Source organism: Oceanispirochaeta sp. M1 (assembly GCF_003346715.1).
GTDB lineage: Bacteria > Spirochaetota > Spirochaetia > DSM-2461 > DSM-2461 > Oceanispirochaeta.
Map to the genome: position 1 here is coordinate 1 of NZ_QQPQ01000031.1, position 57,671 is coordinate 57,671.

Annotated in this window: 43 protein-coding genes (1 of these 43 running past the window's edge); 14 read left to right on the forward strand and 29 right to left on the reverse strand. The window is 41.9% G+C overall.

Going from position 1 to position 57,671, the window contains the following annotated elements; all coding sequences use genetic code 11:
* Positions 1-353: 353 nt before the first annotated feature.
* The 4 genes from DV872_RS18835 to DV872_RS18850 form a co-directional block, all read right to left on the reverse strand.
* Complete coding sequence (locus tag DV872_RS18835) at positions 354-1,907, reverse strand: response regulator (protein WP_114631509.1); 1,554 nt, start codon at positions 1,905-1,907, stop codon at positions 354-356.
* Positions 1,904-3,619, reverse strand: coding sequence for a sensor histidine kinase (locus tag DV872_RS18840; protein WP_147283210.1), 1,716 nt, complete (start codon positions 3,617-3,619; stop codon positions 1,904-1,906). The genes DV872_RS18835 and DV872_RS18840 overlap by 4 nt, the downstream gene beginning before the upstream one ends.
* A gap of 187 nt (positions 3,620-3,806) precedes the next feature.
* Positions 3,807-5,978 (reverse strand): glycoside hydrolase family 36 protein, encoded by a 2,172-nt coding sequence (locus DV872_RS18845; protein WP_114631511.1) that lies wholly within the window; start codon positions 5,976-5,978, stop codon positions 3,807-3,809.
* Positions 5,979-5,986: 8 nt separating this feature from the next.
* Positions 5,987-6,529, reverse strand: a complete 543-nt coding sequence (locus tag DV872_RS18850) for a carbohydrate ABC transporter permease (RefSeq protein WP_233516440.1) — start codon at positions 6,527-6,529, stop codon at positions 5,987-5,989.
* On the opposite strand from DV872_RS18850, the gene DV872_RS27005 reads away from it, so the two are divergent.
* A complete protein-coding gene (locus DV872_RS27005) occupies positions 6,459-6,644 on the forward strand; it encodes a hypothetical protein (RefSeq protein WP_233516441.1) in 186 nt (61 codons plus the stop codon). The genes DV872_RS18850 and DV872_RS27005 overlap by 71 nt on opposite strands.
* Before the next feature lie 163 nt (positions 6,645-6,807).
* On the opposite strand, the gene DV872_RS18855 is transcribed toward DV872_RS27005, so the two are convergent.
* Positions 6,808-7,683, reverse strand: a complete 876-nt coding sequence (locus tag DV872_RS18855; protein ID WP_114631513.1) for a carbohydrate ABC transporter permease — start codon at positions 7,681-7,683, stop codon at positions 6,808-6,810.
* Between the two features lie 111 nt (positions 7,684-7,794).
* Positions 7,795-9,090 (reverse strand): ABC transporter substrate-binding protein, encoded by a 1,296-nt coding sequence (locus tag DV872_RS18860; RefSeq protein WP_114631514.1) that lies wholly within the window; start codon positions 9,088-9,090, stop codon positions 7,795-7,797.
* Between the two features lie 513 nt (positions 9,091-9,603).
* Between DV872_RS18860 and DV872_RS18865 the strand changes: the two genes are divergently transcribed.
* The 8 genes from DV872_RS18865 (at position 9,604) to DV872_RS18900 (ending at position 18,305) form a co-directional block, all read left to right on the forward strand.
* The gene (locus tag DV872_RS18865) at positions 9,604-10,359 is read left to right on the forward strand and encodes an HAD family hydrolase (RefSeq protein ID WP_114631515.1); all 756 of its coding nucleotides are present in this window, start codon (positions 9,604-9,606) and stop codon (positions 10,357-10,359) included.
* A 96-nt stretch (positions 10,360-10,455) separates the two neighbouring features.
* Complete coding sequence (locus tag DV872_RS18870) at positions 10,456-11,460, forward strand: LacI family DNA-binding transcriptional regulator (protein WP_114631516.1); 1,005 nt, start codon at positions 10,456-10,458, stop codon at positions 11,458-11,460.
* A gap of 49 nt (positions 11,461-11,509) precedes the next feature.
* Positions 11,510-12,202 (forward strand): PHP domain-containing protein, encoded by a 693-nt coding sequence (locus DV872_RS18875; protein WP_114631517.1) that lies wholly within the window; start codon positions 11,510-11,512, stop codon positions 12,200-12,202.
* Between the two features lie 36 nt (positions 12,203-12,238).
* A complete protein-coding gene (locus DV872_RS18880; protein WP_233516439.1) occupies positions 12,239-14,077 on the forward strand; it encodes an iron ABC transporter permease in 1,839 nt (612 codons plus the stop codon).
* Position 14,078: 1 nt separating this feature from the next.
* Complete coding sequence (locus tag DV872_RS18885; protein WP_114631518.1) at positions 14,079-15,203, forward strand: ABC transporter ATP-binding protein; 1,125 nt, start codon at positions 14,079-14,081, stop codon at positions 15,201-15,203.
* Positions 15,204-15,272: 69 nt separating this feature from the next.
* Positions 15,273-16,430 carry an ABC transporter substrate-binding protein gene (locus DV872_RS18890; RefSeq protein ID WP_216664419.1) on the forward strand — a complete coding sequence of 386 codons (1,158 nt, stop codon included), beginning with the start codon at positions 15,273-15,275 and terminating at the stop codon, positions 16,428-16,430.
* A 94-nt stretch (positions 16,431-16,524) separates the two neighbouring features.
* Complete coding sequence (locus DV872_RS18895) at positions 16,525-17,388, forward strand: sugar phosphate isomerase/epimerase (RefSeq protein WP_147283211.1); 864 nt, start codon at positions 16,525-16,527, stop codon at positions 17,386-17,388.
* Positions 17,389-17,414: 26 nt separating this feature from the next.
* Entirely contained in the window at positions 17,415-18,305 is an 891-nt protein-coding gene (locus tag DV872_RS18900; RefSeq protein WP_114631521.1) for a hypothetical protein, read from the forward strand.
* Positions 18,306-18,353: 48 nt separating this feature from the next.
* On the opposite strand, the gene DV872_RS18905 is transcribed toward DV872_RS18900, so the two are convergent.
* The 8 genes from DV872_RS18905 to DV872_RS18940 all read right to left on the reverse strand — a co-directional run bounded on the left by DV872_RS18905 (position 18,354) and on the right by DV872_RS18940 (position 29,982).
* On the reverse strand, positions 18,354-19,634 hold the full coding sequence (locus DV872_RS18905) for a 4Fe-4S dicluster domain-containing protein (protein WP_114631522.1): 1,281 nt from the start codon (positions 19,632-19,634) through the stop codon (positions 18,354-18,356).
* Positions 19,635-19,677: 43 nt separating this feature from the next.
* The gene (locus tag DV872_RS18910) at positions 19,678-20,643 is read right to left on the reverse strand and encodes an NAD(P)-dependent alcohol dehydrogenase (protein WP_114631523.1); all 966 of its coding nucleotides are present in this window, start codon (positions 20,641-20,643) and stop codon (positions 19,678-19,680) included.
* A 94-nt stretch (positions 20,644-20,737) separates the two neighbouring features.
* Complete coding sequence (locus tag DV872_RS18915; RefSeq protein ID WP_114631524.1) at positions 20,738-23,536, reverse strand: trehalase family glycosidase; 2,799 nt, start codon at positions 23,534-23,536, stop codon at positions 20,738-20,740.
* A gap of 4 nt (positions 23,537-23,540) precedes the next feature.
* Positions 23,541-24,392, reverse strand: a complete 852-nt coding sequence (locus DV872_RS18920) for a carbohydrate ABC transporter permease (protein ID WP_114631525.1) — start codon at positions 24,390-24,392, stop codon at positions 23,541-23,543.
* A 5-nt stretch (positions 24,393-24,397) separates the two neighbouring features.
* Complete coding sequence (locus DV872_RS18925; RefSeq protein ID WP_114631526.1) at positions 24,398-25,300, reverse strand: carbohydrate ABC transporter permease; 903 nt, start codon at positions 25,298-25,300, stop codon at positions 24,398-24,400.
* 72 nt (positions 25,301-25,372) lie between these two features.
* Complete coding sequence (locus tag DV872_RS18930; protein WP_158547058.1) at positions 25,373-26,614, reverse strand: ABC transporter substrate-binding protein; 1,242 nt, start codon at positions 26,612-26,614, stop codon at positions 25,373-25,375.
* A gap of 159 nt (positions 26,615-26,773) precedes the next feature.
* Positions 26,774-28,249 carry a response regulator gene (locus DV872_RS18935; RefSeq protein ID WP_114631528.1) on the reverse strand — a complete coding sequence of 492 codons (1,476 nt, stop codon included), beginning with the start codon at positions 28,247-28,249 and terminating at the stop codon, positions 26,774-26,776.
* Entirely contained in the window at positions 28,237-29,982 is a 1,746-nt protein-coding gene (locus DV872_RS18940; RefSeq protein ID WP_158547059.1) for a sensor histidine kinase, read from the reverse strand. Before DV872_RS18940 ends, DV872_RS18935 begins: the two co-directional genes overlap by 13 nt.
* A gap of 128 nt (positions 29,983-30,110) precedes the next feature.
* Between DV872_RS18940 and DV872_RS18945 the strand changes: the two genes are divergently transcribed.
* Together DV872_RS18945 and DV872_RS18950 are read left to right on the forward strand one after the other, a co-directional pair.
* On the forward strand, positions 30,111-30,632 hold the full coding sequence (locus tag DV872_RS18945) for a type 1 glutamine amidotransferase domain-containing protein (RefSeq protein ID WP_114631530.1): 522 nt from the start codon (positions 30,111-30,113) through the stop codon (positions 30,630-30,632).
* Positions 30,633-30,786: 154 nt separating this feature from the next.
* Complete coding sequence (locus DV872_RS18950) at positions 30,787-31,050, forward strand: VF530 family DNA-binding protein (protein ID WP_114631531.1); 264 nt, start codon at positions 30,787-30,789, stop codon at positions 31,048-31,050.
* 180 nt (positions 31,051-31,230) lie between these two features.
* Here DV872_RS18950 and DV872_RS18955 read toward each other — a convergent pair whose 3' ends face one another.
* The 15 genes from DV872_RS18955 to DV872_RS19025 form a co-directional block, all read right to left on the reverse strand.
* Complete coding sequence (locus tag DV872_RS18955; protein ID WP_158547060.1) at positions 31,231-33,219, reverse strand: beta-galactosidase trimerization domain-containing protein; 1,989 nt, start codon at positions 33,217-33,219, stop codon at positions 31,231-31,233.
* 14 nt (positions 33,220-33,233) lie between these two features.
* Positions 33,234-33,653 carry a hypothetical protein gene (locus DV872_RS18960; RefSeq protein WP_114631533.1) on the reverse strand — a complete coding sequence of 140 codons (420 nt, stop codon included), beginning with the start codon at positions 33,651-33,653 and terminating at the stop codon, positions 33,234-33,236.
* Positions 33,653-34,783: an aminopeptidase gene (locus DV872_RS18965; RefSeq protein WP_114631534.1), complete on the reverse strand. Its 1,131-nt coding sequence runs from the start codon at positions 34,781-34,783 to the stop codon at positions 33,653-33,655. The genes DV872_RS18960 and DV872_RS18965 overlap by 1 nt, the downstream gene beginning before the upstream one ends.
* Before the next feature lie 3 nt (positions 34,784-34,786).
* The gene (locus DV872_RS18970) at positions 34,787-36,181 is read right to left on the reverse strand and encodes a M20/M25/M40 family metallo-hydrolase (protein ID WP_114631535.1); all 1,395 of its coding nucleotides are present in this window, start codon (positions 36,179-36,181) and stop codon (positions 34,787-34,789) included.
* Positions 36,178-38,484 (reverse strand): GH36-type glycosyl hydrolase domain-containing protein, encoded by a 2,307-nt coding sequence (locus DV872_RS18975; RefSeq protein WP_114631536.1) that lies wholly within the window; start codon positions 38,482-38,484, stop codon positions 36,178-36,180. Before DV872_RS18975 ends, DV872_RS18970 begins: the two co-directional genes overlap by 4 nt.
* A gap of 95 nt (positions 38,485-38,579) precedes the next feature.
* Complete coding sequence (locus DV872_RS18980) at positions 38,580-40,253, reverse strand: extracellular solute-binding protein (protein WP_114631537.1); 1,674 nt, start codon at positions 40,251-40,253, stop codon at positions 38,580-38,582.
* A gap of 46 nt (positions 40,254-40,299) precedes the next feature.
* Positions 40,300-41,208 carry a carbohydrate ABC transporter permease gene (locus DV872_RS18985; protein WP_114631554.1) on the reverse strand — a complete coding sequence of 303 codons (909 nt, stop codon included), beginning with the start codon at positions 41,206-41,208 and terminating at the stop codon, positions 40,300-40,302.
* Complete coding sequence (locus DV872_RS18990; protein WP_114631538.1) at positions 41,208-42,146, reverse strand: sugar ABC transporter permease; 939 nt, start codon at positions 42,144-42,146, stop codon at positions 41,208-41,210. The genes DV872_RS18985 and DV872_RS18990 overlap by 1 nt, the downstream gene beginning before the upstream one ends.
* Before the next feature lie 135 nt (positions 42,147-42,281).
* Entirely contained in the window at positions 42,282-44,564 is a 2,283-nt protein-coding gene (locus DV872_RS18995; RefSeq protein WP_114631539.1) for an AraC family transcriptional regulator, read from the reverse strand.
* Positions 44,565-44,957: 393 nt separating this feature from the next.
* A complete protein-coding gene (locus tag DV872_RS19000; RefSeq protein ID WP_114631540.1) occupies positions 44,958-45,839 on the reverse strand; it encodes a YkgJ family cysteine cluster protein in 882 nt (293 codons plus the stop codon).
* Between the two features lie 219 nt (positions 45,840-46,058).
* Positions 46,059-47,432 carry a cell wall metabolism sensor histidine kinase WalK gene (locus DV872_RS19005; RefSeq protein ID WP_114631541.1) on the reverse strand — a complete coding sequence of 458 codons (1,374 nt, stop codon included), beginning with the start codon at positions 47,430-47,432 and terminating at the stop codon, positions 46,059-46,061.
* Positions 47,429-48,118 carry a response regulator transcription factor gene (locus DV872_RS19010; protein ID WP_114631542.1) on the reverse strand — a complete coding sequence of 230 codons (690 nt, stop codon included), beginning with the start codon at positions 48,116-48,118 and terminating at the stop codon, positions 47,429-47,431. Before DV872_RS19010 ends, DV872_RS19005 begins: the two co-directional genes overlap by 4 nt.
* Before the next feature lie 53 nt (positions 48,119-48,171).
* Entirely contained in the window at positions 48,172-50,025 is a 1,854-nt protein-coding gene (locus DV872_RS19015) for a serine hydrolase (RefSeq protein WP_114631543.1), read from the reverse strand.
* Between the two features lie 9 nt (positions 50,026-50,034).
* On the reverse strand, positions 50,035-52,398 hold the full coding sequence (locus DV872_RS19020) for an FtsX-like permease family protein (RefSeq protein WP_114631544.1): 2,364 nt from the start codon (positions 52,396-52,398) through the stop codon (positions 50,035-50,037).
* Between the two features lies 1 nt (position 52,399).
* Positions 52,400-53,164 (reverse strand): ABC transporter ATP-binding protein, encoded by a 765-nt coding sequence (locus DV872_RS19025; RefSeq protein ID WP_114631545.1) that lies wholly within the window; start codon positions 53,162-53,164, stop codon positions 52,400-52,402.
* A 512-nt stretch (positions 53,165-53,676) separates the two neighbouring features.
* Between DV872_RS19025 and DV872_RS19030 the strand changes: the two genes are divergently transcribed.
* From DV872_RS19030 to DV872_RS19040, 3 genes are all read left to right on the forward strand, one after another.
* The gene (locus DV872_RS19030) at positions 53,677-55,857 is read left to right on the forward strand and encodes a helix-turn-helix domain-containing protein (RefSeq protein WP_158547061.1); all 2,181 of its coding nucleotides are present in this window, start codon (positions 53,677-53,679) and stop codon (positions 55,855-55,857) included.
* A gap of 129 nt (positions 55,858-55,986) precedes the next feature.
* Positions 55,987-57,516, forward strand: a complete 1,530-nt coding sequence (locus DV872_RS19035) for an extracellular solute-binding protein (protein WP_114631547.1) — start codon at positions 55,987-55,989, stop codon at positions 57,514-57,516.
* 69 nt (positions 57,517-57,585) lie between these two features.
* A protein-coding gene (locus DV872_RS19040) for a sugar ABC transporter permease (RefSeq protein ID WP_114631548.1) crosses the window boundary here: on the forward strand, positions 57,586-57,671 show its 5' portion. The gene runs 892 nt beyond the window's last position; the window shows 86 of its 978 coding nt (coding positions 1-86); the start codon lies at positions 57,586-57,588; its stop codon lies beyond the right edge, outside the window.

Here is a 57,671-nt window from a genome sequence, read left to right on the forward strand (position 1 = left end):
TGGGCAATAGGTCTACTTTCAGGGGGAAGTACTTTCCGTAAAATGCTGTTTCGAAATCCTGTACTATACTTACTCAATATGTTGTCCTCCGTATTAAATACTGTGACAACTATCTTGAACTATAGGGTAGCAGTTGCAGAAGTGATCTTGTAGCGTATGATAGAAATCGCTGCAGAATTAAAGTTCAACGATGAATACTCTTTCTTTCACTTTTTTTCCAAGAGAACAGGTTTTCTTCAATATAGTACCGGGGGCTTTTATCAGCCGAAGCCGTAATTATTGAAATTCAAACTTGCAGACGAATAGTAGATTGTAAAATTTCAGTGACAATCTCTATCAGTTTTACCTGGTATTTAATCCAGTGACTCTCTGTACTCTGAAGGATTCATACCAGTGACTTTTTTAAATATTCTTGAAAAGTAATTCTGATCTTCATATCCTACAATTTGCGAAATAACCTTAAAGCTCAGTAAGCGGTTTTCAGTCATTAACTCTTTAGATTTCTCTATTCTTAGATTGATCAGATATTGTATAGGCGTTAAGCCGCTGTTCTTTTTAAACGACCTGATGATGTGGGAAGAGTCATAATTGAATTTATCTGAGAGAAAAGACACATTTATTGGTTCTGTAAAATTATCTTGAAGGTATTTTTCAATTTTTGGAAACAAAGAATTTGATACATGAGAGTATTTCAGTGATGGTTTAAGATAAACTTGGATCATTTCTAAAAATTGAACACAAAGCAGTTCCATGCTCTCTGAAAGAGCAATAAATCGATACGTAGAAGACTCGGAAGCTTCAATGGTTTCTATATCCCTACACCCTGATATATCGATAACTTGTTTAATAATTTTTAATAATTCTTTTTGAATATGCTTCTGCGTGCACTTTCCGATTGACCATAGATCAAAGATTTTCCTTATCTCAAGATTTAATATTTGAATATTATTTAAGCAGAGAGCCTTTTCAATAATATTTTTAATGGAAGAATCAAAAGAAATTTGAGCATTAACGGAATCTTTTTCCCTTAACCCAATTACTGCAGAGTGGAATAGCATAAGGTTTCCTATGAGAAGTTTATTGATTCTGCCTGAGGATTCTTTTAACTCGGAAAAATTGACAACTTTTTCGTCGCTGCATATGGTTACTTGTACAGAACGATTCAGATTTTGAGAGATGTCTTTAAGTAATGCATTCATAAAAGAAGCTACAGTATAAGTGCTTGGATCATCTAATGAAATTACCAATATTTTTCTGTTAAGCAATTTATCATCTAATATCCACCATTTAAGATTGATATTAAAAAAATTATCGATTATTTCGGCCCAATCAATTTCCGCCCAATAAGCATCGTATAGATTCGTATCCAATAATTCGGGTACATTATTATAGAGATTTCCCAAGCATATGTGGAAAATAGAGAATGACTGATCCGGTAGGGAAGATATTCCGAAATGATCTCTTTTAATTCCACGAATAGATTCTGCTATATATTTTTTATCTATGATATTTCTTTTTTCCCGCAATTTATCTTTGATATCACTTATTGTTTCTTTTAAATCTTCTATGCGCAAAGGCTTGAGGAGATAGCTTTTAACATTGTACAGAATCGCCTGTTGAGCATATGAGAAATCATTGTAACCACTCAATATGACGATATAAATATCAGGATTATGTTCTTTAACTTTTCTGATAAGCTCCAGGCCATCGAAGATAGGCATTTTGATATCAGTAAAAAGAATGTCCGGCTGATGCCGAGAGACTGCTTCAAAAGCATCTTCTCCATTCATAGTCGAAGCCACTATCTTAAAACAACTTTCTGTTTTTCTAATTTTATCTATGACATCTTCAAGTATAATCTGTTCGTCTTCTGCAACTACTACCGTAAAATACTCATGATTACTCATACTGCTGCCTTTTTTGAAGTCCGCAATCCGCCAACTGTGACAGTGGCCCCTTTCTCACTCATATTTGAAATCTCAAAGACAGCATTTTCTCCATAGAGAAGTTTTAGGCGATAATAAATATTCATCAATCCTATACTGTTCTTTTCTGCATTATCATCAAAATATTTGTACTCTGTGTCTCTAATCTGCTGTTGAATCCGATTCAGTTCCGATTTATCAAATCCCGGACCATTATCTCTTATTGAGATCTTCCAGAAATTATCATCAACCTCACCGGTCACATCTATTTTCCACATAGGTTTGATGTCAAAGGCATATTTGAAGCAGTTTTCGACTATTGGTTGAATTATCATTCTAGGTACTGAGATTCCTTCAATCTCACCACGAATATTGATTTCGTACTCAAACTGATTCATATATCGGATTTTCATCAGATTAAGGTACTTTATCATGTACTGGATCTCCTCTGAAAGACTTACAGGCTTGGGACTTTCATTACCGATATATCTCATCATCTGTGAAAGATTGCTGCACATTTCATGAATTTCCAATTGATTGCTTTGTTCAGCTTTTATACTGATTATGGATAGGATATTATAGAGAAAGTGGGGATTCATCTGTGCCTGAAGAGCGTACAATTGGGCTCTGGTCTCATGGGATCTGGCAGCAACAACCTCCTCGAGAGATTCTTTCAGTCTAAGACACATTTTCATAAAAGCATCATTCAGTTCTTCCAGCTCATTGAGATTCTCACTTTTATCCGATTTAAGATCCAAAGCCTGCAAACTTAAATTATTTATTGAGTTTCTCATTTTTTTTATTGGAACCGTCAGTCCGCGGGACACAAAATAGGTTAGGAACATTGTAATTATTAGGATTAAAATACCGAGTTGTATAAGGTTATTCCGGAACGTTCCCAATGGCTTTAATAATTCCCCTTCAGACTCTACCACAACGACAGTCCATCCAGTCTGCTCAGAACGGGAAAATGAAACAATATCCTTCTCTTTTCTGAAACCATTGTCCATTCGGAATGACCCCAGCTGTTCATCTCTGGAGGCAAGATTGCTCCAATAAATATCCAAAGAATCATTGAATTTGCCGGTACTGTCCTGATAGGGATACACTAGCTTACCAAAGCTGTCAAAAATATAGACTTTTAGTTTTCCCTCCTCGTCTGCCGGAGGAATCATTTTTTCAATATAGTTAAAAAAGAGATCATAACTCTGCTGAACTTCAATGATACTATCCAGTTTTGCACCGAAGACTTCTGAAAAAGCCCTACTGACAGAGATGACAATAATCTCGGGACTTTCCATTTCATCAGGATGGGGAGATGTTAACAATCTTTTTCCATTCATCTCAATTGTTGATAAAACCCATGGAATAGAGTTCAGGTATTCTTTATTGCCGGAAAATGTATCGTAAATTTTACCAAATTTGACATAATCGCCATTTTTCAGATTAAAAAGATTTATCTGAAAGAAATCAAGGGATGGTCCGGATATGGAAAATAACAAATCAGTTATATCCCACTTTTTCTGCAGTTCTTTAGAAAATGATATATCATCACTGAAAAATAATTCTTTGAGGTCTTTAGAGGATATAAGTTTTAAGGCTATTGAATCCAGATCCTGTATTTCTGAATCGATCCTGTCAGTAATACTGAAGGAGTATTGTAAAAATGATTCGGAAGCTTTCTCTTCAATCAAGGATGATACTTTCAGGTAATAAGAGACAACAAATATGATTATTACAATCAATATAAGAATTGAATAACTTAGAAAGAGTTTAGAGAGTATACTTCTGGGTTTGAACAGAATGACCTCCTTATTCCTGTTGAAAACTCACTTGTTGAGTAATATTAAAAAATAGAATGTCTATGATTCCCCTTGTTATTTATACATGATTTTTGGATTTCAGAGAAACAATAAGTCCGTTAAAATCTTTTAATCCACTGATGAACAGGGCATTCTTATCAGCAGACACTGACAGATGTTTTTCCATGTAAAATCCTGCAATTTCCCAGTTCTCTGCTTCAAGAGGTACAGACACGGCTGATGGAGAGTTCCTGAATGAATGAACAACAACGAAAGCTTCGTCCTTCTTGTCATTTGTTCTAACAATAGCCTGATAACCTGTGGGATGAGTGTAACTCAACAAAGTAGTGCCATATCGTCTTGAAAATCCTTCCCTGATAGCCCCCTTTACATCTTGATACATTTTCATTGCTTTTTTGACAGTATCCATCTGAGGCTTATTCAATTCATGTATGTCTCCGGAAAGGCACATGCGGCCGAAAAATGTTGCCGAAAGAGAATAATGAAGCCGGGACAGCGAGTCTTCTTCTCTCAAAACAGCCCAGACCTGGTTTTGACGGGCAGGAATCATCATTTGAGTGTTTGCTGCAATAATTGGTATGTCTAAACCTTCATGAGAATCGGAAAATCCTCCCATACTGCTCAATGCCATCCATGACGGTTCCAGGCGGTGTCCTCCGGATGAGCATATCTCGACAACCAATTCTGGAATTTCCAGCCGCATCCTTCTGTAAAAATCCTGAACTGCAGAGAGATGCTCTCTTAAACCTTCACCCAGTGAGTCCGGGCTGTCACAGCCTAAGCCAATGGAATCGTTATAGTCAGTTTTTATATAGAGTATCTTGTTCTCTTTCAGCATCAGTATGACTTTTTCATAAAGATATTCGTGGACCCAAGGATCTCTGAAATCAAGAAAACGCCTGGTACCGTATTGTAGAACTTTCCCGTCCCGATGAATAAGATGTTCGGTATTATCAAACATAAGGGAACCTTCAGTGCAGCACTCAAGTTCAAACCACACTCCAGGAGTAAACCCTTTTTCTCGCAATGTATCGCAGAGATTAGCAAAACCATTCGGATAGATTGTCTCTGATATCTGCCAATCGCCAAGGCCCTGCTGAACACCGGGTCTGTCATTAAACCAGCCATCGTCCATAACCAGGTATTTGACTTCTGAATTTTCCAACCGATCAGCCAGCTTCAGTATGTTTTTTTCACTGGGATAACCCCAGGTAGTACACCAGTCATTAAATATAATAGGTAGATCCTCTTCAGATTCAGGCCTCGGAGGATGGATGAATTCCTGGTATCGGACCATTCTTTCGGTCAGATTCTGAATATCACCCAGACAGCAGGAAAGAATTGCTTTGGGAGTTTCAAGCGAGCTTCCCGGCTGAAGGTCTTTTTTCCAGTGTCCAAACTCCCTGTCAGCAAGACCTCCGCTCATGTTCAGCATATCTGTTTTCCGATATACCTCCAGTTGCCATGACCCGGGATGAGCAATCTGTGCCCCCCAGAAAACCTCATATTGTTTATCTTCAAGAGCTGCAAAGGGAAAATAATGTTTGACAGGCATGGAACCTATCTGTCCGAAACGGAGACTTCTCACTCCATGGCCATTCCAGGATTTTTCCAGATTCAGTGATTCGATAGGGAGAGATTCATGTCGGCCTTCTGCACTCCACGTACTTGAAAAACGGTGGAGATTATATTTTCCGATGGCCTCATCTTGTTGAAAAGGAGAGATTCCTCCAAGGGAAAAACTTGAAACCATTTCCAATGATATTGTACTCCTAGAACCGTTTACAATTTCAGTGAATACTTCAATGAATGGTCTATTTGGCCAATAACAGAGATAATGAAAAGCACTTATACCTCTTCTGTCTTCAAGTTCTGTCGTGATTGTATGTTTCTCTCCGGCAATACTTAGATTCTGGTTTTTAAACTTCAGATCTTCTGTGGATGCACTGTTGCGCATACTCGTTCCACCTGAGAAACCCGTAGGATGAATGTCACCAACAATTTTAATTTGAACAAGATTCTCCAGGGTACAGGCTGGAAAGTCTACTTTAAACACATCATGGAGGGGTTTAACAGTATGTTCATCGTTGAGATTGATTCTCCTTGAAGCAGTTTCATGGTCTATTTTAGAGGGATTAATTGACATTCCCACTATATTTTTTTCATCTATCCAGTAGTGAATGACCATATCTCCTGTCTGATAGGATTTCAATTCTTTAAAATTACTCATATATTAAATTATCCTTTAACAGCTCCTGCCGTCATCCCTGAAATGATATATTTCTGGCCCAGAACATATACAAGAACTACAGGGATAAGATTCAGAATCATCGCAGCACTTACAAGATTCCATGAACTGCTGAACTGACCGAAATAATTATACATAACCATTATCATTCCCCATTTTCTCGATGAGTTAAGGAAATAAAGAGGTATTATGAAGTCATTCCAGCAATTGAGAAAGTTGATTATGAACGCAGTCATTGTAACCGGTTTTAACATGGGAAATATAATTGAATAGAAAAACCTGAATGGCCCGCAACCATCTATTAGAGCAGCATCATCCAGTTGTGTCGGAATCGTTGAAACAAAACCATAATACAAAAAAATTGTAAAAGGGATATAAAGAGCTGAGTAAAGTAAATAGGTTCCCATATAAGTATTCATCAAATGCAGGAGCTGCAATACTTTCATTGTAGAAATATAATTAATGGGTGCTACAAGGCCTAACAAAAATACTGAATATACAAAGTTACTAGCTTTTGTCTTATTTCTTGCCAATATAAAAGCAGCTAATGCCGATACGAGAATAGTAATAGCTGTTGAAGCTGAGGAAATAAACAGGCTGTTCAGAAAAGATCTGAGGATATTGCCTCCTTTAAGAACAGTTAGATAGTTTTCCCAATGAACTTCTGATGGAAGTTTCAAACTCATTGTAGCTGATTCTGTCACATCTTTAACAGAATTCAGCAATACCATCATTAAGGGAATTAAAATAATAAAACTTAAAACCCAGGCCAATCCCTCTTTTGAAAGATTTATTGTTTTTTTAGTATTTATCATTGTGTTTCAACCTCAGTCTTTCTAAATATTTTAATAATCCCAATAGACATTATTGCCATGAAAATAAACATAATTGTTCCCAAAGCAGATCCATAACCGTAATCACCAAGAGAAAAATGGCTGAATATGGTTATATTGATTACTTCAGATGCCCTTCCGGGTCCGCCATTAGTCAAGGCATAAATCACATCAAAAACTTTAAAACCTGAAATCAGACTCAGCAACACATTGATCAGTATTGAAGACTGGAGGAAGGGAACCGTTATTCTGATCAGTTTATTCCAGTAATTGCTACCGTCGATTTCACATGCTTCATACAACTCTTTTGGGATGCTTTGAAGACCTGCAAGAAATATTGCCATACTGAAACCGGCCGCTTTCCAAACTTCGACACTGATACATGACCACATAACAAGATTTGGATCCTGCAGCCATCCTCTAACCAAAAAGTCGAATCCCACGGCTTTGAAAAATAGATTAAGTATACCTGTCGTAGGATGAAATACCTGCTGAAACATTAATCCGACAATTATATTGGATATTATTACCGGCAAAAAAAACACAGCTCTTAAAATATTCCTTGATCTGATACCCTCATTGAGTAAAAGAGCCAGAAACAAGCCTATCAAGACCTTTAAAATCGAAGTAGAGATCGCATAAAGAAATGTATTTCGAAAAAACAGGAGATTGCTGGAGTCCTGAAAAATATCTTTAAAATTCTGTAATCCTATAAATTTGAGATTTTCACTCATTGAATTCCAGTTTGTAAAAGAATAATAGATTCCAACTAAACTGGGAAATAAGAATAATACAGAAAAAATCAGTAACGCAGGGTAGATAAATTCCCTGGGGTATAATTTGGAATTGTACATTTTTTCATTCCTTATTTTTTTTGATTTTCATTTTGAAAAAACTACAATCTGATTATCCGGCTGGATTTCAAACCAGCCGGATATAGATAACTATTGATTGACTATAAAGGATTACTCCTCTATGGCTTTGAATATTTTTACTCTGTTTTTATCGATCTCTTCCAAGACCTGTATAGGAGTTTTCATATCCAGCATAAGCTCCTGAATATATTTTCCGAAGAGTGTATTGTCCCAGTACAGAATGCCATACTCCATCTCAACATCGGACTTGCCTTCAGTAAACTCACTCATTGATTTACCTGCTTCAGTAGGTACTGCAGCTACATCGATAAATGCGGGATTTGCCTGTATATCAGTTCTTTCTGAATAAAAAAGTTCCAGGTTATCAGTACGGGACAGAAAGTCAAAGTATGCTTTTACACTGTCCAGATTTTCAGAATCCTTGTAGGCGACACGCATAATACCACCAGCTGAATGAGAATAAATGTTATTACCGGCAAAAGGGATTGGAAACATTTTCCATTTATCCGCTTCTGAATCAGGATATTTGGCAGCGACTTCTGTCTGGTAAGACTGATACATGAGAATCATGGGCGACGTGCCTGTTCCCATTGCTTCATAACCGGAATCCCAGGCATTAGAGAGAGCATCGGATCCGAAATATCCATTATCATAAGACTCTTTAAACTGAGATAAAGCAGTTTCAAACAACTTCACATCAGCAAATCGGGCTTTATTCGAATTCAACTTATCATAGAGACCTGCTTCTGCTGCATTCGCCAAAGGCCCAAACTGGGAGAACCAGATTCCCCAGTACCAGGCTTCTTTTCCAAGCATATGTACAGGAACAATCCCATCGGCTTGAAAAGTATCGCAAACAACTTTGAATTCCTCAAAAGTTCTTGGGGGTGTCAGATTATACTCTTCAAACATCTCTGTATTGTACAGGATTCCCCACCCGTCAACACTCCATGTCATAAAACCCATCACTTTGTCCTGATAAGTAGTTCCCTGTTTGGCATACTGCTGATATCTGTACACCCAGGCTTCATCGGAAAGGTCTGCAAAATATTCATCAGGAAAATATTTCAATGCTCCCGCTCCTGCTCCTACCATGAAAATATCGGGAATCTCTCCGGAAACCATTTTGGTTTTCAGAACATTGGAATACTGATCATCAGGTATAACCTGCATATCTATTTTAATGCCTGTTTCTTCGGTGAATTTTTTATTAAGATCCGAATCGACGGTAGTGCCTTTATTCAACCAGTTTTGTGAACCGATAAAAGTCAGGGTAACATTGTCTTTCTCCGAGGTACCGCTAGAGCCGGAATCAGCATTTCCACTCGCATAAACCATACCAATAGTGAACAAAAAAACTATTGAAAGTGTTAAAAATTTCTTCATAATATACTCCCTTGATTAAATGATTTTAAAGAATCTGATCAGATATATTAAATATAGGTTCAAGATATTGAACTGTATATAAATAATACTGACCACCTTTATGGATTATTCTGACTTTATTTGAATATTACAAAGCAGTCTTAGCATTCCTGTCTTATCGATCTGATGAACCTTTTGATGATGATGAAAAGAGGGTGAACTCAAGAAGATGAAATAAGGATTTCAGTAAAAGCATAATAATAGAATCAGCATGCTGGAAAAAAAAGGTGACATTGTTGAATTCTGTTTTGGGGTAGTTTATTGTCAGCATGACCTAAGATTTGGCATGATAATAATATCTGAGGAATGAATTAAAATGTAAAAATCCATCTCATGTGTTTACAGAACCGCAATCAACTTATACGATTAAGTAATTCTCTATATTTCCTGGTTATTCCAAGGATATCTATTTACCCTGTGCTTGAACAATCAAGTTCAGATGGTCTCTAATCTAAATAATATGAGGTTTGATATATGGGTTTAAAAACAGTTTTTTTTGATTTCGGAGGTACTATTGATCTATATCCCGAGATTAATAGTGATGCACTAACTGCCATGGGAAGGATTTTAAAGCTCCTGAGAGATCATGGGCTCGACTTACCGGAGGAAATGACTGCAGGGACTTTTTACGAACACCTGAAAAAGGCATCAACCCAATATAAATTATGGAAAAAAAAGACCATGGTCGAAATATCAACACTGGAATTTTGGAATGATTACATCCTTCCGGGTATTTGTCTGCAAAAGATATATGATCCAGTCTTATCCGAAGAGTTAACTTATATTCTGGAAAGAGGACGCTATACACGATCAGTACGTCCGGAAATGAAGTCTGTAATGGAAATTTTACTAAGCACGACCTCCCTGAATTACGGAATCATAAGCAATATCATAAGCAACACACAGGTTCCAAGGAGCTTGAAAGAGTATAATCTAGAGCAGTATTTTTCAAAAATCATTCTTTCGGCAGAATTCGGAAAAGTAAAACCTGATTCTTCAATTTTCCATCATGCCGCAGCACAATTCAAATGCAGGCCGGATGAATGTATTTACGTTGGCAACAGCCCCTCCAAGGATGTCAGTGGAGCAAGAAATGCAGGATTTCTGGCTACTGTCCAGATCGAATATGTAGATAGTTCAGATGATACAACAGATTCCGGTGATACTCCTGATTACTATATTGAATCGATGGAAGAATTACCTGAAATCATATATTCACTGTTGAAGTAAAATCAAAAACAGAACAGTCAATTGTAAAAAATAATAATTAATTGGACAAATTAAAAACTGCCTGCTAAGATAACTATAACGTTTAAGGAGACAACTGTGAGAGTTACTATAAAAGATATTGCAAAGAAGGCAGGCGTCTCTGTTGCCGCAGTATCAAAGGCTCTAAACGATCAGCCGGATATAGGCCAGAAGACAAAAGACAGGATTAAACGAATAAGTAAGGAGATGGGATATACACCTAATGCCGTAGCACGAAATCTTGTAAAAAGAGATTACAAAACCCTTGGAATTCTTATTCCGGATATCTCAACACCAATCTATCCGGCCATTTATAAAGGAATAAGTGCAAGTGCAATTAAATATGGTTACACACTATTGCTGGGAGATATGAACAGAAATCTGGACAATGAGAAACAATATGCCCAGACTATGATGGAGAACCGGGTTGCTGGCCTGATAGTCAGTCCAATCTGCAATGATACCAGTCATCTGGAAGAAGTTGTCAGAGGGCAGATTCCAATTGTTTATTTTGGTGGAAAGGTTAACCATAAAATGAAATATTATGTTGGAATCAATAATGTTCTAGGTGCTTCACTGGCCACAGAGCATCTAATTTCACAGGGACATAAAAATATACTGATGATAAGCGACAAAAATGAAACAAAGACCAGATTGGATCGAATACACGGTTACGTCAGTGTCATGGAAAAGAACAAATTAGAGCCAAAAGTCCGTATTTGCAGTACAGGTTCTCTTGGACGGGAATGCGGTTCAGAGGAAATGTTGAAAATAATCGATGAAGGCTCCGAATTACCTACCGCCATCTTTGCTCTTAATGACTCTATGGCCATTGGAATAATGGAAGTATTGATGAATCACAGAATAAGAATACCCGAAGATGTGGCGATTATGGGTTATGATGATATTCCCTTCTCCTCTTTACCTATGATTAATCTCTCCACGGTCTGGCAGCCGAAGTATGAAACCGGTGAAGCTGTTATCAAACTAATAAATGAAGTGCTTACAAGTTCTGCAGAGATTGAACAAAAAAGCGTAATTCTGGATCCCCATCTTTGTCTGCGGAATTCAACAGCTTTATAGCATTTATTTTTTTAAAATTAAACTTATACGTTTAAGTAGAGAGGAACACTTGAGTTATTTATATGAATTGCATGCCCATTGTACCGAAGTCAGTCCCTGCGGGGGGGTAAAAGCTGAAGAAGTTGTAGCTCTGTATAAAGCTGAAGGCTATCAGGGCTTAGTCCTGACAGATCACTATCACCACGAGTATTTTTCTTCACTGGGAGATCTTTCCTGGAAGGGGAAAACAGATAAGTTTCTTGAAGGCTACAGATTGGCAAGAAAAGCTGCGGAGAAGCTGGATTTTGATTTGTTCCTTGGATTCGAGATAAGGTTCACCGACAGTGGGAATGACTTTCTAGTGTTTGGAGTTAATGAGGACTTTCTTTATAAGAATCCCAGGCTTTATGAACATGATCTGGCATATCTGAATAAAGTAGTAAAAAGAACCCCGGAAACACTTATAGTGCAGGCCCACCCATTCAGGAAAGGATGTAAACCTTCTGAAAATCTGAGTCTTATAGATGGTGTCGAGATCTGTAACGGCAATCCCAGGCATGACTCTCGTAATAGCATGGCAGCAGAATTAGCTAGAGAAAATAATCTATTAAAAATATCCGGTTCGGATTTTCACCGTACTGAAGATCTGGGAAAAGGAGGTATCCGTTTATCAAAAAGAGTGAAGACATCAAAGGAACTTATACGTGCGCTGAATCTTTCAAAGTGTGAGGACCTGATTTGTCAGGAATCGCATTGTCACTAATCATGACAGTGTCTGTTAAAATAAGGAGGTAAAAAAGTGATAAATAATTCCACAATTGGTGGAGAATCCTATGGGCTGAATAAGCCGCAACGCTGGTTAAACAAGGCTTTAAATACCCTTAAACAACCTAATAATTTGATCAGTATGATCTCAATAATCGTACTCGTATATTTAATTGCACTCCCCCTATGGGAGATATTTACAACAACATTCCAGATGCAGTATCGGGAAGCATTCAAAACTGGCGGGACAGAGGGATCTTTTACCCTCGGATACTGGAAGGCAACACTTGCCTCACCCATCAGCCGGGCAATGTTCTATAAACCCTTATTCAACTCATTGAGTATCGGTTTGAGTGTTTCTTTTTTTGCAATTCTGATCGGCGGGGTTTTAGCCTGGCTTATCACAAGGACAGATATCCCTTACAAGAAATTCCTGTCCTTTATCCTTGTTGTGGCCTATATGGTGCCTTCATGGTGCAAGGCTCTGGCCTGGCAGGTAATCTTCAAAAATGATCGTATCGGTGGATATCCGGGGATGTTTCAGTCGATATTTGGAATTAGCCCTCCCAACTGGGTTTCCTACGGCTTCTTTCCAATAGTGGTTTCCCTTTCTCTTCATTATTTTGTGTTCTCTTTCCTGCTTATATCAGCAGCATTGCACTCCATCGGTGGAGACCTTGAGGAGATGGCAGAAATTACAGGAGCGAAACGGTGGACCATACTCAGGAGAATTACATTCCCATTAGTGCTACCGGCTATTCTTTCATCATTTATACTGACATTTTCCAAGTCTTTGGGATCATTTGGTGCCCCCGCATTCCTGGGTCTTAAAGTGAATTATTACACATTGTCCACAATGATATATGCGAATATCCGTAACCGCATGACGACTCAGGCTTTTACCCTGGGGATTGTATTGATGCTTGTTGCCAGTCTGACGGTCTACTTCAATCAGCGGGCCATCGGAAAACGAAAGAGTTTTACAACAATTGGTGGTAAAAGCACAAGAACCAATCTTATCAAACTTAAGAAACTGAAACCTGTGGTCACCGTGGCTGTCATCCTCTTCGTACTTATTGGCGTAGTTCTTCCTTTGATGACTCTCGTTTTTCAGAGCGTCATGCTCAAACCGGGAACATACAGTCTGGATAACTTTACTCTCCACTTCTGGGTGGGAAATAGTAATCCGGCAATAGCCGAGGGAGAAGCAGGGATTTTCAATAATCCGAGAATCTGGGCTGCTCTTATAAATACACTGAAACTTGTCTTTATTGTGTCATTCCTTGCAACCATGGTAGGACTCGTGCTCGGTTATCTTGTGGCACGTGGACGGAAGAAACCTTCCGGAAGATTTATTGAACAGATATCCTTCACTCCCATGCTCATTCCTGCCATTGCATTGAGTACAATCTATCTGTCCATGTTTTCAAAACCCCAACTTTTTATACCGGTTCTGTATGGAACCTTTGCGCTGCTGGTCATTATCAGTGTAGTGAAATACCTTCCCTTTGCCGTAAGATCGGGAACAAGCAGTATCCTGCAGATCAGCACCGAACTTGAAGAGGCTGCCAAGATTGAGGGAAGCTCCTGGACGCGAACATTTCAGAAAATCATCCTCCCCCTTTCCAAGGGTAGCGTTTTCAGCGCCTTCCTGCTTATTTTTATCAGCGGTATGAAGGAGCTTGCGCTTATCATGCTCCTGGTCACACCTAAGACTGCAACTCTGACAACTCTGACTTATGCCTATACAGAGTCCGGATTTGTACAGTTTTCCAATGCCATTACGACATTGATTATTTTTATTATTATTTCAGTAAATACCATCGCCCGGAAAGTGGGCAAAGCAGATATTTCAAAAGGAATCGGAGGTTGACATGAGTCGCATTGAATTAAGCAAAGTCAATAAATATTATGATAAAGTCCATGTTCTGAAGGATGTGGATCTCACAATTGAAGAAGGGGAATTCATGACTCTTCTGGGACCTTCGGGCTGTGGAAAAACAACCACTCTCAGGGTCATTTCCGGCCTGGAGAATCCGCAGTACGGTACAGTGGTCATTGACGGTAAGTCTGTTGCCGAACCTGAAGCGGGGCTCTTTGTTCCTCCCTCAAAAAGAAATCTGAACCTTGTGTTTCAGAGCTATGCACTCTGGCCCCATATGACGGTCTTTGATAATGTAGCCTTCGGTCTCACAGTAAAGAAGACCGCCAAGAAGGAAATCCAGAGATTGGTAACAAAGGCTCTGGATACAATGCGGATTGGTGAATATGCCGGAAGATATCCTTCCGAGCTTTCCGGAGGCCAGCAGCAGCGTGTGGCCATTGCAAGAGCCATCGTATCCCAGCCCAAGATTCTGCTTCTGGATGAACCTCTTTCAAACCTGGATGCCAAACTCCGTGTTGAAATGAGAACTGAGCTGAAGCGTCTTCATAAAGAGTTGAAGACAACCATCGTTTATGTTACCCACGATCAGGTTGAGGCTCTCACTATGTCATCAAAAATTGCTGTTTATTTTGAGGGTGTTCTCAGTCAATGTGATCCACCTGATGTCGTATATAGTAATCCAGCAACTCTGCAGGTTGCCGAGTTTATCGGAAATCCCAAAATCAATTTCATTGAAAGCAAGCTTTCCGACTCGGGAAAAACATCCTGGAGTCTCAATTGTGATTTTGGAGAAGTGGCTCTTAACGCAGTAGAGGGCAGGGTTGTTAAATCCGAGTCTGATCCTGTTCAGGATGTAACACTGGCTGTCAGGCCCGAACATATTCACGTATTAAGGAAAGAAGAAAAGGATTCCTACAACTGTACAATATCCTCAATTCTCCCAGCGGGTTCAGAAACACTTCTTGAAGTGGAACTGGGAAAGCAGACTCTGATGGCAAAGGAAATCGGCCAGCAGAAATATGAAATCGGTGACAGTGTCTGGGTAAAATTTGAAGAAGACAAGATGAATCTTTTTAATCGTGAGAGTGGGGAATTAATGATCCTGGCTGTTTAATTCGAAGAATCGGGGCAGGATTATCATAGCCTGTCCTGATAAAAATAATCATGTGAAAAGGAGACTATTATGATGGTTAAGAGAATTGGATTTATGCTGTTGTGCACTGTTTATGCAATCAGTGGACTGAGTGCCACTGGCCAGGAAGAGGCTGCGTCTGAAACAGGGGTCAGTTGGGCGGATGAAGTTATGCTTCATCAGGAAATCTCAGATGATGAACTCTATGAACTTGCAAAAGCTGAGGGAAAGGTTGTTATCTACTCCATGTCCAGCCGTGTAAAAAAGGATGCTTTTGAAACTCGATACCCCGGTGTTGAACTGGTTGTTTATGACATGCGTGAAGCCGAAATCCTTGAAAAATATCAGAGAGAGCATGAAGCTGGAATCAGTAGTGCAGATGTTATTTTTGTAAAAGATGCACTTGGCGCTGTTCAAATCGAATTTGTTGACAGAGGACTTCTTCATCAATATCTTCCAGCAGATATGATGGCTACAGCCCCTGAAGAATTTCAATCCGGCTCTTACAGCCCCTATTTTGAAATGAAGCAGATTTTTTATAATACAGAAGTCAATGACGCATCTCCTGTAGATAACTGGTGGGACTTAACACGCCCCGAGTATTCAGGAAAAATCATGATGAGAAATCCCCTGGATACAGCCACAAATATGAACCTTTTCCTTACGATGACTCGTTATCATGAAGAGATGGAAAAAGCATATGAAGTTGAATTCGGTGAAAAACTGGTTCTGAACGGAACAGAAAATGCAGGATATGAATTCATCAAACGCCTCATTGCCAATGACCTGGTTCTCACCACTTCTGACGGAGACATCATTGATGCAATCGGTGCTCCCGGACAGTCTAATCCTCCCATCGGCCTGGTTACTTCAAGCAAGATGCGTAAGGCTGACGAAGATATGCTTATCGGAGTATCTGAATCCATGGATCCCCGAATGGGTAATCTGGATCCTGCATTTCTCTTTGTAGCAGACAAGAGTGAGCATCCCAATGCCGCCAAACTTCTGATCCGCTGGATGGGTGGAGAAAAAGATGGTAAGGGTGAAGGATTCGCTCCCTTCCATGTCAGAGGATCCTGGCCTACAAGAGCCGATGTCCCCACCATTCAGACACAGGCATTGGATACTCTGAATGTATGGGATAGAGATCCGATGTACTCATATCAGAACCTTGATACAGTTCGTAACTATTGGCTTTCTCTCCAGTAGGGTTTTGTAATTTTATTACCATTCCGGCGTTTAACCGGAATGGTAATCTGAGAAATTTCTGAAAGTAAATAAGATTTAAATTTGAGGTATAAAAATGAATACAATTGGGGTCTCACTGCCATGGGATTATTTAACTGGAAATAGTGTGACTAAAGAAGCTGCTGTTGTTAAAACAGTACTTGGCAGACCTGAAGAAGGACTTAAATTCCTTAATGAAATTGGAGTGTCCAGCATTGAATTACGTCATCTACATAAGTCTTTGAGTGAAACGGATATGAGTCGGGCATTCTCTCTACTAGGAGAGGCAGGAGTTGCCATAACTATTCACAGTGAAGATCCACCTGATTCAGATAACTGGTCAATTTCAAATTTATTCCCTTGGTTTAAAATCCTTGAGAACGGTCATTCTATAGATCAAAAAAGAATTGTTATCGCATTGCATCCGCTAACAAAGAAGGGCTCCGGCAGCGTTGAAGAGATGCGTGAAGGAACAATCAAAATGATTCTGAAACTAATGAAAAAGGAAGTCGGGTGGAATCATGACTATCATTTCTCCCTAGAAAACCAGAGGGTTAAAGGTCTCATTGATCCATGTACTTCTTTTGATACAGTTCTTGATGTCTGGCAGGCAGTTAATAATAATGACCTGGGGATTTGCTGGGATATGGGGCACGGTTATGCAAATTATCTGAAAAATGATCACAGCCTTATCCCATCCGAGGAATTTTTGAATCTAACAACCCATACTCATATTCATGACCTTGGACCCGGAGGAGCCACCCATTGGCCCTTCCTTACCGAGACTGTCCCTCTAGACCGTTTCATAGGATTGCTCCGGGACAAGAATTATAAGGGGACATTCAATCTGGAATTGAGCTTTGACAGATTTATTGATGTTGAAAATAAAAAGGGTCTTCTTGAACAGAGTGTTTCTAGAATTTCCAATATATTTGGCTGATAATATGAACAGAGGAGGTATTTGAGATGGATAGAATACTTGCAGCCTTACAGGGGAATGCCTTTCATCTTTCTGATGAAGTATTCATCTTTCTTTCATCAAAATATGATGAACTGATATCTCTACCGATTCCCGGGTGTGGAGATTATGGTTTTCATAAAGACTTTTTTTCAGAAGCAATCTCAGAGCATCGAAATCAATTTTTGACTGAAGAGTATATTCAAAGCCGAATTAGAAATAAGACCACAGGTACAATTGATCATCTCCATGCTGAAATTACAGCCGGTATCATTATTGAACTTGGAAAGAAAGAAGGCATTGAAGGTTATGCAATTGAACTTCTTCGATTTACAGCACATCTGCATGATTCAGACCGCTCATTCCCAAAACTGATGATTCAGGGAGAGGATCAGGTTCGCCGGAATCCTGGTGAGTACAGTTTGTTCAAAGAAAAACATGCCCGGAATTCTGCAGATATAGCAATCAGAATTGCTAAAAAAACACATGAAATGGGATTCTCTTTTGGGGAAGGATTTTTAGAAGATCTGGAGTATATGATTCTGAATCATGAAAAGGGAGGAAACAGGGATGCAGCAGATGAAAGAAGGAGATCAACCGTTAATCCTCTGCTTCATCTTGATCATCTCACAGACCTCCTTACTGACTCGGATTCCCTTGCCTACTTTTATGCGAATATTCTCACAAATTGGGAAGAGTCAGGTCGAAGCACCACTGCTTTAAGCAATAAAGTGCGGTTCATGTTTGATCGGATGAGTCTCAATGGACAACAGATGATGCTAAATACGATCCTGAACTCATCCGGGCATATTCTCGGTACAAATAACCATCATGATCCGGATGTCAAATCAATCCGGAGTATACTTCTAAATCTGTGCCGACTTTCGGAAAGGCAGTAGGATCTTATTGACGATAATTTATTGTCATTACGAGATTTGTTTTTCGATTCAGACTTTCATTTTTCTCAATAGTGTTTCCAGATACCTTGATTTCATCTGTTTTGAGGCCAGGACCTGTTTCGCAGGGGGCAGTTTGAAGATCACAGCGAACAGAGCCGCCAGGGCACGGTGGCTCATAAGCACATGATTATCGAATATCAGGTTTTGCAGAGTCCCCCGGTCAATGGCCATGAGAACCACCCGATGGGCGCTGTTCATGGGAGTAATGACCCGCTGCTCTCTCTGTTTCAGTTTAATCGCTTCGTGCCGACAGACCCGGACACAGAGTCCGCATCCCAGGCAGATATTCTCATTCAGCCGGGCTGTCCTTTTCTGCGGGTTTTTAGAATCGTTGGTTGAGATAAGGGTCATGGCTTCAACAGGGCATACATCCACACATTTCATACAGCCTATGCAAGCCCCGGAATCCACTACCGGAAGATAGTTGGTGGTATGAATGGGATTCAATGCTGAAAATTTTCGCTGGGCAATCAGAGCCTCACAGCAGCAGCCGCAGCAGTTACAGATGAAGTTGACCCTCTCTCTCACATTCTCACCAAATTGAACCAGATTCTCCTCGTAGGCCCGCTGCAGCAGGTCCATCCCCTCCACCTTATCCACAGATCTGGCAAAGCCGTGCTTAATCAGGGACTCGGCAGAACTATTGAAGGTCATACAGATATCCAGAGGGGCCTCGCAGGCCTTGTTCATATGATGCATTTTGTGACGGCAGTAACAAATCCCCACACCCATATGACTGGCGCTCTGTATCACTTCGGATGCCCGTTCGTAATCCAGAATGATCAGGGCGTCGTCATCGCTGAGTGCAGGCTCATGTACAAAGGTTCTTCCCAGTTGGGTCTCTCCTATTGTAAACAGCTCTCTGATGAAGTCTTCTTCCACATTCATATATTGATGAAACAACTCCGCCAGTGTTTTCTGGTCAATGTCTTTTGTATAACGCATGAGGGAAAATTCAAAAAATCCGGCCATGGGCGGCGGGAGGGTATAAATGGATTCCCCGTTTTTCTCCACATCCACCAGAATCGCCTTGTCTGCCAGATTGTCTAGGATCTTCCGGGTCGAATTGATATCCAATTTCCAGATCTGGGATGCTTTTTCTGAGGTAAAAGGTTTTATGGGGAGGGTCGAAACCAGTTCAGCCTCTTTTTCCGTAAAAAGAATACTGAGTATTTTAAAGAGATATTCAGAGGGTGGCGCGCCCTGAGGAAAGCGGTTCAAGCGATCTGCTAAACTGGAATAACTGTTCTTTAATGTACGATGAGCCATAGTTTATAATAACAGGCGAACAGACAGGAATACAGGGAAATAATCAAGATCCTTCTGAATCCATGGAAATCACAATCTTACCTCTGGCAAGCCCATCCTCAAGATACTTGATGGCATCAGGGATTTTCTCAAACGGAAAGACCTTATCCACGACAGGTCTGATGTCCCCAGATTCCATCATCGACCTGAGGATATTGAAATCCTTGGTGTTTAGATCTGCTATCTTCATTACTCCAATTTTCTTCGTAAATGGAGCAAGAGCGAAAGCTTTGATGACATAGCTCATGCCTCCATGTCCACTGTTTGGAATTATCATACCATCGGATGTCAATACTCTTTTCATATCCGAAAAAGATCGATTTCCGGTATTATCCAGGATCAGGTCGAATCTCATATCACTCTTGGTAAAATCTTCTTTCTGGTAATCTATCACGTGATCAGCACCTATGGATCTGACCATATCGACCTTTCCGGTACTGCACAATCCTGTAACCTCTGCTCCCAGGGATTTTGCAATCTGAACTGCAAATGATCCCACACCACCAGATGCACCTGTTATCAGCACTTTTTGACCTTTCTTGATATTACCTCCATCCCTGAGTCTTTGAAGTGCGGTGATGGCTGCCGTTGGTGCAGCAGCAGCTTCTTCGAAGCTCATGTTGGAAGGCTTCCTTGCAAGTTTCTCCATGTCCATGACCACATATTCTGCAAAAGCACTTTCAGTGGAGCCGAAGATCTCATCGCCAACCTTGATCTCAGTGATATCCTTGCCAACTTCCACTATTTTTCCGGCCACATCCCATCCGAGGATGAAGTCCTTTGGTTTTGGAAATCCCACAGAGAACCTGACAATAAAGGGAGTACCATTAAGTGAGAACAGGTCTCCTGCATTGATCGAGGAGGCAATAACCTTCACGAGGACTTCATTCTTTTTGATCTTGGGTTTCTCAACTTCTTTTACTTTCAGAGCATCGGGAGAGGCGTAATCATTCTGTACGATAGCTTTCATAATATAAATGATATCACATCTCTGAAGGATTTCTAGGGATTATTAGTGAATGGCCGTATAGTGGTGATTGGAGAGGATATTGAAAAAGGGCTTCCTATCCCTCTCTCAGCTCAAGACGTCCCGTTTGAAGACCCTCAGGTATTCTGATCAGCGCCTCGTACCCTGAAGGATGAATCACAGTGCAGTCAAAGAGATTATCGCGTATCTGCCAGGAGATAGAGCAGAGTCCTTCGGGCAGGGGGATCGTTCCCTCGGCGGCCTTCAAAGTTCCCGGTTGAGGGGAAATGAGATTTACTTTGTGTTTTCCCGGGGTGCTGGTAAATCCCAGTATGTAGCGGCGAAACAGTTCGGCGGGCATGCAGGACCATCCGTGGCAGTAGCTCCGGGTTAGTCGGTCTTTGTAGAACCCTTTGAATGTTTCCCAGCAGGTGGTGGATCCTTCTTCAAGCATAGATCCCCAAAGAGTACGAATCTGATTTAAAGCCTGGTCGGTAAAACCCTCCTGAAAAAGAAAGTCCAGCAGGAAGCCTGCTAGAAAGGGGGAGCCGCAGAGCACCGTCCCTTCTGGAGGATTCAGAACAAATTCTTTTACTTTCACTTGTCTTTCATCGGTCACACAGTGGCTGTAGAGCATCATCAGGTTCGTGGGAATACTGAATACAGGGGAAGGGCTGCCGTCATCTCTCATACAATCCCTGTAAGCGTGGTGGTCCTCCGACCAGAAAGTATGGTTTATTGCCCTCCGCAAGGATGAGGCTGTGTCCGTAAAGGTTTTCCTATCCCTTTTCAAAGCGCTGGGCAGGGCGGCTGTCTCCACAAGAGCCTTCACCAGAAGAGCATTCTGGTGGGCAATGAGGCCCCGGTAGGGCGTTTCCATCCCTCCCCAGTCCAGCATGTTCCATGCGGCCGTCTCCAGGAGTCCGTCAGGGTTGATCAGGCTGATGAAATGATACAGGGTTTGAGAGAGGGCTGGATAAATTTCCCCCTCGAAAGATACCGAGGGATTTCCACTGATATGCTCGGTGGCGGTGAGTATCCAGAAGAGGGACCAGGCAGTTAACTGAAGATGAATCCCCGCAGGAAGATGACAGTCGGGCAGGGAGGTCTCCTTCAGAGAATCCGCTGCCAGTAAAAGGGAGTTCTCGGTGATCTTTATGTCTCCGAAAACGAGGTTGTTGCTTCCGGCCATGGCTTTGACATCTCCCAGCCAGAGAGCCTGCTCGAAGGCGGGAGAGTCCACATAACTGTCTTCCCGGCAGAGCTTCAGTGTTCTGACACAGATCTCATCAATCATATTCAGAGTCGGATCGGAACAGCTGAAACTGCCTATTACTGTGAATGGGTATAGACTCTGGTCTACCTGTAGATCAGATAGAATAACCTCTGCTTCTGAGCGGATGATTACAAGCATATAACGGAAGCCCCGGCGCAGAACCGAGCGAAACCTGACAGGACATCCTCCTGTGGTCAGCCGAAGGGAAGTATCCAGATCGGCTGGTATCTCCGGGATGTCCCCAGGTTTTAGATACTCAAAGAACAGAATATCCAGGGTGGCTTCTTCTTGCGATTCAAGGGTCAGTTCCAAAAATCCCGAGACCTCTTCTCCCATATCCAGTAGAAGCTCTCCATCCCCCGAAGGGAAGTAGGGAATAATGATTTTCCTGACCGGGGAAAGCTCTTTGAAATCAGGAGAGGTCGGTACTGCTCCAAAACTGAGATGCTTTGGGAGGTCTTGGAATACCTGAATCCCCGGACTGACCAACCTTTTAAAAGGGATAAGTTCTTCTGGATGACCGCAGGATTGTATGGATCTGTAATCAGGGTGGTTTTTGTCCAGATCATAGCCGTCACTGCAGACAATGTTCCCAATGGAGATGCTTTCGATGGGGCCGAATGCGGCAAAGGGGATTTCCATATTCGGGAGGGGCGAAGCGAAGGTCAGAGGAGCCTCTGCTTGGAAATGAAGATCTACCCAGAGACGCTGCCAGGCCCCGGAAAGGTCCATCGTAAAAAGATTGTCTCCTTTCTGCAGGGGAATGGAGACCTCATTCTTTTCAGGGAGGATCTCATAGAGGATTCCATTTACATAGATTGACTCAATCTCCAGAGGCCACTTCCTATCCAGTAGGGTCAGGGTGACGCTCTGTTCTATCGCTGACAGTAGGCAAGTGACTAGAAAGCCGATGTGCAGCTTGTCCTCCGTGCTGGTGTCGCCGGGATAGAAGGCCTCACGGTAGTCTATGCGAATCCCCTGGCCAGAGGAATTAATCGTCCTTTGCCGCAACAGAGCCGCCGGGGTTTTTATCTCTGATTGTAGAAGAGGTATCCTTGATCTCCGGGGTATTCTGCTCTTAAACCTGGATGAGACATTCTGGGCAGGGAGCCACTCCGCATCATAAAAATCGGGCATCATCCAGTCGTACGGAAAAGCCCGGGAGTCGAAATCTTCCATCCAGGGCTGACTGATATTGATACGGGGAACCTCCTGCCGGTAAGCACTGTGGCGGGCGCATTTCCAGCTACCGTCAGTCACGAGTCCTGTCTTTCCCGATTCGTCTATGATCCGAACAGATAGGCCGGGGGTATCATGAATATACTGGCTGGTGCTTGTGCCGTAATGCCATACCAGAACAGCAATGTGGAGGTTCTGATCCCGGCTGTAGGCATCGTCCAGAGAGTAGGAGTCCATCCAGGGGGTCTGAGGCCAGCAGCGCCCGGGACCCGTGCCGTAAAACTGTCCGTTGAGATAAAGGAAATACCGGGAGTCGGCGCTGATCTGCAGTGTTTTAAAAGTTGTGAGAGTTCTATCTGCCGGGAGGCTCCTGCGGAAGCAGACAAATTCATTTTTATCCTCTCCTCCACCGGGAATCCATATCCATTGGGGCTTTTCCATATTTCTACTCTTTGACAGCTCCGGCTGTCAGGCCTTCCACCAGCTGACTGGTGAACAGAAAGAACAGGATAAACACTGGAATCAGGGCGGCAGTGACCGCCGCGAAGACAAGGTGCCAATTAGCCAGAAAGTTGTTCATATATTGATAGATTCCAAGGGTCAGGGTTCTCACTTGTTTTCCTGTTAGAAATACTAAGGGCATAAAAAAGTCATTCCATATGGTAACAAAATTGATGATCCCCACTGTGGCAAAGACGGGCTTTGAAATGGGTACCATGATCTGCGCATAGATACGGAACTCTCCAGCCCCGTCGATCCGGGCCGATTCATACAGGGCCCTGGGCAGAGAACGAAAGAAGCGGGAGAATATGAATACCGGGAGAGACAGATTAGCCGTATAGATCAGGATCATTCCCCAGAGGGAATTTATTAATCCCAGGGAGCGGATAATGATGAAAATAGGGAGAATCCCCAGCTGGATGGGAAACATAAGCCCCAGGAGAAAGTAGACCTGGAGAAAGTTGTTGCCTTTGAATTTGTAGCGGGAAAGCCCGTAGGCTGTCATGGAGGCGATGAGGAGAAGCGAGGCCAGGGCCATAACCGAAAGGATTACACTGTTGAACATGTATCTGAAAAAATGATCTTCCACAAAGACGGTCCTGTAGTTCTCCAGGGTAAATGACCGGGGAAATCCCATTGTGTTGTTGATGAGGTCACTCTTGGTCTTGACGGAGCTCAGCATTATATTGGGAATGAGCAGCAGGGTGATCAGGCTGAACAGAAGGAGCCCCGCGGCAGCAATTCGGGCGGTCAGGCTGGTACTTCCCCTGAGTCTTTCATAGTGGCTTCTTTTCATAGCATTTACTCCCTGTTGAACCGGTTGAAGAATTTGACCTGGATCACCGCGATAACGAGGATGATCATGAACAGAACTACACTGATGGCCGCCCCGAATCCCATGGATGTTTCACCGTAGTAGCCCCCCCCGAAGGCAAAACGATAGAAAAAGAGATTCATAAAGTCGATTGAATTATCGATCCCCCCCTGGGTTCCTCCTATGACGAACGGGATGTCAAACTGGGTGAGCCCCCATATCGTTCCAAGGATTATATTGTTGGCAAAGGCTGGTTCCAGAGCAGGTAAAATGATGTGACGGAAACGCTGTCTCTTTGAGGCTCCATCCATCAAAGAGGCTTCGATCAGTTCGGCAGGAATAGCCTTAAAGTTGGACAGGAATATAAACATTCCCGCGGCGCATCCCTGCCAGGCGATGACCATCATCAGCAGGGTGAAGGCCCTGTCGGGATCACCGAACCAGGCACTGATCAGATGATTCCATCCTATCCATTTGAAAAATTCGTTGATCACTCCGATATTCGGATCAAAGACAAGCATGGAGATAAACCCGACAATTGTGGTGCTGATCACATAGGGTAGGAATATGACAGTCTGGAAAAAGCGGTAGAACACAATTTTCAGATCGATCAGATAGGCCAGAAACAGCTGAATCGGCATGATCACCATAAGAGCGCAGATGACAAATTTGAAGTTATTCCCTATGGCATTCCGAAAGATAGATGAGAGTCGTTCATCCTGAAATAGACTTTTATAGTTGTCCAGTCCAATCCAGATTTTAGGGCCGAGGCCTGACCATTTGAAAAAACTGTAGTAGACGGCTGTAAAAAGAGGCAGAATCATAAACGCCGTATAAAGAATGAATCCGGGAAGGATAAAACCCACCCAGGGCCGTTTGTTCAGAGTCATAGGATAACCTTTTGTCTTTATTGTATTTCTGGAAAAGCGGCCCGCTTATGCAGCGGGCCGCAGAGAGAATCTTTACTTCATTTCCTTTGCCAGCATATCTACGAACTCATCGGTTGTGTATTTACCGGAAAGAAGTTTTACATTGTCCTGTTCCCATAGCTGGGTCGGGGCGGAACCGGGTTTGGCAAAATCACCCAGTATGGTGTAAAAACTGTTCACCTGAATGTCTGATGCAATGATTTCCTTGACCAGAGAATCATCGGTTGTGACTCCGTCCAGTCCGGGGACATCTTTCAGGTTGTCCACCCAGATCTGCTGTGACTCGACTGAAGCCAGGTAGTTGGCCAATCTCAGGGCTTCTTCAGGATAGTCTGTATCGTTGCTCACGCAGAATCCAGTAGAAAAGGTGACCACCAGAGGTCTTCTGCCGTCTTCTGTGGGAATCTGGAAGGCTCCGATTTCCATATCCGGATTGTTCTTCCGGAGGGTGTCTGCGTTCCAGGAACCGGTGATGGTCATAGCCGATTCACCTTTGGAAAAGGCCAGCAGCTGTCCGCCTTCGTCTACACCAAGGTACCCGGGGCCGTAATAGCCTTTGTCTCCCCATTCCAGCATCTTATTGAACGCTGCTTTTACACGGGGGTCATCAACCCGGGCCGTTCCGGCGGTGGCTTCGTCCAGCCAGTCGGGGGCCATGGCGGCAAGGATGGGTTCAAAGTGAAAGAGGATGCTCCATGAAAACATGCCTCCGAAGGAAAGGGGCAGGATATCAGCCTTATGGAGTGTCTCCAGAATGGCTTCAAAGTCGGCGAATGTTTCGGGAACAGAGATGTTGTTCTCTTTAAAAATGCCCTTGTTGTAGAAGACCGCTCTGGTACCGATAGTAGCACCAGGTGTCAGGAACACTTTTCCGTCAATGGTGATCATCTTTTTGGCCATACTAGAGTAGGGTGAGAGGTCTATACTGCCGGTCAGGTCCATTACTGCTCCCTGTTTGACCAAATTCCCCAGATCCGTTGTGGCGGTTCCGTTGGTCCAGAACAGGTCGGGAGCTTCTCCGGCCTGAATGGTGGTGCCCAGCAGGGCATAGTATTTGTCTGGTGTTTTTATTTCATACTCCACACGGATATCCGGATTAGACTGCATGAAATTCTGCAGGGTCGCATCGAGAGAGGGTTCAAACTGGGGGGTATGCTCCCATACATTTAAGACAACCGGTTCGCTCGTAGCTGTTTCTTCCTTGTTTCCCCCGGCCCAGAGGGTCAGGGTGCAGGACAGCAAGAGCATCATCATGGTCAATACTTTTCTTTTCATAAGGTTCCTCCTGATTTTCCAATAGGATATCTGCTGTAGTGCTCCCGGGGGAGGAATAAATATTACCTGTTCATTCAAATAATTAACATCCATGCTTTTTTAGAGAAATCTTCTGCACAATTTTTCGATCCGGGTTCACAAATTTGATATGAATCCTTATCAGGATTTGTCTATGATATTTTTTCTATATTCACTGAGGGTTATATTCATTTGCTTCTTGAAGACTCGGGAGAGGTAGTTGGGGTTCTCATACCCCGTCCTATAGGATATTTCCTTCACCGTCAGGTCCGTTGTGGCCAGGAGGGTACAGGCCTGGCTGACTCTGATCCGGTTCAGGTATTCAATGAATCCGATCCCCGTTTCCTGTTTGAATCGGGTGGACAGATAAGAGGGAGTCACATGAAACAGGGTGGAAGATTCGGAGAGGGTCAGGGGAAGGGCGTAATTCTTCTTTATATACTCTCTGACCGATTCTATGACGGTCTGACCTTCCCTGAGGGTTTTCATCAGATTGAAACACTCTTTCAGCTTCTGTTCCACCCAGATCCGGAGTGTTTCATGATCATCAATCCGGGACAGGGCATCGTAGACTTCCCCTGATTGCAGGACCTGAAGAAGGGCTTCTCTGTTCTCTGACAGCTCTTCCAACTCGTAGAATAGATGGCTCAGAGCAAAACTGAGATCCGATTTTACAATTCGGGGCGGGATCATCCAGGATTTTCCATGATCCAGACAGGCGGCAATGGACTGTTCCCAACAGAACAGGCAGTCTTCTCCCCCAAGAGAGAGCCGGGGCTTTTCCCGTTTCTTCCTTTTTTCGTTGTTTCCTGTGAGAATACAGCTCTGATTGCTATAGAATTTTAATTCAAGGGTATTCAGAGCCTGTCTGTATACCGAAGGGCCAGAGGCTCTGTCGAAATGTTCAAGAGAGAGGAACACCGGTCTGTTTACATAATTCGACAACAGAAGGCGCAGTCTTTCAGCCTTCCGTCTGATTTCTTTCTTTTTGTGCTCTTCCTCCCTGCTTTCACTGGGAAAGTAAATGAGAATCTCATTCAAGGGACCGGGAAAACAGTGTTCACCCGCCGAATGGTCAAGATTGTTCTGGAGGATTTGTCTTATGATGGTCTGATCAGGCGACCAGGGGATGACCTCCAGTCCGGTGTCGTATTTTTGTTTAAAGCCGATGATACCCAGATAACCCGATCCTTCGGAGAGAATCCCGGGATAGAGTTTCTCTGTTGCGGGAGGGGGCATATGTGCTTTAACGGGGAGCAGGTCATCAAGAGTCTGGAAAAAATAGTTCTCTTCAAGATTGTGTTTCAGAAGATACTCATCGGCCCCCAGTTTGTAGGCCCGATGGACTAGATCATAGTCCTCATGGCAGCTCAGAACGACAATCTTCATGTCCGGGAATCCGGGTTTCAGGGATTCGATCAGAGACAGGCCATCCATTCCCGGCATCCGGAGATCCGTGAGCAGAAGGTCCGGAGGATTTTGCTGACAGAATTCCAAAGCCTGACGCCCGTCTCTGAATGTGTTCTGTACACAGAATTGATTTTCCCTGTTTTTAAAAAGGGCGCAGACCCCATAGAGAACCAAGTGTTCATCATCAACAATTACTACATTGTACATAAGTCCTGCTCCTTAGTAATCCATGGAATTGTAAATTGAACTCGGGTCCCCTGACCGGGGGAACTCTCAATTGAAAACTGAGTACTCCGGCCGTAGTTCAGTTCCAGTCTTTTTTGAATATTCCTGATTCCTGTGTGTATGACAGATTCTATGTTCTCTTCCTGACTCTCCCGTATCTGGGATAGATTAAATCCTCTGCCGTTATCAACGACAGTGATTTCCAGTGATGCCTCTGAATCTTCTGATTCCCTTTTGTAGATCTGGAGGGTGATGATCCCCGGAATTTCCCGGTCACGGATGCCGTGAATAATGCTGTTTTCTATGATGGGCTGGATGATGAACTTATTGATTCGGGCTTTGTACACCTCAGGAGAGATCTCTAAATTCAGGGTGAAATCATGATACCTGTTCTTTTGAATGAGAATATACTGTCTGATATTGCTGACCTCTTCTTCCACAGGAATCAGAGTTCTTTCCATATCAGAGGCGGATCGCATGAGGGTTATCAGGGCAATGGTGGTTTCTTCAATATTGGATTGGGAGTTGACCGCTGCCATCCATCGAATTGTGTTAAGGGTATTATAGATGAAATGGGGATTAAGCTGACTCCGCAGTGCCTTGAGCTCCGCTTTCGTCTTCAGCTTCTCTTCCTCTGTCACCTTCTCGAGGAGTGTGGTAATCCTGCCGGTCATTGCTTTCATGCTGTTATAGAGAGAGTCAATTTCAGAAGTAGAACTCTCAGGGAAGGTTTGCGAAATTTTCAGATTCCCCTCACCGAAATAATCGATCTGATGGACCAGGGCAGCCAGAGGTTTGACCAGCCCGGTGGATAGAAGATAACTGAAAGTTAAAATAAAAAGGATAAACAGTCCAAAGAGGATGAACAGGCTGTCCTTCATGGAATCAAAGTGGACCAGGACGGCGTCTTTCTCCAGTATCCGGATGAAGGTCCAGCCGGTCAGTCCGGAGGTCTGGTGTACGACATAGCTCTGACCGTCATCTGAAATGAAACATCCCGAATCGTCCTTCAGTACGGATTGAAAAAAAGTTTTCTGAAGGGAAGAACCGGTAAGCTGAGTTTGTGATGAGGATATGACCAGACCTTCGGCTGTAACGATATAATCCCGGCTTCCCTTCAACGGGAGTTCACCTGCTTCTTTGTCATGAAAGAATGCCTCCCTGACAACCAATGTGATTCTGCCTATGGTGTGGTTTGACTGCCGCAGCAGACGGGAGGCTGCGAAATACAGATCATCCTGACCGAAGACAGTAGACATCGCCGTCGTGGGCACCCAGACCAGACGGCCGGGAAATCTGTTAAGCTCCTCGTCATATGCTTCTATGACCTGTTCCAGCATGATGATACCCGCTCCCTCAGTAATGTCCATATTCGATGTGTGAATGTTGGCGGTCATCAGGTGTTTGTCGGAATTGACAAAGCTCTTTAAGATTTCCCGGCAATAAGAAATCAGCTCTTCATCGGGGCGAGGTTCATCCATTGCCTGCTCCAGGGCGTTCATCAGCTGGGAATTGAAGTAGATCTGCATGGTCATACGGTGATATTCCTCAAGACGGGTTTCGATCCGCTTGATCGACTCCTGGATCACTATTACGCTCGCATCCAGGGTCCTCTTTTCAATCAGATCGCCATTGATTTTGAGAAGGATGAGGCAGAAGGCCAGAGTCGGCAGGGCGATGACCAGAAGGAATGAGAGGAATATCTTTCTCTGCATGCGCATTATTTAATAAAAGTATCATGATTCATCATTCTTTTGGTCTTTTATTAATTTTTCTCTTTTGCCCGGTTCTTAGCAGGAAATATCATTGCCCCTCATTTATAATAGGAATCAGGAGCGATAAAATGAAACTCAAAGATAAAACGATTGGAATGCTTGTGGGACCCGGGTTTGAAGACCTGGAATTCTGGGCCGTATATATGCGCATAAAAGAAGAGGGCGCCCGTATTCTGGTGATGGGAATGAAACGGGGGGAGACCTACAGTTCTAAAAGCGGCGGGCTTAAGGCAACCGCTGAGTACGGCCCCAATGATCTCAGTGCAGATGATTTGGATGCACTGCTTATACCCGGCGGGTGGGCCCCTGACCAGCTGCGTCGGATTCCTGAGTATATTGAACTGATCCGGAAGATGGATCAGGCTGATAAAATCCTGGGATTTATCTGTCATGCCGGATGGCTGGCGGCCAGTGCCGGCCTACTGGAGGGACGGAACGTTACGGGTTCTCTGGGAATCAAGGATGATCTGGTTAATGCAGGGGCTGTCTGGGTTGATCTTCCTGCTTTTCGGGATAAAAATTTGGTCTGGGGAAGGGTGGTTGCTGATATTCCTGATTATAACAGAGAAGTGATCAAGGCTTTGTCGTAAGAATTAAAAAAGATCCAGCAGAAAGATTCGCATTCTTTTGAAACTATCCTCCTTGATTTACGTCAACCAATGATTTACGTCAACCAGTGATTTAATGGAAACGGGTAATATCGATTGCATCGGGGCTGGGTCTGGTATATGATTTTAACAATATATGGCACATTCAAAAGATCCATTACATGGAATAACCCTCAAGACAATATTAGAACGTTTAGTTCAATATTTTGGTTGGAAAAAGCTCGGTTCTCATATCAATATTGATTGCTTCAATTTTGATCCATCAATTAAATCCAGTTTGAAGTTTTTGCGGCGAACTGATTGGGCTAGAAAAAAAGTAGAAGATCTTTACCTGGATCTGGATTACGCCAAAAAAGATGATCTCTGGTGGGAGAACGGAAAGAACAACCCTGAGTCCTAAATATAGCATTCAATTATTATGTGTTAATAACAGCAATATAAATCAGGAAATAAATCACAAGCAAATAGCGATTGACAATGAGATTCCAGAAATCTATTGTCAGCATGGGGATATAAGTTTTTGAGTTGAAACAGCCTTTTGAATAATACAGCAGCCCGTTGTCTGGGGCTGCTGTATTATTCATTCTTTCAGAGATATTTCTACCATCTGATGTCCCTGGATTTCAGGTATAGAAAATACCAGATAATCATCTAAACGCTCAGGCTTAATACCGATATCCTGAGGAACAATACATACTCTTTGGTACGACTCCGGAATACACAGCGAAAGTTTAATATTATTGAGGGGAATAACATCCTGAATACTGTCAAACTTCTGACCCCGTCTTTCGGGTATATAATGCAGTAAATGTACTATATATGAATCCCTTGATTCTGATTTATTCACCGTTACAATCAGAGAACTGGGACCATTGTGTTTTACCAACTGATCCGGCATCAGCATATCAATCGCGTTCTTTATTAGTGTTTTACACCAGAGGGGATCAAGCTCATGGTAAGTTGTAAAAATCGGGTGAATAAAATGTATTAGATTTTTGTTTCGCAGCACCCCGGGGTAGGCTCGTTCGTATGACGAGGGGCTGTGCTGATGCGAACAGAAATGCTCCCAGGACCGGTTAAAATAAGGACGGTTCACCCAGCTGATAACATCCGTGCCCTGTTCAGGCTCTACACATTCTGCTTTTTTATACATAACATAGTCTACAGGTTCCAGATCTTTAAGGAGATCATTTTCAGGAACAATGAAATCCGGGCAGAATGGAGAGGGCCCCTTTTTTGAAAATCCCATTTTAAAGTTTTCATAATCACCAGTCTGAGTATTACGTCCGGACATGTAAGAACTGAGAATGGAACCACCCTTCTCCATGAAATCGGTCAGCTTTTCTGCTGTTTCTGTATCATTTACTGCAACATGGTCGGGGAGAATCAGTATCCTGTACTTCGAAAAATCCTCCTGCTCGTCAATGATATTAAACTGATATCCCAGTTCCTGCAGCATCCTGGTACATCCGGAAATATCCGGAGAGAGAGAGCCGTTTACTGTTCCTTCAAAGCGGTCAGGAGATAATACAGCCATTTCGACGACCGGACGGACGTTTTTACACCAGGGTTCTTTCTTTTTAACCTGTTCATACACAGTTGAAATCAGCTTGTATGTAGAATCAGACAGAGTCCCCAGAGGATCCAGCTGATCCCCGATCGAGCATGCTGCGGTAAATGCCAGGGAACGGAAACACTCATACTCCAGAGCAGGCAGTGTTTTCAGGGAATTGAAGTCTCCCCAGGACGTATGGAACTTTCCAGTTTGTCCGATACAAGGTACTCCCAGAGTTCTGGCATATCGAATTGTAATGGGGAAGTCCCAATACCCCCAGCCTCCACCGGGTAATGATTCCAATTCAAGATGCGTGAATCCTTGAATAATGTCTCGGTGAGACAGTCTCACATGGCTGTGGTTGTAATATATTCCGGCATCTGCTCTGACCTTTCGGACTTCGGAACTGATATACTCGGTAAACTCCCTGATGACATGGCGCATATACTTCTGGCGTTCCTGACTTGAGGCTGGATCCATTTTCTTTTCAATCATACCCTGTCTGCAGTTGACACAGGAGCATTCCCGGGAATTGATAATATCCAGAAACAAACCATCGCAATCAGGGTACATTTCCAGAACCTCGACGGCCTGTGCCAATACCATATCTCTATAAGGAGTATTCAAACAAATCTGCCTGTAAAAACCGGCTTCAAAGGGGCTTGATCCGACCTGCCGTCCATTTTCATCAAGTACAAGCCACTCCGGGTGTTCATTTGAGGTCAAATGATCCCATTGCAGCGGTAGATAGACCGGCACATTGATATCCAGGTTTTTACAGGCCCGGATCTGATCTCCAAGTAGATCCTTATATTCAAGATTAGGGTGTATTCGGTCTGGAAATTTTTTGGATGGGTAGTACAGCCAGCCATGATGGCATCTGGAGAAACATGTAATCGAGTCCACATGTGCCTTTTTAAGAGTATCGGCAAAATCCTCGGCATTAAAATTCGCTGCAATATGGGGTATTGCCTCGCTGGTGTGAAAATCTAGATGTATCTGTCTTTGTCTCATAATATTTTCCTTTGTCATTGATTCTCTGATAGTATTTTTAACTCAATAATTTTCTCTAATATTGATTCATAACCTGTAAAGACTGTGTCATCGACTATTAGAATAGGTAATGAACTGAAAATGCTGTCCAGGTTTTTTTCCCGTATGATCTTCATCATATATCCGGCATCATCTTCATTGATCAGGTTATAGGAATGTCCAACGATCTGTGTGTTCTTCGCAGAAAGAACTGTAATCTTTGAGGAAATATCTGCTGCGGTTTTATACGACTCACAATTCGGACAGAGTTCTATATAAAAAAAGAATATTTTCTTCGGTTCAGGATTGTTCTGGCAACCGGATGAAAAGGTCAGCACAATAAATGTGACAAGGAATACCTGCTTTAAGAGTCGTCCCCTCTTAAAAAGGTTTACCAAAGACCGGATATCCTTCATCAGAATAAATCGCCCCTATCCCTTTTATTTAAAGGAAGTAATTGAGATAGTACAAATTCTCCATCCTCACGGATAAGGACGTCGTCAAACAGTATCCGGCCGCCTCCGTATTCAGGTCTTTGAATCTGAATGAGATCCCAGTGGACAGCACTCTTGTTGCCGTTATCCGCATCGTCATAGCTGTTTCCGGGAGTCAGATGAAAACTTCCATATATCTTTTCATCAAAGAGTGTATCTTTCATGGGTTCCAGGATATGAGGATTGACACCGAGGGCAAATTCCCCAGTATATGAACTGCCGCCGTCACTGTTGAGAATCTCCTTGAGCTTCCGCTTATTTCCGTTGCAATCGCATTCAATGATCCGTCCTTCCGAGAATTCCAGCTCTACAACTTCAAAGACCTCCCCTTTATACAGGGAGGGCGTATTGAAGCGGATTGTTCCGTTGACTGAGTCTCTGACCGGTGCCGTATAGATCTCTCCATCAGGCAGGTTCATCTTTCCTGCGCATATTACTGTTGGTATTCCTTTAATTGAAAACTGAAGATCGGTTCCAGGAGCCTCAATTCTAACTCTGTCTGTTCTGTCCATCAGATCCTTCAAGGGATCAAGATTTTTTGATAATTCCTTATAGTCCAGGGTACAGACCCGGAAGAAGAACTCTTCGAATTCCTCTACGGAATGCTGAGCGAGTTGTGCCATGGCTCCGTTGGGGTAACGAAGAACACACCATCTTGTGTTGGGAACTCTCTCCTCAAAGACCACTTCTTTTTTATATACATTCTGAAGCAGCATCAGTTTTTCTGGAGAAAGATCGGAGTGTTCAAAAACATTATCAGTTCCATTAATACCGATATAACAATCAACATCCTTCATGATGGCCCTGTGTAAGTCGGTGAAGCTCCTCATCTGTTCAGGATTAACTTCTTTGAGAAAATCCCGAAAAAGAGGTGGATCATTAAAATACCAGAAAGGGATAGCTCCTTTTTTTGTGATCAATTGAATAAGTTCAGCCGTAAGGTCTTTGGTTGCTATGCCTTGAAAATTGATATATACCCGTTCTCCGGGTTGTACATTCAGAGAATGAGAAACTATTATTTCTGCCAGTCGGACCAGGCGAGGGTCTTTCATTGATTACTCCTTATTTTCCGGATATAAGAAATCTTCAGCACTGAGAGAGCGGAAGAAGAGCCTGAGGGCTGCGATACCTTTTATCCAATTGTCAATGTCCAGTTTTTCGTTGGAAGCATGCATGTTATCTTCAGGGAGTTGAAAACCAGTCAAGATTGTCTGGACACCCAGATGTTCGTCTATAAATCTCGCCATAGGCAGAGAGCCTCCACTTCGAGCCAACACAGGAGGTTTTTTCCATATTTCTTCAAGAGCTCCAGCCATCTTTGCTGCTGCTGGAGAATATGGATTACTCAATGAGGCAGAAAACCCGCCCCAGTCTCTCAATTCCCAGTTAACTGCTCCGGGAATACATTCATCCAGATATTTGAGAAGACTTTTTTTTATCTTTTCAGGGGACTGCCCTGGCACAAGTCTGAATATAAGAAAAGCCTCGGCGGTCGGTGAAATTGAGGGACGCATTTCTCCTGTCTGAATATCCACAACTTCAAGAATCGGACGCGTCCAGCATCTTTCCAGTGAAGTATAGCCCGGTTCACCCCAGAGGGTTGGAGCTTTACACTCCCTCAGGAAAAAATCATCATCCAGAGGCAGGGAATTCATCGATTCGGATTCCCAGGGTGGTGGGGGAGTCAGGTTTTCATAAAATCCCGGAAGGGCAACCCTTCCTTCTTCATCATGAAGAGCTGCAACAGCCTTGCAAAGTGCATGTACAGGATTCAGAATGACCCCACCGTATTCTCCACAATGTAAATCTTTTCCGGGACCGGTAATCCGCAGATAGCCTGCGGACATGCCTCTGCTGCCATATGTAATTGTCGGATAATCTTTCATGATCATACCGGCATCCACATTCAGTACTAGATCACAGGCAAGCTTTTCTTTATTTTCTCTGATGAATCCTTCTACCAGGGAGCCTTTCCACTCCTCCGCTCCTTCGAAGAGAAACTTGAAATTGATATTCAACTCTCCCTCTGCGAGGATTAGATCCAGTGCTGCAAATAGTGCCATGATCTGCCCTTTCATATCGGTCATTCCACGGCCGAATATGTTTCTTCCCCGAATCTGCGGATCAAAAGGAGCTGAAAGCCATTCCTCGGGATCTCCCGTCGGCTGAACATCATAATGGCCGTAGATCAGGATAACCGGAGCCCCGGGTACGACACAGGGAAGGTCTGCGGTGACCATTGGAATCCCTTCAAACAGATCGTTCTCAATATTGACGGCACCCTGTTTTCTAAGTCTTGAGATAAGCCATTCAGCCGCTTTGCTCATGTCATTGCGGTGTTGGGGATCGGCGGAAATGGAGGGTATCCGTACGAAATCCATCAGTTCTTCCAGCCAGGCCGTGATCTTTTCCTGTGGGATAGTCATTTTATCATCTTTCGGATTACTCATCTGACGATCTCCACCCGGTAGAATTCACCCTTCACACAGGGAAGAATTCTACCTTCAAGAGTTTCATTATTCACAATTATTTTCCACTCTGAGTCCTTGTTCATCGATTCTAAAGCTGTATTCTGCATAAATTGTATGTCGTAATCGGCCCCTCTGAAACTCCGTCTCATGGATGCTTCCTTCCAATGACCGGGGAGGCATGGATCAACAAGGAGCCCGTTCCATACCGGGCGAATCCCGAATAGATAATTCATTATCACAGTATGGACCCAGCCCGCGGTACCGGTGATCCAGGCTCCGCCATAATCGCCAAATCGGTATCCACTTTCGGGACCAAGGTAGGAGTTCGGTAATGAATAAGGAGGACCGCTAAAGGGGATTCTCGCTTCTGAAAAAGGTAGGATTTTTACTAGGGATTTCCAGGCAGCATCCGGGCGCTTTAAAAGGCAGTCTGCCATAATTTTAAAAGCATTGGAATGAATATAAATGCCTCCATTTGTATTTGTACCCGGACGTACATCAGAGAGATACCCAATTTCTTCATCATGCTGCGTATATGGCTTTGACAGAGTGGCAAGACCTTTTTCTGTATCCAGAAGCTTCTCTGCAGATTCTATGGCATGAAGAGCTCTGCCTTCCCTGCCTGTTCCTGAGATAACCGCCCAGGCTTGTGTGTTGAGGTAGCACTGTCCTTCCTCTTCAGTTTTACTGCCTATGGTACGGCCGGAATCGGTAAATCCTCGAATATACCAATCTCCATCCCATCCATGTGATTCGATTGCATCCAGAAGCTCCCTGCTCTGCTGAAGGGTCTTTTCCGCGGTCTGTGTATCATTCACTAATCCTGACAGTTCCCTCAACATGGGAAGGGCATGCAGCAGGGCCATGGATAGCCACATACTTTCTCCCTTTCCTCCTGTACCGGCTCCGTTGAGCATGTCGTTCCAGTCTCCTCCATGGATACGCGACAGTCCATGAGATCCACGATCATTCCAGAGGTATTCTACGGCCCGTCGGGTATGCTCATAAACATTTCCTGTGTCTTGATCATGGAACTCAAGCTCGTGCATCAGGAAATCTGTATTGCCCCTCTCCATCACCAGGTTATATACAGCATTGACAATCCAGACCGGAGAGTCAGCATAATTCTGCTCAATCAGTTGACCTTCACACCATCCCCGGGGAGCAAAACCGCTGGCATATTGTCTTTTAAGAGTCTCAGCTAATCGGGCCTCACCTTGATCCAGATGGATAAAAGCCATGTTGCCATTATCCTGGCACAGGTCTCTGAAACCGTTATAATAGATTCGTGCCCAGGTGGAATTAAACTGGGTCTGATGCTTCAGCCATGAGTTGACAAAGAGATCAAATGCCTTTTCTCCAGTCTCTATGGTTGCCCCGCTGTTATTTTCACGTACTTCTTTTTTTAGAATTTCAAGGGCTTTCTGAGCGTTCCCTGGGGATAGATATTTTTCTTTTACTTTGCGAATCTCATCGGGATTCTCCCAAAGTCCGTTGGCAAATACAAAATTTTCCGTTTCAGCTGCATCAAGGTTTAGATCCATTTGAAAGGAAAATGCAATATTCTCGAACTCGGCTGGGTTGTTAGGCAGTTTTTTTGATTTCTTTAATTCTACGGGATCTGTAGGGCTTCCATAAGGACCGAATATAGCGGATCTCCTGCAATCATAGGCATCAGGCTTCCGGTCGACAGAGAAAAACCCCTTCTCTTTGCTGCCGTCCGTGGCATGATGAAACCATGCTCCATGACGGATTACATTGGAAGCACTCAGTATTTCCAGTTCACTGTTCCATTCTCCTGAGGTTGATGTTATATCCTGTCGTTCACCGATTGCCGTATTCAAGGCTGCAATGATCCTGACACTGCGACTGAATTTCTCAGTATTTGTAATTTCGAGCTGCCAGATTTCACAGGATTCATCGACAGGAACAAAGCATGTCCAGGAAAATGAAAACCCTTTAATGCTGCTCCTGATAACAGAATATCCAGTATGGTGCTCGCATTCGTACTTGTCATAAATTGCTTCAGAGGCGAGGCCGTTAATGCAATACAGTTCCTCATTTTCAATGAAATACAGCATTCTGCCTTTGGTTAGTTTTTTTCTTATGCCATTTTGATCCTGCTGAAGAGAATACCCCTGACCGCTCTGTGAGAAAACAGAGAGAAAATTTTTATTCCAGAGATGGTTTGTCCATGATCTTGGAGTATGAGCTGTATTGATAGTGAAGGTCTCTCCGTCTGGGGAAAAAGCACCCTGTGGAAATTTCTGGAACAGATTCATTTAAAGCCTCTTATGCATTTATAATGTAGAATTGAAGAGGAGCAGAGCCTGCTCCTCTTCGAGGTATGTGTTTATCTATTATGTGTTGTTAAGATTCAATTTGAATAAGCATTTCTGTATACAGATACATATTCATCGACATTGATATCTTTCAAACTCTGAACATAGTTATCCCAGTCCTTTTCAATGTCCAAATCACCGATAATGAAACGGATCATTGATTGCTTAACATAGTCTACAATATGCAGACGAAGCTGAGCTGCCTCTTCTATTTCTTCCAGCCCCAGGAATGTATCTCCTAGAAATACTTCTTTGGGAGCATAGGGCTCATAATTATTATTTGTTTCCTGAAATAGACGGGTTTCGAAACCGTCTGCCGCCATGGGATCTTGAGGTTGTGCCTTAGTTCCTCTGACACTGGCAAAGGATCTGAAGGAGGGGCCGACTTCCTTCCAGGATGTATTATCAATTTCCATATAATCACTCAACTGTTCCCACACGGCCTGGTTTCCACTGAAATCTTTTTTGCCTATGTCTGCAGCTTTCCAGGTTTTTCCTTCAATTCCTACATCCAGAAGCATGCTTCCTTCGAAGGAGTACATATAGTCAGCCAGACGGATAGCTGCCTTGGGGTTTTTGCACTTGTCGGTAATGGTGAACATGGCGCCTTTTACAGCCTTGAAAGGGGTCGGTACAGAATACTGTACACCTGAGGGACCTGTCAGAGGACGAATGGACACATAGTCCTTATGACGTGGTATTTCTTCAGAAATGGTGACAAAAACTCCGGGATGACCGGCGGCTGATGAGCCGAGAATCACTGCATCAGAATTATTTCCCATCTCTCTGAGCTGAGTATAATCCTGAGTAAATGATGCGGGATCATACAGTCCTTCATTATACAGTCTGTTCATAAAACGAAGCCCGTCACGCCATCCTTCGGTATCGGCTACAAAATCAAGATTTCCATTGTTTACCTGGAAAAAATACTCCTGATCCACTGATCCACCATCGTCAAATACAAAAGCATTCATGATGAAGTGTTCTGTTTTGGAATACCAGCCGTTGGGAGAACCGCTTAGAGGAATCTCATCCTGGATTCCGTTACCATTGGGATCTTGTGTCTTAAAGGCTTTAAGCATCTGGTAGAAGTCTTCGGTTGTTTCAGGAATCTTCATGCCCAGAGCATCCAACCAGGGTTTATAAACCCAGTACTTAGGGTTATAAGAACAGTGGTAGCACTCGTTTATGGTTGGAAGGCCATAGATCTCTCCATCGGGAGCCGTTAGACTTTCCAGAAATCCAGGGATATCTTCTCCTGCTTTCTTGATATTTGGTGCATATTTATCGATAAGATCCGTTAGAGGCACAAACACTTGCTCGCTGGGGCCATATCTCATAATATCTTCATTTGTGAAATAACCCGACAAGAAAATATCAGGATACTGACCACTGGCAAGGAGAAGCTGTTTTTTTTCCGCAATTGCTTCAGTAGGGACAATAAGCATATCCAGATGGATGTTTGTTTTATCCTCCATAAAAACAGTTGTATCATTCGTATTCAGATCTTCAACAAGGGCTCTCTGTTCGATGAATGCCGAAAGTGTGATTTTTTCATCCACAATTGGAAACTGACCGGCAGGATTGACCATGACCTCTTTTGTCTCGCCGGCATCTTGCTGGCCGGTGGCAAAAAGACCGGGTACCATCGATACAGCCATCAGGGCGCCGAGAATCAGCGAAGTGATACTAAATCTCTTACTTTTCATTACTAAACTCCTTTGAATTTATAATCTATCTCGAGAAACTCGAGGATTAACCTTTAATAGATCCGATAAGCATGCCTTTCACAAAAAACTTTTGTACAAAGGGGTATATCGACAAAACAGGAACGCTGGCTACTACAATCAGGGCATATTTGAGAAGATCTCTGAGCCCCTGTGTTTCCATCATGGAAACTGGATCCTTTACCATATTAGGATCAAAACTGTTCTGGATCAGAATATTTCTTAACACCATCTGCAGGGGAAATAGTTTTGTTGATTTCAGGAATATCAATGCATTGAAATAAGTATTCCAATTATTGACTGCATACATAAGACCGATGACGGCTATTATTGGTCCTGACAACGGAATAACTATTTTGATTAAGAATCCAAAATCATCACAGCCGTCGATTTCTGCGGCTTCAGCCAATTCTTCTGGAATTGATATTTGAAAAAAAGTTCGGGCTATGATGACTTGGAATACAGCCAATGCAGTCGGTAGTATCAACACGATTCTTTTATCTAACATGCCTAATTTGGAAACAACCATATAGAAAGGAACAAGACCACCGGAAAAAAGCATTGTGAATGTAAAAAGGAACATAATAAGATTCTTTCCATACAGATCTTTACGCGATAAAGGGAATGCGGCCATGATGGTGAAAATTATATTCACAGCCGTTCCTACCACGGTATAGAATATGGAATTCGCGTACCCATAGAGAATCTGGTTATTACGGAATATTGCCTTGTATCCGGCAAGGCTAGGTTCAACAGGAAACAGCCAAACTTTTCCGGATGTTACGGCAGCAGTCGAACTGAAGGAAGATGATACGATGAAGATAAGAGGATAAAGGACGACCAGCATGACAATTGAAAGAAACAGTATGTTGGCTGTCAGGAATATTCTGTCACCTTTACTCTCTTTGATAGTATTCTTTTGTTTATTCCAGGGCATTACCATAGGGATACCTCGCTGTACTTTCGGGCCAGGCGATTGACGGTAACCAGAAGAGTAAAGTTGATGATTGAATTAAAGAAACCGATGGCAGTAGAAAAACTAAACTGAGCATGTCTTAATCCAACTTTATAAATGTAGGTCGAGATGATTTCAGAGGAAACCAGGTTGAGATCATTCTGCATGAGAAATATTTTTTCAAAACCTATATTCATCAGATTTCCAACATTCAGTATGAGCAATATAATAATGGTTGGTATGATACCGGGTATATCGATATAGATAATCCGTTTCAATCGAGAAACACCATCCATTTTAGCTGCTTCATAGAGAGTGGGATCGATACCTGCCAGAGCAGCAATGTATAAAATAGCACTGTACCCTGTATACTGCCATATTCCCGACCATACATAGATGGATTTGAACATGGACGCTTCGCCCATAAAGTTGATGGCTTCTCCTCCCAGGGCTGTGATCATAATGTTTAACAGACCTGTTCTGGGGTGAAGCATCTGCATTACGATGGAAACCATTACTACGGTTGAAATGAAGTAGGGAGCATAGGTAATCATCTGAACACTTTTTTTAAATTTTTCTCCCTTAAGCTCATTGACCCCAAGTGCCAGTAATATGGGTAGTGGAAAGCCGGCGATCAGAGTATACAGACTGATTCCTATAGTATTCCTGATCAGTATCCAGCAAAGAGGTGATGAGAAAAACTGTCTAAAATATTTCAAACCAGCCCATGGACTACCCAAAATCCCTTTATGAATAGAGAATTTTTTAAAAGCCATTACCAACCCTGTCATCGGGATATAATGAAATATCAGGAGAAAGAGTAGGGGTGGGAGAAGGAGAAGATAATACTGCCAATGTCTTTTAATCTTCTTCCAGACTTTTTTTCTATGAGATGCGGTTAGTGCCGCTGTTCCATGCATAAACAATCCTCGATAAGTAATTATTGGATTTCAGTATGAGCTGGGAATTTTTATACGCATAGAGGACTTCTTTTAAGTAGGGCGGGCAAAATCTTAGATTGGAGGCGAACTTTATTTAAGACAAGGGTGCAAATTCTAAGAGTTTTCTCGGAATTGGCTGGGTGATATGCCTTCAATTCTCTTGAAGGCACGCCTAAATACCTGAGAAGAATTATATCCGCAGAGTACTGAAATTTCGGATAGAGTTTTCTCATCTATTTTCATAAGGGTCTTGGCTTTGTTTATTCTGTGTCTTTCCAGATAGGTTGAGAAATTTTCACCTGTCTGTTCTTTGAAAAACTGGGATAAGTATACTTCTGACATTTTGAAGTTGTCTGCGACTTCTGCCAGATAAAACTGAGAATCACAGTAATTATTATTAATATATTCTAAAAGCTTATTTTTTAAGACGTCATTGTGACTGTGTTTTCCAATATTCCGTTGATCTGCCAATACGCTGAGGAGAGACCTCAAATTCATAAAAAAAGTGGCAACAGTATAAGATGAGAACAGAACCGTCATGCTTTTCTGTAGTCCGATGGTCTCATTCTCAATCAGTTCCATACGGTTAATAATCTTCAGTAATGTAGAGCGAAGATCACTTTTCAACTGCTGCTGTGCATCATAGCTGATAGAGATGACCGTAAAATTATTTTCTTCTAATTGTATTAGGAATTCTTCAGTACCCTTCAGGTCTCCGGCTATTACACTGTTGATAATGCATTTCTCAAGCTCCAGAGGGTAGTAGGGAATCCCTTTTTCAGGGATATCCATAAACCACCTGATATTATTTTTAAGAACAGGATACAGATAGTTCTGAGCAGTAATTCCTTCCTTATAGGTACGGGCGACATCACAGAATGAATCTGCACGGTGCCCCGATGAGAATATCAGCTGACAGCCGTCACAGCTGCTCATAAGGGCTGTGATTTCCTCAGCCAGCTTTTCCACAGCCTCACGGTATTTTGTTTCGGGACAATACCATAGAACCAACATTGTATCAAAGCCGGTATCGTGGCAGATTCCCTTACCCCCGACAAGTTCTTCAGAGACGGTTCTTAGAATATATCTAAAAGATAAAAGAGCCTCAGAATAAGGTGAATCACTATTTCCGCATCTGTTTATAATCTTTACACATAATAGTGCCTGGGGAAACTGCATGGCTGATCTGTCAAGTATTGAGAATGCTTGTTCCACCTGATGATCATCCTCAAAATTACCCATGATGAGATTCTCGAGAAAAGATGCATATAGTAAGCTTGTCTGGCGTGATATCCTCTCTCTGAATGAGCTGTTTCTGTTCAAGAGTTCCTGAACAGCTCCGGGAAAACGATTCAGGGAATTTTCATCAGACAACAGATCCTTGCGATGTGATAAAATCCCCCTGATTTCCCTAAGGGGCGCACTGGTTCTGAGGGCAAGGAAAATTGATATGATTATTCCTGTCATCAGACTTATGGTAATAAAAAGAAATAAGTACCTTCTGAGCACTACTATTTTTGACAGCGCAATTTTTCTGGGAACAGCAGTAATATAGGTCCAGCCTCTCTCTTCAGAATAAATTGAGGAGAGGATCATCCGCTGGTCCTGAATAACGGTTTCTGAATCACCTTGCTGAACTGCAGTGATGATAGGCTCCAGTGAAAAAGAAAGGTCCCTGCTTTCGGCTATAAGTTGTCCGTCTTTATCTAGAATCATGGAGACTCCCGAACCCTTAAGAAGTGACGATTCCAGCAGGCTTGAGACTGTGTCTGCACGGATAAATGCAGTTATAACTGCTGAATTAGTCAGTCCGTATCCTTTGATAAATAAGGACTGAGAGATCACCAGTACTGATTCCTGTTCGCAGTTGATTTTGACATTGCTTAGAGGATGATAGTTGACGCTGTGTATCTCGGAGAATAGAAGATTCTCCCATTCGGCTGCAGTGAGGTTTTTATATTTAAAAAAATGGCTATAAAAAATATCCTTACGAAGGTAGATATCCCTGCTCGTTATGATGATATTACTTTCGGAAAGAAACAGATGCAGGGAAGCAAGAAAACTATCCTGCATCTGATACTGAGCAAGAAGATCTCTGACATCCTTAATCTGAATGAGGGAGTTTCCACCATCGATTGGATTCTCTGAATAAGATATTCGGGTTATCTGGGGATGCATGGCCAACTGATTTAATATTCTTTCAACTTCAGAAAAACGGCCTTCGATTATTTGACGACTCTTATCAAGAAGAGCCATATTGGCTTCATTGGTATCTTTCTCAACAATGCGTAGAGTTGCAAAATAAGAGATGGCCCCCAAGCTTAAAACAAGCAACAGAAGAAGCAGGTATGAGGTTAGAAATGATATATAGATCTTGTCTTTTTTATTTAGTGTCAATAATTAGGTCTCATGAGTAACTGTTAATTTAAACAAGCTTAGCCCTCATTGTGATTCTTGGCAAGGATATAAATCATCATATTCTTTTGTAGCTTTTTTCATTATAGAAGTTACAGTTTTACTAAAATGAATGTGATTTAAACTCAGAGAGATTTTTCTCAGTAGGAATGAGAACGGTAATTAGTAGTAAAGGAATCATTTCCTGCTCGTAGATGTAAAGAAATAACTCACGGTCTTCCACATCTGTTTTGGTCCTGTCGCTGCCTACTCAGGTGGTCTATTCCGCTTTCTTGCTGGATAACTTCTTCAGTGGTGAATCATGTCTGCGTCATGCAGATGTAGTATATACTCCTTCATCCAAAAGAGTTACTACAATCTGCTAGCAATTACTATTCAGATAATGGAGTCAATTTGGGCTCCATGTTCTTTCGCCGTTGTAATCCAGTGTTCCGCCAGTTCTGAAGGTCTAGCACCAAGACTTCGCCCTAAATGCAGGGCCAGTCCCATCATTAATCCCGAACTGTTACTATAATCGGTGAGCGTTTCCAGTGCGGTCAATGATTTTTCAGCTTCTCCCAGGAGCAGGTCGTAATGCCTTTGTGAGAAAGCTTTGGGATCATCTAAGGAATCGGCTAATGCCGGGAGCATCAGCCGGTTTATCCACTCATGTCCAAGCCGCTTCGCCAGGAGCTCAGGTTCTTCACTTCCCATCTCTCGCCAGAGATTCAGTGTCTTCCGGTCACCTGATTCGGCCAAACCACTTTCCAGGAGAAGGACAAAGGCGGCATCGGCTAAATTCTGCATTATTTCAAGATACTCATCCTGAGCCAGCTCGAAGTTCTTTGTAGCCTGTCCTGCAATATAGTCTGTGACACGCATTTGAGGTAAATCCAAAACCTCCGGACAGTCTGCCAGGCAGGGGAATTCCTGACCCTGGAACATGTAGTGCTGTTTCTCATTCTGTTTCTGGCGGCCAAGAGGGTATAAACGACAGACAAGGGGCCGGCCAGAGTGTATGCTGCATCCAAAATCCGTGATGTACTGACTACAGGCAGACATCCCTTTAAAGCTGGATGCACCATCAAAGCGCAAACGGATTCCACCAAATTCACAGTAGTGATCTCTAAACTCCTTAGGAGTCAGTTCTTTTGCCTGGGCCATACATGCCAGCTCCCAGGGATTGATATAGACCTGTTTGCCAAAACAGCAGCTGCCGGAACGTGAGCAGCTGAGTGGCAGGCTCTCAGTTAATGTGAGTTTGGTAGTGACAGACATGATTGTATTTCCTTTTGTATTTTATGTGAGATCATTACAATTGTCGGTTCAAAAACAATTTTGAGAGTACCTTATTCTTTTGTGCAAAATAATACCAGACATAAATAAAGTCTCAGTTACCAAAAAGGGAATCGGCTCTATTCCATATGGACGGACTTATATAAATCCCATAAGGATCTTGCTCAAGTCCAAGTCCCTGTAGACGCGATTATGTCATCTTTAAGCAATGGGCAGCATTATTGTGAATTTAGTACCGAGACCGGATCTACTCTCAGCACGAATGGTGCCGCCGTGTGCTTCGATGGCGTATTTACACACCGCAAGACCGATTCCGGCACCGGAATTGGTACTATTTCGGGCTTTGTCTCCCCGGTAAAATTTTTCAAAAATAAAAGGCAATTCTTCTCTGCTTATCCCTTTACCGTCATTGTGCACAATAATGGTGGCTGCTTCTGAATCAGCTTCTGCTGAGACTGAAACTGTAGAGCCAGCATCGGAATACTTTACGGCATTATTGATAAGGTTCATCAGCACCTGTTCAATCCGTTCTTTATCTACATTAAGAAGAACCTTTGCGTAGGGCCTCTGTTGTTCCAGCTTTCTATGTTGAAGCTCAACATAGGGTTGTGTCAAAGCGAGGATTTCTTCAAGCAATACATCCAGGTAGTGGGGTTTTCTATTTATAGAAAGTTCATTCAATTCCATTTGTGAATGTACAAAAAGATCTTCTATTAATTTCCCCATCTCGATCACTTTTTGCTGAATACCCCTATGATACAATTCAATCTGATCTTCATGGACAACACCATCCATGATGCTTTCCACATATCCTCTAATGATCGCAAGCGGTGTTTTCAGGTCATGGGAAATATAGGTTACAAGTTCTTTTCTCGATTGTTCATATTCACTTCTTATTTCAATCGATTTTTTAAGTTCTTTTCTCATGAGATCAAAGGATTGGATACAAAGGGAAACATCCGCAGCTCCGGACTCGGGAAGTGTACAGTCCCAGTTTCCTCTGGCAATGGTCAAAGCCATAGTTCTAAGCTCAGTTATGGGTTTATGATAAATCCTATTATACCAAATCCAGAGAAAAACAAGACAGAGTATTATTGCTGCCGAGAGCAGATAGAAGCCAATGGCAGCATAATTATTGGATTGAAACAGGGTCTCGGCCATTTTCGAAGGTATTATATATATAAGGAAGTATTTAACTGAACCGTCCAGAACAACGACATCGCTGAGGCGTATGGAATCATGAGTCATTTCGTAATAGGAGTCAAAAAAAAGAGATTCTTTTAATCCTATCTTTGTACTTTGATTTTCGTTATTGAAATAAACTAAACCGGCAGCATCAGATATGATGAGCTTGATCCCTTTCTCCTGTGTTATTGCCTCAATTTCATCAGCGACTTCGGAATCAAGTAAATTGTGGTTATTCTCAAGAACCAATCCCTCAATACCGGAAGTGAATGCCCTCAGCTGACTATAATTATAAACATACTGATTATTCCCGTTTTTCAGATTTATGAAAAAAAACACAATATTACACATTATTACGATGATAATGATGTACAGCGGTAAGCGCTTCATTCCTCATAACCTGAGAATTTATATCCCACACCCCAGACTGTTGAAATAAATTTCGGTTCTGGCGGATTGATCTCTATCTTTTCACGAATTTTTCGAATGTGTACAGTAACAGTAGAAATGTCACCAAATTCATCACCCCAAATCAGATCGAAAAGTTCTTCCTTGGTAAATACTCTATCCCTGTTTCGAATCAGGTGAAGCAATAGAACAAACTCTTTGGGGGCAAGGTTCACAATTACATTGTCCACTTTCACAACGTGAGCGTCGCTATCAATAAAGAGCGACCCGCAGTTATACCTGGAGCCCTTTGACAATGTCGCGGCATTTCCTTCACATCTCCGTACCAGGGCACTCGCTTTTGCGAGTATAACCGAAGGGCTGAAAGGTTTTGTCGCATATTCATCAGCACCTAATCCAAGAGCAAGAATCTGATCAAGGTCAGTTCCCTTGGCACTCAGCATAAGAATAGGAACATTTGATGTACTGCGAATTGTGCGGCATACTTCTGTACCGTCGATATCGGGGAGCATTACATCAAGAATTATGACATCAGGCTGTTCTTTCTGCTGTCTGATAATTGCCTCCCTGCCAGTACGGGCAGAGATCACAATATGACCATTAGATTCAAAATAGTTTTTGAGAATGGCGATTATTTCTGCTTCATCATCAACAATAAGTATCTTCATAATCGTATAGTGCCTATTGTACCATGGAGAAGGACAATATCGTAAAAACATTCTCAGTCATAGGAGAGTATAATCTTATGAATAATATCCCGAGTAATCGCTGTTCCCAGGGAGTATTCCGTAATCGTTGAGATTGATACTATTTCAGATCCCTTATTCATATAGACGCCTATCCCGACAAAGTAATCATCATTCTTCTGAATGACAAAGTTTTTCTGAAAACATTTATATCCGTTTATCCATTCAAACCTCTCGGCGGTTTCCCTGATGACGGATCCTTTTCTCATGCATACCTGTAGAAACTGCTCCGAAAAATTCTCATTCCCCTTTTCGATTTTAATCACTGAATCAAGATAGTTGATATAGATAGTGCCTTCCCGCTCTCCCGCCTCAATTCCCCCGGGCAGAATAAAAGAACTCTCATTAAAGGTTACCTGACCGTAACCTGGATAGTGTTCATCTTTTTCATGGATCAAATAACCCATTCTCGGGGAAAATAATGATAGGATATTCCCATTGGAATCCTGCTCGAATTTTACTTTTCCAGATTCTACTGAATTGTAAACATAAGCAGTTAAGGGAGATTCAAAATCCAATATATAGGTAGGAGTTCCCATGGCACTTGACTGTTCCAAATAGAGTAGGCCGTCAATTTTCTGTATCTTCCCTCTGACAAGTCCGTCCCGGCTGGAAAATGTTCCCAGATACTTGTCTATCACTTGCTCGGGGAGATCGTATGAATCGGGCTTTCGATCGTCTTCAATGAAATTACTACTAAGGGGTTTACCGTTAAGTATGTTTCTGACATTGTATGCAATTTGCATTTCACTAATTTTATAGATTTCCGAATTGATATCACTGACATTGAAGAGAATTGCTATACCGCAATTAGATATCGGATCTATCAGCATCATGCTCGACATCGTCCGGGTCTGGCCTCCGTGTAAATATAACTGTTCTTCGGGATAGAGAATCAATCCCATGCAGTATTGTAGATCTTCACCGAAAACCTTGAAATCGACTTTCGCTTGTTTCATTATTTCAAGTGATTCTGAGCTCAATATCTTTGTGGCTGCAGTTTCATTCCCCTTTAAAAACAAAGACATAAATTTTGTCATATCATTGGTAGTAGAACGAAACTCTGTTCCTGCCGCATATGCAGAAATATTTTTTATGCCCCCTGCAGGAACATAACCATCGAAATAAGGGACATTTCCGTACAGCACATTGAGTTCATCAAAGTCTTTAATGTCCGTTGTGCTGCTTTTCATTCCAAGAGGCTCAAGAATATGTTCTTCTATATACTCTTCATACTTCTGACCGGAGATCTTTTCGATAATTAATCCCGCCAGAATAAAACCGGAGTTGGAATAGTTAAAACCGGCTCCCGGATCAAAGAGCAATTGTTCCGAAGCAAGACTCATCGCCATATCACGTGCCGAGTTTTCATCCAGATCTTCAACAAACCATGAATAATGCACCGAATTATCATGCATACCGCTGGAGTTGGAGAGAACCATTCCAATGGTGATTTGATCGCTCTTCTCCTTTTCCAACGTTCTAAACCACGGCAGATGATCGATCACCTTATCCTCAAGAGCAAGTTCTCCCTGCTCTGCAAGCTGTAACACCGCGACTGTGGTAAATGTCTTAGCCACTGAACCGATCGCGGAAACTGAATTCGGAGTCATTCTCTGATTGTTTCCGATTGTTTCAATCCCATAGCCTTTTTCAAAGAAGAGTTCTCCATTTTGAATCACAGAAACAGCCATTCCGGGTATACCGGTCTCAGTAAATATAAACTGCAGATATTCATTCATCTCATCAGCCTTGTCCTGAGCCGACAGTGGGAAAGCAGCAAGGGCTATAAAAGTCAGTACTGTACAAATCAATTTTATATTTTTCATATAGTTATCCTATTCAATTACCAATTCTCGCAAATTGATGTTCTTCAATTGCCGCGTCGCTAAAAAAACTGCGGCTATGCCCGTAGCGTAGGTCAGCACTGCTGCCAAAATCATCTGCATCGGATCAATAACAAGAGTTATATCAGAGATACCTGTACTCTTAAATAATTGTGACAACAAGGGAGCCATGGTGCTGAGCACCACAATCAGGGCTGCCATAATGGCGATAGTGGCGACTGTTACAATGTTCAAAATCTGTTGACCGATGATTTGTCCCGGGGCCATTCCACCGGCTATCAGAATTCCATAATTTTTTCTCTCTTTATATATGTGTGAAATGGTAAAGTTGAACAGAGTTATGACACATACTATTGCGCAGATAACTACCAGAGCCAGCATCATTGCTGATGTTGACTGAATAATCGGCTGTGAAATTGAAGCAAGGAACTCTTTCGGATTCTGAATCTCAATATACCCGCCCATTACCGATTCAAATTTCTTTTCAGCTGCCTTAATATCAAAGCCATCAGGATAATCTATAAAAAACCAGTTCGGTTTAATAGTCGGATCAAACTGCTGTAATGCTTCAAAGGTCAGGCGAACTCCTTTCCCCATATCGTTTGTTCCCTGGTAAGTACCTGTAACCGTGAAAGGGATTACTCGTCCATTAATTGAGAGGTCAATGATATCGCCAACTCCCTTTCCTGTCTGTTCTCCGGTAATTTGGGTAATGCCTATCTCATTGATCCCAATGGGGTTTCTTCCCTCAATGGCATACAGACCATATTCATCGTAGTCCCCGAGCACGCTGTAGCTTGTCACCCCGTAATCATCCTGATTTTCAAGAACAATAGAGATGGAGTCCCGTGGAACATAACCGCGGACCAGATTCTGGTAATCGGTTTGCCGGGACAAGTAGGAATATACTTCATCGGAATTGTATCCGAAGAACCCTTCGTTGTTGCAGACAACGATCAGATCACAATCGGGAAAGCCCATAGGGGTCGTTTTAGAAAAGAATGTCTGGAAAGTTTCACGAAAACCGATTCCGAAAAACATGGTAAAGGTAAGCACAAAGAGTATAACAGCAGAAAATAGAAGCTTTCCTACATTTCCTGCACTTTGTTTGAGATTGATAAGCAAAGCGGAATTGAATGTAAAAGTATTTTTCAGTGTAAAGAAACTTTTCCCATGGCTCTTTGTCACATTGCTGCCGTACCTGATAGCAATAGCAGGTTTAATCTTTTTTACCCGAACCGTCGCGAAGCTTACCGAAAGAATAATAAAAACAGCTACTATTAGTAAGGCTATCAGCATTGAAGGGAAAACACTAAGAGAGATATCTCTTATTCCCAGGGAATCAGCATATTGGATAATTATGGCATGGGTGCTGATCTTGCTCAGAAAAAATACAAGAGGAATTCCTGCCATTAACAGCAGCAGATACTGCAGTATAGTCGCACTCATTATCTGATTTGATGCAAAGCCCAAGGCTTTTAACACTCCCAGGTTTTTATACTGATTTGAGATATCCCCGGTCACCATAAACATAAGTACAATCAGACAGATGATCAATAACAGAATTCCAATAACAAATACAGCAGTGACCATCATTGTTGTGGCCATAGATGTAACAAGATGATAATCCTGGTAAGCTAATAACCTACCTGTGAACCCTGCTCCGTTCCAATCTGAAAAATCATTCCATACTTTTCTATTATCCTTCGGGTTATAATACCGGATTGTAAGAACCATATTATCCAGTGATGAAAATGACTTCATCATTGCCAGTTCACCTGGTCTCACCCATATCCGTGATGGGTTAATCAGGGTTGAACTGTACAGAGGATCCAGTACAACAGCACTTATTGTATAGCTGAGAATATCTGCTCCATTGGGAATCAGGATTTCATCTCCAGGACCAAGGGCATCTCTCTTCGCGAAACCCGTGGTAATCCAGACAGTTTGAGGGGCGGGATATTCCGTAACGTTGCCCTCAAGTACTGTGATGAAATCCATCACCGAATCTTCTCTCATCTCCTGAAACATCCCACCCATATTTTTTTCGCCTATCTTAATCCTATCCTGTAGCGAACTAGCTGCACTCAACTGAGCAGATTCCACAAGTTCGTGCTCTTGAAACCATTTCTCTAATTCCAGGAAGTCGGGATAGTCATCCGATGAAAAATGAGCCAGTTCATGCATTGACTTCTGCTGTTCTATAACTGCATTCAGCATTGAACCTGTGGCATTTACCGTTGCGATTGCCGTTGCAATACAGGTAAAACAGATGATGAAGATAACTGCTATCATAACATTTGATTTGATCTGTTTTTTTAACAAACCTCTGCATAGTGATATAACAGATTTCATATTACCACCCTCTTTTTCGCAGGAAGTTATACACGGTATGTTCCCGCTCTTCTAAATTATCATTATTGAACGGAGGAAGTGATAACTCGCCATGAACCTTACCGTCTTTTAAATAAATAATTCTGTTACCCCGGCAGGCGGCTCTTAAATCGTGAGTTACCATGACAATACTCTTATCATTGTTGTTTATTGTGGTCAGGGTATCCAAAAGGTTATCACCTTGAGAAGTGTTCAACGCACCAGTGGGCTCATCGGCAAAAAGAACCTCGCAGTTGTTGATAAGAGCTCTTGCTACAGCGGCACGCTGCTGCTGTCCACCTGAAACTTCAGCTGGGATACGATACATTTCGTTTTCCAGACCGAATTTACAGAGCATCTCTTTTGATCGAGAGATAACATCCTTTCCGTTCTTTGATACCAGTTTTCCTATAACTGAAACATTCTCCAATAAAGATAGATAGGGGATGAGATTGATTCCCTGAAAAATATATCCAATCGTTTTCCGTCGGAAATCGATAAGGCTTTTTTCAGTCATTTTGTGTACGTTTGTTCCACTGTAAAAGACTTCTCCCGAAGTGATTTTATCGAGAGCGCTAAGCCCATACAGCAAGGTCGTCTTCCCCGAGCCCGAAGCCCCCATAATCATGGTGAAATCACCCTTATAAATCTCGATATTCAAATTTGTCAGTACATGAACACCAGCTTGAGAAGCATAATATGATTTACAGAGATTTTTAGTTTCGATTACCGTACTTTTTCCTACCATCTCTTCCCCCGATTCTTTTTATGTACATTAAACATACAGGAAAGAGATTACTGAAGGCTTTTCAAATTCTTAAGGTTTTATTAAGACTTCATCAGTATTTGTATTTTCCCGGATTAAAGAGAATCGGTTTGGTGGTAAATCTGGTTCTAAACAGATGAGATCAAGAATGGCTTCAGTTTGTGTGATTCAGGAACCGGTTTTACAGGTCATTTGCAGCTGTATATGGCATGATTCATAATATGATACTCCTTTTTCTGCTGTTCTCGGAGAATCCCATTTAGAAATCCTTTATCTTTATTTTGATCATATTTTTCTTGTTTCATGGTAATATTATTGAACAGATGAAGCCTCTCAGCAAAAAAAGGAACAATAGAAAGAATCCCTATTATTATAAGATTCTCATCAGTATTATTTTAATCTCATTGATCCCATCTACAGTAATGACATTTTATTACTCAAATAGCTCTTTGGCCCTGGTTCGAGGGAAAGCAGAAGAAACTAATCTCCTTTATATGAAATTAATGAGTAACTCTCTGGAAATTGTAATTGATAATATTCTTGATTTTTCAAACCTGCTTGCAATTGATAACATATTTAATGACTACGTTAGAATTTCAGACAAAAAATATTTCGAGCAGTTCAGTGACATCTCTTTCAACTACAGTGATCAGGATTATAGAAGGCTTTATGAATACCTTAATATTCGAGGGGAGATTTATGATACTCTTGAAACAATGACTCTCTCTAATGAGTTTATTGAATCTATTTATTTCTTAGATTCATCAAGGAATATCGTTTTCAAAAATGGGAGGCTTCCACAGTCATTTGAGTCTTTTCCTGATAAAGCCTGGTATAAGGTTGTGAAAAATAGTGAATTACTGCCTTATATAATGTCAATCAGAACCATAGAAAATGAGGACCAGAGTCAAAAGAATATCATTTCTATCATTTCGGAAAATATTGAAGAAGATATTCCCTTTATTATAAATGTTGATGCAGAAATCCTATATCGGAAAATCATCAGTAATGTTGGTTGGGATCCGGATAATATCTTTTTTATTCTCTCAAAGGAAGGGAAACCTCTTTTATATTCCTCAAAAGACAGTCAGATAATTAATAAGATATCTATTTTGGCAGAGAATAATACAGCTTCAAAATCTGAATCTCTTTTAATTGATGACAGGGAGTTTCTGATAAGCAGTTTAAAGATTGATCCATTGGGTTGGACAGTGTATTCAGCAACTGATGCTAAGAATCTTAATAGAGTATTGAGTCCATATCGGATTCGTATCTTCATACTGTCTATGTTGTTCTTCCCATTATCACTATTGCTTGCCTATTACCTCAGTCAGAAACTCTATAAACCAATTAGAAACTTATCCACTTATGTAAGAACGCTAAATCAGGATGATGAGACAAATACTGCTTCTGAAAATGAAGATCTGGGCTTGATCTGGGAAACTCTAAAGACATCTGAATTGAGAGAAAAAAAACTTGAAGAGAAATTCAGAGAAAGTCTTCCTGCTTATCGTAAAGATTTCCTGAAGCGTCTTTTAAGCAGTCATAGTTATGATATTAGTGATATTTTAGATCGCTTGAAATATATTGACTCTCCATTGAGTGCTGAAAATCTTGCAGTTATCATAATTCAACCTGATAATTCCGACAGTCGATCCCTCTCCATTTCTGATAGAGTCATTCTGGGATTAGAAATTGAACAGATTCTTCAGGATACTTTCTTCCAAACTTTTTTTGGAGAATATCTGTCGATCTCCTCAAGTGAATATTGCATAATTTTCAACCTTCCCCATTCTGATTTAAAATCATCTTCTATAGAAATTGAAGACCTTATCAATTCCCTCACAAGCCAGATGTCAATGCAATTTACATTTGGAATCGGATCTCCAGCAAGAACTGTATTTGAACTGAATAAGTCCTATTCTGAAGCAATAGATGCTATTAGACTTAGGTCTTTAGCAGATACAGGGCATGCTATTTTTTATGAAGACTTGAAAATTGGTGAAACAGAAATCACTACTTATGATTTTGGGACGAAAATAAGTCTTTTAAAAGATTGTATCAAGCGGGGCAATTCAGAAGAGTCTGTCCATTTTATGAATGAAATCTATCATGACTTAACAAATTTGAAAAACACATTGAGCTATAGAAGGGCTAAGCAAATATACATCACAGCTTTGAATGAGATTTACAATGCCATCAATGATCTTGGTTTGGACTCAGATGAGCTTATTGCAAAAGAAAATCCATTTGGAGAGCTTTTATCATTGGGGACTATCACAGATATTAACAATTGGATGATCACCCTTCTGAAGGATGTGACTGGTAAGATCAAGAACCTCTCTGAAGAGAAAAAGAATAAGAAGATCGAGACGATTATTGCATATATTGATAAAGAGTGCGGTCAGGATATCAATCTTAATATTATCGCCGATAAGATCAATCTTAATCCCTCCTATATCAGCCGTCTGTTTAAGGAACATATGAAACTCTCTTTCATAGACTATCTGACTGATGTGCGAATCAAAAAAGCAATGAGACTCTTAAAAGAAACGGATTTAAAAATACAGGAAATTGGATCTGAAGTCGGTTATTTTAACAGTAACTATTTTATCAGACTCTTTAAGAAGAAAACGGGTAGAACCCCGGGTGAATACAGGCAACTGCTTAAGTAGCACAATAATTCATTTCATAGGATTTTTTTTACATGAAGAAAATGAGTGTAAAAAGTCATATTATCATCAGATACCGATTCTCCTTTCGGGTGTACCGTGAAATATCTAACATTTTCAAAGGAGAAAGTAATGAAAAAAGTATTCTTATTATTCACTGTATTCTTAGTATCAGTGAGTGCTTTTGCATCTGGAACACAGGATACAGGGGAAGAGCTGAGTAATCCAAAAATTGTTGTTTATAATAATAATGGTGTTATCAGTGGTGCCGGTGGAGAGACAACAAGTTCTCCTGATATTATTGCAAAAATGAGGGCCTGGATTCTTAGTGAAACTGGTGTCGATGTTGAAGTCATTGCACCGGTTGTTGGTCAGGAATCTCAAAAACTGAATCTTCTACTTGCTTCAGGTGCTCAGGTAGATGCATTTTGGGGCAATTGGCCTGATTTTTCCTCAAGAAATATGATTCTTCCATTGAATGATTTAGTTGATGACTTTGGTCCATCCATTGTCAGCTCCTGGCCAGAAGAGTCCTTTGCAGCTATGTCTGATCCTGAAGGTATACTCTGGGGTATTCCAAGATCCACACCCTTTATGGGGAATCCTCTCTTTTTAAGAGCAGACTGGGCTGTAAAGTACGGTATGGAAGTTCCTGCCACTATTGAAGAACTGGAAGAGTATTTTGCCATTGTCAAAAAGAATGAACCTGATGCCATTCCTTTGTTGGCTGAAATGAAAGGAAAGCATGGTTCCAGTGGAATCTTTCAGACTTTTCTGGGTGCTTTTACAAAGTATGGAGCCAGTAATTGGTTAGATAGTGATGGAAAAATTAAACCTCAGGAACTTCAGCCTGGGTATAAAGAGTTTGTCACCAGGATGAATGAATGGTACAAAGCTGGTTATATCTATCCAGAATTTGCTTCTCTGAATCGAAATATCATCAGAGATATGATCAAATCAGGTAAAGTTGCAGCAAATGCTACCTGGTATTCCAATGTCACAGTTCCCTATGCAACAACTGAATCTAATAATCCCGGAATCAATATGATCTTTCCAGAAGGTGGATTATCAGGAAAGTATGGAAAAGCAGAAACCATTAAACCTGCTGGTGTTGAGGGTATGCTCATCTCTGCAAGAAGTGAGAATGCAGAATCTGTGATTAAAGTCATGGAGTTCTTCTACTCTAATCCTGGAAATCATCAGGTTGCTTATATGGGTCCAGAGAATGAACTCTGGAAATGGACAAATAAAGATAAATTACAGTTCGAAATTCTTAAAGATAGAACCGGATACCTAGGGGACTATGCATTTGCAATGGGTCTTCCCATGGAAAGAGCAGTTTCAACAGACAGTCCTCAGATGGCTAAACACTTTGGCTACCTGGGAGTAGGTACCGTCGCTTCAGGAGCCACTCCTGATGGTCTGGATTATTCCAGAGGAAAAATGCCTGTTGATGCCGGTGTTGTATATGATCCAAAAGTCATTGAAAATGAAATTCCCGGATATGCGGACCTTCAAAGAATGAGAGAAGAAGAAGTGATCAAGTTTATTATGGGTGCACGCCCAATGAATGAATGGGATTCATTTATCGATGATCTGTATTCTATAGGGTTGGATGATTGGATTGAAGCTCATACAAAGATGTATAAATCTCAGAAATAATCAACTTTTAACCAATTTCTAACAGCTACTGTCCTCTCATGTTGAGGACAGTAGTTTTCAGGAGCTAATATGTCCGTATCTATAAGGGGAGTGGCCCCTTCTTTAAAAAAACAAAACTCTGCCAGTAATCCATTTTATATAAGGCAGAAAATCAA

Excerpts from the sequence above, each read along its gene's own strand:
- DV872_RS18835 (WP_114631509.1), bottom strand. The coding sequence starts at position 1,907 with ATGAGTAATCATGAGTATTTTACGGTAGTAGTTGCAGAAGACGAACAG.
- DV872_RS18845 (WP_114631511.1), bottom strand. The coding sequence starts at position 5,978 with ATGAGTAATTTTAAAGAATTGAAATCCTATCAGACAGGAGATATGGTC.
- DV872_RS27005 (WP_233516441.1), top strand. The coding sequence starts at position 6,459 with ATGGGTGCTACAAGGCCTAACAAAAATACTGAATATACAAAGTTACTA.
- DV872_RS18855 (WP_114631513.1), bottom strand. The coding sequence starts at position 7,683 with ATGTACAATTCCAAATTATACCCCAGGGAATTTATCTACCCTGCGTTA.
- DV872_RS18860 (WP_114631514.1), bottom strand. The coding sequence starts at position 9,090 with ATGAAGAAATTTTTAACACTTTCAATAGTTTTTTTGTTCACTATTGGT.
- DV872_RS18865 (WP_114631515.1), top strand. The coding sequence starts at position 9,604 with ATGGGTTTAAAAACAGTTTTTTTTGATTTCGGAGGTACTATTGATCTA.
- DV872_RS18885 (WP_114631518.1), top strand. The coding sequence starts at position 14,079 with ATGAGTCGCATTGAATTAAGCAAAGTCAATAAATATTATGATAAAGTC.
- DV872_RS18890 (WP_216664419.1), top strand. The coding sequence starts at position 15,273 with ATGATGGTTAAGAGAATTGGATTTATGCTGTTGTGCACTGTTTATGCA.
- DV872_RS18895 (WP_147283211.1), top strand. The coding sequence starts at position 16,525 with ATGAATACAATTGGGGTCTCACTGCCATGGGATTATTTAACTGGAAAT.
- DV872_RS18900 (WP_114631521.1), top strand. The coding sequence starts at position 17,415 with ATGGATAGAATACTTGCAGCCTTACAGGGGAATGCCTTTCATCTTTCT.
- DV872_RS18905 (WP_114631522.1), bottom strand. The coding sequence starts at position 19,634 with ATGGCTCATCGTACATTAAAGAACAGTTATTCCAGTTTAGCAGATCGC.
- DV872_RS18910 (WP_114631523.1), bottom strand. The coding sequence starts at position 20,643 with ATGAAAGCTATCGTACAGAATGATTACGCCTCTCCCGATGCTCTGAAA.
- DV872_RS18915 (WP_114631524.1), bottom strand. The coding sequence starts at position 23,536 with ATGGAAAAGCCCCAATGGATATGGATTCCCGGTGGAGGAGAGGATAAA.
- DV872_RS18920 (WP_114631525.1), bottom strand. The coding sequence starts at position 24,392 with ATGAAAAGAAGCCACTATGAAAGACTCAGGGGAAGTACCAGCCTGACC.
- DV872_RS18925 (WP_114631526.1), bottom strand. The coding sequence starts at position 25,300 with ATGACTCTGAACAAACGGCCCTGGGTGGGTTTTATCCTTCCCGGATTC.
- DV872_RS18930 (WP_158547058.1), bottom strand. The coding sequence starts at position 26,614 with ATGAAAAGAAAAGTATTGACCATGATGATGCTCTTGCTGTCCTGCACC.
- DV872_RS18935 (WP_114631528.1), bottom strand. The coding sequence starts at position 28,249 with ATGTACAATGTAGTAATTGTTGATGATGAACACTTGGTTCTCTATGGG.
- DV872_RS18940 (WP_158547059.1), bottom strand. The coding sequence starts at position 29,982 with ATGCAGAGAAAGATATTCCTCTCATTCCTTCTGGTCATCGCCCTGCCG.
- DV872_RS18945 (WP_114631530.1), top strand. The coding sequence starts at position 30,111 with ATGAAACTCAAAGATAAAACGATTGGAATGCTTGTGGGACCCGGGTTT.
- DV872_RS18950 (WP_114631531.1), top strand. The coding sequence starts at position 30,787 with ATGGCACATTCAAAAGATCCATTACATGGAATAACCCTCAAGACAATA.
- DV872_RS18955 (WP_158547060.1), bottom strand. The coding sequence starts at position 33,219 with ATGAGACAAAGACAGATACATCTAGATTTTCACACCAGCGAGGCAATA.
- DV872_RS18960 (WP_114631533.1), bottom strand. The coding sequence starts at position 33,653 with ATGAAGGATATCCGGTCTTTGGTAAACCTTTTTAAGAGGGGACGACTC.
- DV872_RS18965 (WP_114631534.1), bottom strand. The coding sequence starts at position 34,783 with ATGAAAGACCCTCGCCTGGTCCGACTGGCAGAAATAATAGTTTCTCAT.
- DV872_RS18970 (WP_114631535.1), bottom strand. The coding sequence starts at position 36,181 with ATGAGTAATCCGAAAGATGATAAAATGACTATCCCACAGGAAAAGATC.
- DV872_RS18975 (WP_114631536.1), bottom strand. The coding sequence starts at position 38,484 with ATGAATCTGTTCCAGAAATTTCCACAGGGTGCTTTTTCCCCAGACGGA.
- DV872_RS18980 (WP_114631537.1), bottom strand. The coding sequence starts at position 40,253 with ATGAAAAGTAAGAGATTTAGTATCACTTCGCTGATTCTCGGCGCCCTG.
- DV872_RS18985 (WP_114631554.1), bottom strand. The coding sequence starts at position 41,208 with ATGCCCTGGAATAAACAAAAGAATACTATCAAAGAGAGTAAAGGTGAC.
- DV872_RS18990 (WP_114631538.1), bottom strand. The coding sequence starts at position 42,146 with ATGCATGGAACAGCGGCACTAACCGCATCTCATAGAAAAAAAGTCTGG.
- DV872_RS19000 (WP_114631540.1), bottom strand. The coding sequence starts at position 45,839 with ATGTCTGTCACTACCAAACTCACATTAACTGAGAGCCTGCCACTCAGC.
- DV872_RS19005 (WP_114631541.1), bottom strand. The coding sequence starts at position 47,432 with ATGAAGCGCTTACCGCTGTACATCATTATCATCGTAATAATGTGTAAT.
- DV872_RS19010 (WP_114631542.1), bottom strand. The coding sequence starts at position 48,118 with ATGAAGATACTTATTGTTGATGATGAAGCAGAAATAATCGCCATTCTC.
- DV872_RS19015 (WP_114631543.1), bottom strand. The coding sequence starts at position 50,025 with ATGAAAAATATAAAATTGATTTGTACAGTACTGACTTTTATAGCCCTT.
- DV872_RS19020 (WP_114631544.1), bottom strand. The coding sequence starts at position 52,398 with ATGAAATCTGTTATATCACTATGCAGAGGTTTGTTAAAAAAACAGATC.
- DV872_RS19025 (WP_114631545.1), bottom strand. The coding sequence starts at position 53,164 with ATGGTAGGAAAAAGTACGGTAATCGAAACTAAAAATCTCTGTAAATCA.
- DV872_RS19030 (WP_158547061.1), top strand. The coding sequence starts at position 53,677 with ATGAAATTAATGAGTAACTCTCTGGAAATTGTAATTGATAATATTCTT.
- DV872_RS19035 (WP_114631547.1), top strand. The coding sequence starts at position 55,987 with ATGAAAAAAGTATTCTTATTATTCACTGTATTCTTAGTATCAGTGAGT.